This is a genomic window from Kribbella polygonati (assembly GCF_050320105.1).
Taxonomy (GTDB): domain Bacteria; phylum Actinomycetota; class Actinomycetes; order Propionibacteriales; family Kribbellaceae; genus Kribbella.
The window spans coordinates 6,924,472-6,979,922 of sequence record NZ_CP190129.1; the positions used below are offsets into that span (position 1 = coordinate 6,924,472).

General features: G+C 68.2%; 57 protein-coding genes and 8 tRNA genes (2 of these 65 only partly in view). 30 read left to right on the forward strand and 35 right to left on the reverse strand.

Features of this window, described 5'->3' with window-relative positions; all coding sequences use genetic code 11:
* From ACQHIV_RS33015 to ACQHIV_RS33060, 10 genes are all read left to right on the forward strand, one after another.
* A protein-coding gene (locus ACQHIV_RS33015; protein ID WP_427887904.1) for an FGGY-family carbohydrate kinase crosses the window boundary here: on the forward strand, positions 1-13 show its 3' portion. Its footprint begins 1,322 nt before the window's first position; only the last 13 of its 1,335 coding nucleotides appear in the window; its start codon lies beyond the left edge, outside the window; it ends in the stop codon at positions 11-13.
* The gene (locus ACQHIV_RS33020; protein WP_427887906.1) at positions 10-627 is read left to right on the forward strand and encodes a histidine phosphatase family protein; all 618 of its coding nucleotides are present in this window, start codon (positions 10-12) and stop codon (positions 625-627) included. The genes ACQHIV_RS33015 and ACQHIV_RS33020 overlap by 4 nt, the downstream gene beginning before the upstream one ends.
* Positions 624-1,424 (forward strand): DeoR/GlpR family DNA-binding transcription regulator, encoded by an 801-nt coding sequence (locus ACQHIV_RS33025; RefSeq protein WP_427887908.1) that lies wholly within the window; start codon positions 624-626, stop codon positions 1,422-1,424. The genes ACQHIV_RS33020 and ACQHIV_RS33025 overlap by 4 nt, the downstream gene beginning before the upstream one ends.
* Before the next feature lie 120 nt (positions 1,425-1,544).
* Positions 1,545-3,005 carry an FGGY family carbohydrate kinase gene (locus ACQHIV_RS33030; RefSeq protein ID WP_427887910.1) on the forward strand — a complete coding sequence of 487 codons (1,461 nt, stop codon included), beginning with the start codon at positions 1,545-1,547 and terminating at the stop codon, positions 3,003-3,005.
* A complete protein-coding gene (locus ACQHIV_RS33035) occupies positions 3,002-4,021 on the forward strand; it encodes a 2-hydroxyacid dehydrogenase (RefSeq protein WP_427887911.1) in 1,020 nt (339 codons plus the stop codon). The genes ACQHIV_RS33030 and ACQHIV_RS33035 overlap by 4 nt, the downstream gene beginning before the upstream one ends.
* Positions 4,022-4,205: 184 nt before the next feature.
* Positions 4,206-4,349: a hypothetical protein gene (locus ACQHIV_RS33040; RefSeq protein WP_427887913.1), complete on the forward strand. Its 144-nt coding sequence runs from the start codon at positions 4,206-4,208 to the stop codon at positions 4,347-4,349.
* Positions 4,346-5,020, forward strand: a complete 675-nt coding sequence (locus ACQHIV_RS33045; protein ID WP_427887914.1) for a glycerophosphodiester phosphodiesterase — start codon at positions 4,346-4,348, stop codon at positions 5,018-5,020. The genes ACQHIV_RS33040 and ACQHIV_RS33045 overlap by 4 nt, the downstream gene beginning before the upstream one ends.
* A gap of 2,063 nt (positions 5,021-7,083) precedes the next feature.
* Complete coding sequence (locus ACQHIV_RS33050) at positions 7,084-8,274, forward strand: Gfo/Idh/MocA family protein (protein WP_427887916.1); 1,191 nt, start codon at positions 7,084-7,086, stop codon at positions 8,272-8,274.
* A gap of 121 nt (positions 8,275-8,395) precedes the next feature.
* A complete protein-coding gene (locus ACQHIV_RS33055) occupies positions 8,396-8,734 on the forward strand; it encodes a VOC family protein (protein ID WP_427887918.1) in 339 nt (112 codons plus the stop codon).
* 63 nt (positions 8,735-8,797) lie between these two features.
* Positions 8,798-10,372, forward strand: a complete 1,575-nt coding sequence (locus ACQHIV_RS33060; RefSeq protein ID WP_427887920.1) for a phosphodiester glycosidase family protein — start codon at positions 8,798-8,800, stop codon at positions 10,370-10,372.
* Positions 10,373-11,229: 857 nt separating this feature from the next.
* On the opposite strand, the gene ACQHIV_RS33065 is transcribed toward ACQHIV_RS33060, so the two are convergent.
* Positions 11,230-11,724 (reverse strand): hypothetical protein, encoded by a 495-nt coding sequence (locus ACQHIV_RS33065; RefSeq protein ID WP_427887922.1) that lies wholly within the window; start codon positions 11,722-11,724, stop codon positions 11,230-11,232.
* Positions 11,721-12,401 carry a GntR family transcriptional regulator gene (locus ACQHIV_RS33070; protein WP_427887924.1) on the reverse strand — a complete coding sequence of 227 codons (681 nt, stop codon included), beginning with the start codon at positions 12,399-12,401 and terminating at the stop codon, positions 11,721-11,723. The genes ACQHIV_RS33065 and ACQHIV_RS33070 overlap by 4 nt, the downstream gene beginning before the upstream one ends.
* A 121-nt stretch (positions 12,402-12,522) precedes the next feature.
* Here ACQHIV_RS33070 and ACQHIV_RS33075 point away from each other — a divergent pair, with 121 nt between their 5' ends.
* The 8 genes from ACQHIV_RS33075 to ACQHIV_RS33110 all read left to right on the forward strand — a co-directional run bounded on the left by ACQHIV_RS33075 (position 12,523) and on the right by ACQHIV_RS33110 (position 24,403).
* Complete coding sequence (locus ACQHIV_RS33075) at positions 12,523-15,237, forward strand: UxaA family hydrolase (protein WP_427887926.1); 2,715 nt, start codon at positions 12,523-12,525, stop codon at positions 15,235-15,237.
* A 5-nt stretch (positions 15,238-15,242) separates the two neighbouring features.
* Positions 15,243-16,142 carry a fumarylacetoacetate hydrolase family protein gene (locus tag ACQHIV_RS33080; protein ID WP_427887928.1) on the forward strand — a complete coding sequence of 300 codons (900 nt, stop codon included), beginning with the start codon at positions 15,243-15,245 and terminating at the stop codon, positions 16,140-16,142.
* On the forward strand, positions 16,139-17,668 hold the full coding sequence (locus ACQHIV_RS33085; protein ID WP_427887930.1) for an aldehyde dehydrogenase (NADP(+)): 1,530 nt from the start codon (positions 16,139-16,141) through the stop codon (positions 17,666-17,668). Before ACQHIV_RS33080 ends, ACQHIV_RS33085 begins: the two co-directional genes overlap by 4 nt.
* Positions 17,665-19,452: an IlvD/Edd family dehydratase gene (locus ACQHIV_RS33090; RefSeq protein ID WP_427887932.1), complete on the forward strand. Its 1,788-nt coding sequence runs from the start codon at positions 17,665-17,667 to the stop codon at positions 19,450-19,452. Before ACQHIV_RS33085 ends, ACQHIV_RS33090 begins: the two co-directional genes overlap by 4 nt.
* 176 nt (positions 19,453-19,628) lie before the next feature.
* Entirely contained in the window at positions 19,629-20,873 is a 1,245-nt protein-coding gene (locus ACQHIV_RS33095) for a DUF2088 domain-containing protein (protein ID WP_427887934.1), read from the forward strand.
* Positions 20,870-21,736 (forward strand): U32 family peptidase, encoded by an 867-nt coding sequence (locus ACQHIV_RS33100; protein WP_427887936.1) that lies wholly within the window; start codon positions 20,870-20,872, stop codon positions 21,734-21,736. Before ACQHIV_RS33095 ends, ACQHIV_RS33100 begins: the two co-directional genes overlap by 4 nt.
* On the forward strand, positions 21,726-23,093 hold the full coding sequence (locus tag ACQHIV_RS33105; RefSeq protein WP_427887938.1) for an FAD-binding oxidoreductase: 1,368 nt from the start codon (positions 21,726-21,728) through the stop codon (positions 23,091-23,093). The genes ACQHIV_RS33100 and ACQHIV_RS33105 overlap by 11 nt, the downstream gene beginning before the upstream one ends.
* Positions 23,093-24,403, forward strand: a complete 1,311-nt coding sequence (locus tag ACQHIV_RS33110) for an alpha-L-fucosidase (protein ID WP_427887939.1) — start codon at positions 23,093-23,095, stop codon at positions 24,401-24,403. The genes ACQHIV_RS33105 and ACQHIV_RS33110 overlap by 1 nt, the downstream gene beginning before the upstream one ends.
* A 291-nt stretch (positions 24,404-24,694) precedes the next feature.
* Here ACQHIV_RS33110 and ACQHIV_RS33115 read toward each other — a convergent pair.
* From ACQHIV_RS33115 to ACQHIV_RS33160, 10 genes are all read right to left on the reverse strand, one after another.
* Positions 24,695-24,778: transfer RNA gene (locus ACQHIV_RS33115), tRNA-Tyr, on the reverse strand.
* Between the two features lie 4 nt (positions 24,779-24,782).
* Positions 24,783-24,855 (reverse strand) — tRNA-Glu (locus ACQHIV_RS33120).
* 34 nt (positions 24,856-24,889) lie between these two features.
* A tRNA-Ser gene (locus ACQHIV_RS33125) sits at positions 24,890-24,980 on the reverse strand.
* 16 nt (positions 24,981-24,996) lie between these two features.
* Positions 24,997-25,353, reverse strand: coding sequence for an Imm8 family immunity protein (locus tag ACQHIV_RS33130; protein ID WP_427887941.1), 357 nt, complete (start codon positions 25,351-25,353; stop codon positions 24,997-24,999).
* A gap of 57 nt (positions 25,354-25,410) precedes the next feature.
* Positions 25,411-26,601 (reverse strand): RtcB family protein, encoded by a 1,191-nt coding sequence (locus ACQHIV_RS33135; protein WP_427887942.1) that lies wholly within the window; start codon positions 26,599-26,601, stop codon positions 25,411-25,413.
* Between the two features lie 29 nt (positions 26,602-26,630).
* Positions 26,631-26,703 (reverse strand) — tRNA-Gln (locus ACQHIV_RS33140).
* A 34-nt stretch (positions 26,704-26,737) separates the two neighbouring features.
* A complete protein-coding gene (locus tag ACQHIV_RS33145; protein WP_427887943.1) occupies positions 26,738-27,184 on the reverse strand; it encodes an HNH endonuclease in 447 nt (148 codons plus the stop codon).
* A gap of 84 nt (positions 27,185-27,268) precedes the next feature.
* Positions 27,269-27,342, reverse strand: a tRNA-His gene (locus ACQHIV_RS33150).
* 2 nt (positions 27,343-27,344) lie between these two features.
* Positions 27,345-27,418 (reverse strand) — tRNA-Arg (locus tag ACQHIV_RS33155).
* A gap of 91 nt (positions 27,419-27,509) precedes the next feature.
* Positions 27,510-27,585 (reverse strand) — tRNA-Pro (locus ACQHIV_RS33160).
* Between the two features lie 869 nt (positions 27,586-28,454).
* Here ACQHIV_RS33160 and ACQHIV_RS33165 point away from each other — a divergent pair.
* Positions 28,455-28,530, forward strand: a tRNA-Thr gene (locus ACQHIV_RS33165).
* Positions 28,531-28,620: 90 nt separating this feature from the next.
* On the opposite strand, the gene ACQHIV_RS33170 is transcribed toward ACQHIV_RS33165, so the two are convergent.
* From ACQHIV_RS33170 to smpB, 8 genes are all read right to left on the reverse strand, one after another.
* Positions 28,621-29,334 carry a tyrosine-type recombinase/integrase gene (locus tag ACQHIV_RS33170; protein ID WP_427887945.1) on the reverse strand — a complete coding sequence of 238 codons (714 nt, stop codon included), beginning with the start codon at positions 29,332-29,334 and terminating at the stop codon, positions 28,621-28,623.
* Between the two features lie 57 nt (positions 29,335-29,391).
* Positions 29,392-29,736: a phosphoribosylaminoimidazolesuccinocarboxamide synthase gene (locus tag ACQHIV_RS33175; protein WP_427887947.1), complete on the reverse strand. Its 345-nt coding sequence runs from the start codon at positions 29,734-29,736 to the stop codon at positions 29,392-29,394.
* A gap of 47 nt (positions 29,737-29,783) precedes the next feature.
* Positions 29,784-31,658 carry a hypothetical protein gene (locus tag ACQHIV_RS33180; RefSeq protein ID WP_427887949.1) on the reverse strand — a complete coding sequence of 625 codons (1,875 nt, stop codon included), beginning with the start codon at positions 31,656-31,658 and terminating at the stop codon, positions 29,784-29,786.
* 34 nt (positions 31,659-31,692) lie between these two features.
* Entirely contained in the window at positions 31,693-33,459 is a 1,767-nt protein-coding gene (locus tag ACQHIV_RS33185; RefSeq protein WP_427887950.1) for an NACHT domain-containing protein, read from the reverse strand.
* A 590-nt stretch (positions 33,460-34,049) separates the two neighbouring features.
* The gene (locus tag ACQHIV_RS33190) at positions 34,050-35,225 is read right to left on the reverse strand and encodes a hypothetical protein (RefSeq protein ID WP_427887952.1); all 1,176 of its coding nucleotides are present in this window, start codon (positions 35,223-35,225) and stop codon (positions 34,050-34,052) included.
* Positions 35,226-35,619: 394 nt separating this feature from the next.
* Positions 35,620-36,255, reverse strand: a complete 636-nt coding sequence (locus ACQHIV_RS33195) for a hypothetical protein (protein WP_427887954.1) — start codon at positions 36,253-36,255, stop codon at positions 35,620-35,622.
* A gap of 89 nt (positions 36,256-36,344) precedes the next feature.
* On the reverse strand, positions 36,345-36,866 hold the full coding sequence (locus ACQHIV_RS33200) for a nucleotidyltransferase domain-containing protein (protein WP_427887956.1): 522 nt from the start codon (positions 36,864-36,866) through the stop codon (positions 36,345-36,347).
* Positions 36,867-36,870: 4 nt separating this feature from the next.
* Positions 36,871-37,350, reverse strand: coding sequence for an SsrA-binding protein SmpB (gene smpB / locus ACQHIV_RS33205; protein ID WP_427887958.1), 480 nt, complete (start codon positions 37,348-37,350; stop codon positions 36,871-36,873).
* Between the two features lie 73 nt (positions 37,351-37,423).
* On the opposite strand from smpB, the gene ACQHIV_RS33210 reads away from it, so the two are divergent.
* Entirely contained in the window at positions 37,424-37,975 is a 552-nt protein-coding gene (locus tag ACQHIV_RS33210) for a hypothetical protein (RefSeq protein WP_427887960.1), read from the forward strand.
* Here the strand turns inward: ACQHIV_RS33210 and ACQHIV_RS33215 are convergent.
* A complete protein-coding gene (locus tag ACQHIV_RS33215; RefSeq protein ID WP_427887961.1) occupies positions 37,939-38,427 on the reverse strand; it encodes an NUDIX domain-containing protein in 489 nt (162 codons plus the stop codon). The two genes, ACQHIV_RS33210 and ACQHIV_RS33215, sit on opposite strands and share 37 nt — an antisense overlap.
* Before the next feature lie 28 nt (positions 38,428-38,455).
* Between ACQHIV_RS33215 and ACQHIV_RS33220 the strand changes: the two genes are divergently transcribed.
* On the forward strand, positions 38,456-38,998 hold the full coding sequence (locus ACQHIV_RS33220; RefSeq protein WP_427887963.1) for an AAA family ATPase: 543 nt from the start codon (positions 38,456-38,458) through the stop codon (positions 38,996-38,998).
* Here the strand turns inward: ACQHIV_RS33220 and ACQHIV_RS33225 are convergent.
* Genes ACQHIV_RS33225 through ACQHIV_RS33235 form a run of 3 tightly spaced genes read right to left on the reverse strand, consistent with a single transcriptional unit; the run spans position 38,995 to position 40,436 of the window.
* Positions 38,995-39,525, reverse strand: coding sequence for a GNAT family N-acetyltransferase (locus ACQHIV_RS33225; RefSeq protein WP_427887965.1), 531 nt, complete (start codon positions 39,523-39,525; stop codon positions 38,995-38,997). The two genes, ACQHIV_RS33220 and ACQHIV_RS33225, sit on opposite strands and share 4 nt — an antisense overlap.
* Complete coding sequence (locus ACQHIV_RS33230) at positions 39,522-40,037, reverse strand: AAA family ATPase (protein WP_427887967.1); 516 nt, start codon at positions 40,035-40,037, stop codon at positions 39,522-39,524. Before ACQHIV_RS33230 ends, ACQHIV_RS33225 begins: the two co-directional genes overlap by 4 nt.
* 42 nt (positions 40,038-40,079) lie before the next feature.
* On the reverse strand, positions 40,080-40,436 hold the full coding sequence (locus tag ACQHIV_RS33235; RefSeq protein WP_427887969.1) for a YciI family protein: 357 nt from the start codon (positions 40,434-40,436) through the stop codon (positions 40,080-40,082).
* A 132-nt stretch (positions 40,437-40,568) separates the two neighbouring features.
* On the opposite strand from ACQHIV_RS33235, the gene ACQHIV_RS33240 reads away from it, so the two are divergent.
* Complete coding sequence (locus tag ACQHIV_RS33240) at positions 40,569-41,129, forward strand: GNAT family N-acetyltransferase (RefSeq protein WP_427887971.1); 561 nt, start codon at positions 40,569-40,571, stop codon at positions 41,127-41,129.
* 4 nt (positions 41,130-41,133) lie between these two features.
* Here the strand turns inward: ACQHIV_RS33240 and ACQHIV_RS33245 are convergent, their stop codons facing one another.
* Together ACQHIV_RS33245 and ACQHIV_RS33250 are read right to left on the reverse strand one after the other, a co-directional pair.
* Positions 41,134-41,598, reverse strand: a complete 465-nt coding sequence (locus ACQHIV_RS33245) for an NUDIX hydrolase (RefSeq protein ID WP_427887973.1) — start codon at positions 41,596-41,598, stop codon at positions 41,134-41,136.
* 9 nt (positions 41,599-41,607) lie between these two features.
* Positions 41,608-42,090: a hypothetical protein gene (locus tag ACQHIV_RS33250; RefSeq protein ID WP_427887975.1), complete on the reverse strand. Its 483-nt coding sequence runs from the start codon at positions 42,088-42,090 to the stop codon at positions 41,608-41,610.
* A 57-nt stretch (positions 42,091-42,147) separates the two neighbouring features.
* Here ACQHIV_RS33250 and ACQHIV_RS33255 point away from each other — a divergent pair, with 57 nt between their 5' ends.
* A complete protein-coding gene (locus ACQHIV_RS33255) occupies positions 42,148-43,239 on the forward strand; it encodes a DUF664 domain-containing protein (protein ID WP_427887977.1) in 1,092 nt (363 codons plus the stop codon).
* A 259-nt stretch (positions 43,240-43,498) separates the two neighbouring features.
* On the opposite strand, the gene ACQHIV_RS33260 is transcribed toward ACQHIV_RS33255, so the two are convergent.
* From ACQHIV_RS33260 to ACQHIV_RS33270, 3 genes are all read right to left on the reverse strand, one after another.
* On the reverse strand, positions 43,499-45,391 hold the full coding sequence (locus ACQHIV_RS33260) for a heparinase II/III domain-containing protein (protein ID WP_427887979.1): 1,893 nt from the start codon (positions 45,389-45,391) through the stop codon (positions 43,499-43,501).
* Between the two features lie 254 nt (positions 45,392-45,645).
* A complete protein-coding gene (locus tag ACQHIV_RS33265) occupies positions 45,646-46,392 on the reverse strand; it encodes a hypothetical protein (protein ID WP_427887981.1) in 747 nt (248 codons plus the stop codon).
* 61 nt (positions 46,393-46,453) lie between these two features.
* Entirely contained in the window at positions 46,454-47,269 is an 816-nt protein-coding gene (locus ACQHIV_RS33270) for a GDSL-type esterase/lipase family protein (protein WP_427887982.1), read from the reverse strand.
* A 160-nt stretch (positions 47,270-47,429) separates the two neighbouring features.
* Here ACQHIV_RS33270 and ACQHIV_RS33275 point away from each other — a divergent pair, with 160 nt between their 5' ends.
* Positions 47,430-47,804, forward strand: a complete 375-nt coding sequence (locus ACQHIV_RS33275) for a nuclear transport factor 2 family protein (protein ID WP_427887984.1) — start codon at positions 47,430-47,432, stop codon at positions 47,802-47,804.
* Positions 47,805-47,814: 10 nt separating this feature from the next.
* Here ACQHIV_RS33275 and ACQHIV_RS33280 read toward each other — a convergent pair whose 3' ends face one another.
* On the reverse strand, positions 47,815-48,189 hold the full coding sequence (locus tag ACQHIV_RS33280) for a VOC family protein (RefSeq protein WP_427887986.1): 375 nt from the start codon (positions 48,187-48,189) through the stop codon (positions 47,815-47,817).
* Between the two features lie 121 nt (positions 48,190-48,310).
* Between ACQHIV_RS33280 and ACQHIV_RS33285 the strand changes: the two genes are divergently transcribed.
* Both ACQHIV_RS33285 and ACQHIV_RS33290 read left to right on the forward strand, forming a co-directional pair.
* Positions 48,311-48,715: a VOC family protein gene (locus tag ACQHIV_RS33285; RefSeq protein WP_427887988.1), complete on the forward strand. Its 405-nt coding sequence runs from the start codon at positions 48,311-48,313 to the stop codon at positions 48,713-48,715.
* Between the two features lie 63 nt (positions 48,716-48,778).
* Positions 48,779-49,279: a DinB family protein gene (locus ACQHIV_RS33290; RefSeq protein ID WP_427887989.1), complete on the forward strand. Its 501-nt coding sequence runs from the start codon at positions 48,779-48,781 to the stop codon at positions 49,277-49,279.
* Here ACQHIV_RS33290 and ACQHIV_RS33295 read toward each other — a convergent pair.
* The gene (locus tag ACQHIV_RS33295; protein WP_427887990.1) at positions 49,276-49,758 is read right to left on the reverse strand and encodes a carboxymuconolactone decarboxylase family protein; all 483 of its coding nucleotides are present in this window, start codon (positions 49,756-49,758) and stop codon (positions 49,276-49,278) included. The genes ACQHIV_RS33290 and ACQHIV_RS33295 overlap by 4 nt on opposite strands.
* 155 nt (positions 49,759-49,913) lie before the next feature.
* On the opposite strand from ACQHIV_RS33295, the gene ACQHIV_RS33300 reads away from it, so the two are divergent.
* A complete protein-coding gene (locus tag ACQHIV_RS33300; RefSeq protein WP_427887992.1) occupies positions 49,914-50,798 on the forward strand; it encodes an RNA polymerase sigma-70 factor in 885 nt (294 codons plus the stop codon).
* On the opposite strand, the gene ACQHIV_RS33305 is transcribed toward ACQHIV_RS33300, so the two are convergent.
* From ACQHIV_RS33305 to ACQHIV_RS33315, 3 genes are all read right to left on the reverse strand, one after another.
* Complete coding sequence (locus tag ACQHIV_RS33305; protein WP_427887994.1) at positions 50,788-50,982, reverse strand: hypothetical protein; 195 nt, start codon at positions 50,980-50,982, stop codon at positions 50,788-50,790. The genes ACQHIV_RS33300 and ACQHIV_RS33305 overlap by 11 nt on opposite strands.
* Positions 50,983-51,225: 243 nt before the next feature.
* The gene (locus ACQHIV_RS33310; RefSeq protein ID WP_427887995.1) at positions 51,226-51,870 is read right to left on the reverse strand and encodes a hypothetical protein; all 645 of its coding nucleotides are present in this window, start codon (positions 51,868-51,870) and stop codon (positions 51,226-51,228) included.
* 2 nt (positions 51,871-51,872) lie between these two features.
* Positions 51,873-52,523 (reverse strand): hypothetical protein, encoded by a 651-nt coding sequence (locus ACQHIV_RS33315; RefSeq protein WP_427887996.1) that lies wholly within the window; start codon positions 52,521-52,523, stop codon positions 51,873-51,875.
* A 180-nt stretch (positions 52,524-52,703) separates the two neighbouring features.
* Between ACQHIV_RS33315 and ACQHIV_RS33320 the strand changes: the two genes are divergently transcribed.
* Complete coding sequence (locus ACQHIV_RS33320; RefSeq protein ID WP_427887998.1) at positions 52,704-52,967, forward strand: hypothetical protein; 264 nt, start codon at positions 52,704-52,706, stop codon at positions 52,965-52,967.
* Here the strand turns inward: ACQHIV_RS33320 and ACQHIV_RS33325 are convergent, their stop codons facing one another.
* Positions 52,968-53,930: a 2-hydroxyacid dehydrogenase gene (locus ACQHIV_RS33325; protein WP_427887999.1), complete on the reverse strand. Its 963-nt coding sequence runs from the start codon at positions 53,928-53,930 to the stop codon at positions 52,968-52,970.
* A gap of 151 nt (positions 53,931-54,081) precedes the next feature.
* Here ACQHIV_RS33325 and ACQHIV_RS33330 point away from each other — a divergent pair, with 151 nt between their 5' ends.
* Both ACQHIV_RS33330 and ACQHIV_RS33335 read left to right on the forward strand, forming a co-directional pair.
* Positions 54,082-55,083 (forward strand): magnesium and cobalt transport protein CorA, encoded by a 1,002-nt coding sequence (locus tag ACQHIV_RS33330; protein WP_427888000.1) that lies wholly within the window; start codon positions 54,082-54,084, stop codon positions 55,081-55,083.
* A gap of 21 nt (positions 55,084-55,104) precedes the next feature.
* Positions 55,105-55,451: the 5' portion of a nuclear transport factor 2 family protein gene (locus ACQHIV_RS33335; RefSeq protein WP_427888002.1), read on the forward strand. 82 nt of this gene lie beyond the right edge of the window; 347 of the gene's 429 nt are visible here — the first part of the coding sequence; the start codon lies at positions 55,105-55,107; its stop codon lies off the right edge, out of view.

A 55,451-nucleotide genomic window follows, 5' to 3' on the forward strand; every position in this document is an offset into this window, starting at 1 on the left:
GTACCGGGGATGAGGACGACGATCGTGCTGGCCCGCCACGGCCGGACCGAATGGCACCACGGCAACCGGTACACCGGGTCCACGGATCTCCCGATCGACGAGGTCGGCGTCCAGCAGGCGCAGCTCCTCAAGGACTGGGCGCTCGACTACGCACCGGACGTGTTGTGGTGTTCGCCGATGCTCCGGGCGCGGCAGACCATCGCGCCGCTCGCGGAAGCCTTGCACCTCGAGCCGACCCTCGACGCCCGGTTGCGGGAGGTCGACTTCGGTGCCGCCGAGGGGAAGATGCTCGGCGAGCTGCCGCCCGCGGTCGGCAAGGCGTTCGAGCTCGACCCGGTGCGCGACCACTTCCCGGGCGGCGAGGATCCGGTCGCGGCGGCTGACCGGGTACGCGAGGTCTTCGACGAGATCGCGCGCCGGCACCAGGGGCAGAAGGTGTTCGCGGTCGCGCACAACACGCTGATCCGGCTGCTCGTCTGCAGGGTCCTGGGGCTTCGGCTGAACGACTACCGCAGACTGCTACCTGCGCTCGGTCCCGCGGCGCTGGTGCGTTTCCGGTGGCAGGACGGCACAGTGGGTCTCGAGGCGTACAACGTTCCTCCTCTACGTTTGGAGACCCTGGCATGACATCGGATGTCGACGGCGACACCGCCGAGCTCAGCCGTCCCGCGCGCCGCCAGGCCGAGATCGCGGCGTACGTCGTGAAGCACGGCTCGGTGTCGGCGAACGACCTGGTCGAGGCGTTCGGCGTGAGCGTGATGACCGTGCACCGCGACCTGGACGAGCTGGAGCGGCAGGGCGTGGTGCGCAAGTACCGCGGCGGCGTCAGCGCGCAGCCGACGAGTGTCTTCGAGAGCAACGTCGCGTACCGGCTGAACACGGCGCACGCGGAGAAGCTCGCGATCGCCCGGCACGCGCGGACGATGATCGAGCCGGGGATGTCCGTGATGCTCGACGACTCGACCAGCGCGCTGGCGCTGGTGGACCTCTTCGAGGGCATCACACCGTTGACCGTGGCAACGAACTTCCTGCCGGCGATCACCAAGCTGGCGCAGCTCCGCGACATCACGCTGCTCGCGCTCGGTGGGATCTACTCGGCGACCCACGACTCGTTCGGCGGCATGCCGTGCGCGGAGGCGGTCGAGGCGCTGCACACCGATCTGCTGTTCTGCTCGGTCTCCGCGGTGTCGCCGACGCACGCGTTCCACCAGGAGGAGGAGATCGTGCTGGTGAAGCGCGCGATGCTGCGCTCGGCGAAGACCAAGGTCCTGATGGTCGACCACGGCAAGCTGCAACGCACCGCCCTGCACCGACTGGCCCCGCTGGACGAGTTCGACATCGTGATCGTCGACGAGAAGACCCCGAAGAACCTGATCGACGCACTGCGCGACCACGGCGCGACCGTGGAGGTCGCCGAACTGTGAACGCTCCGCCTCAGGTGTCCTTCGGCGCTTGCGGCGCCCAGGCACGCACCTCGCGGCACGCACCTGGACACCGCAATCACTCGAAGTACACCTGAGACGGAGCGTTAAGGAGGGGACTTCATGGACGTCGGCGTCGACGTAGGCACCACCGTCACGAAGGCCGTCGCGTTCGACGACACCGGCCGCCCACTGGCTGAGGCCTCGCGACCAACCCGTCTGTTGCACCGCAGTACTGGGCGCTTCGAACACGAGACAGCCGAGGTAGTTGCTTCGGTCAACGAGGTGGTACGTGAGCTCGCGGCTTCCGTCGGTACGAGGCCTGGCGTACTGGCGATCACCGCGCAAGGCGACGGCCTGTGGCTCGTCGACGCGGCAGGTACGTCGGTGCGCCCGGCGATCTCCTGGCTGGACGCGCGGAGCAGCCCGATCCTCGAGCGATGGACCGCCGACGGGGTCTCGGAACACGTGTTCCGGCGTTCCGGCAACCGGATGTTCCCCGGGGCTTCCGGACCTTTGCTCGCGGCGGTGCTCGCGGAGGAGCCGGAGGTGGTCGAGGCGGCGGGTACGGCGGCGTACTGCAAGGACGTGGTGATGCAGGCGTTGACCGGCGTACGGGCGACGGATGTTTCCGATGCGTCGGCCCCGTTCCTCGATCCCAGGACCGGGGAGTATGACGAAGAGGCGCTGACAGCCACAGGGCTGGCGGGGGTGCGGCACCTGCTGGCGCCCGTGGAGGCGGCCGGGCCGGTTGGGGAGTTGCGGAACGACGCGAGTGGGATGGCGGCGGGAACGCGGGTTTCCGCGGGACCGTACGACCTGCCGGCGGCGGCCGCGGGGGCCGGTGTGACCGAGGTGGGCGACGCGTTGCTGACTGTCGGTACAACGTTGGCCTGCCAGGTCGTCACGCGCGACCTCCCCGTCGACGGCGAGCCCGCCGGCCTGTTCCTCGGTACCTGGACGCCCGGCGTCTGGCTGCGCGCGATGCCGGCGATGGTCGGTACGGCGGCACTCGACCGGGTGCTCGCACTCGTTGGTGTGACCACCGATCAACTCCCGCAGCTGTTGGCGGACAGCAAACCCGGCGCGGCCGGCGTGACAGTACTGCCGTACTTGTCGGAGGCCGGCGAGCGCGCCCCGTTCGTCGACACTCGCGCCCGCGGCTCGATCGACGGCGTCTCGCTCGCGACGACGACGGCCGACCTGGTTCGCGCTACCTGTGAGGGCATCGCGTACGCCGGCCGGCACTGCCTCGAGGCGGCCGGCTGGACCGGTCGTGTCACGGTGTGCGGCGGTGGCGCCCGGAGCGGTGAGTGGACCCAGATCCTCGCCGACGTACTGAACGCACCACTGCACACCGCCGAGGCCGAGCAGGTCGCCGCCCGCGGTGCGGTGATCTGTGCCCGGCGCGCGGCGGACCCGGACAGTGCCGGCGCGGAGTGGATCGCCGAGACCCGCCAGGTCGACCCGGACCCGGCTCGCGCCTCCTTCTATGCCGAGGGTTACGCCCACTACCTCCGCCGGATCGAGGCGGCCCGCCCGCGCTGGTCCGACCCCGCACCAACGTTCACAGGAGATCGATGAGAACCGTCAAGACGCTGCTCGCCGGCGACCACTTCGTCCGCAACGACCTGCTCGCCGCGGCGCTTCGGACGATCCCGGACGTCGCGTTCGACTTCCGGGAGGTCACGCTGCCCTGGCCGCTGACGCCGTACGGGCGGGTGGCCGAGGTGGACGAGGCGAGTGACGTGGAAGACCAGCTGATCGAAGCGCTGGCCGGTGTCGAGCTCGCCGTCACGCAGATGGGGCCGTTCACCGAACGCGTACTGGCCGCCGCGCCGGACCTCCGGTATCTGGTCGTCTGCCGTGGCGGCCCCGTGAACGTGAACGTCGCCGCTGCAGCACAACGGGGGATCGCGGTCGCGGCGACGCCCGGCCGGAACGCGGTCGCGGCCGCGGAACACGCGGTCGCGTTGATGATGGGTGCCCTGCGCAACCTTCCCCGACTGCAACGAACCCTGGAGCAGGGCGAGTGGCGCTCCGACCTCTACGCGTACGACGAGTGCGGCAGCGAGCTCGACGGCTCGACCGTCGGCCTGATCGGGTACGGCGCGATCGGCCGGCGGGTCGCCCGCGTGATGCTCGCGTTCGGCGCCCACGTCCTGGTCTCGGACCCGTACGTCGAGCAGGCACCGGACGGCATCGAACTCGTCGATCTCCACGAGTTGCTCCGCCGCTCCGACGTCGTCAGCCTGCATGCACGCCTCACGGATCAGACCCGAGGCATGATCGGCGCCGAACAACTCGCGGCGATGCGGCACGGCGCCGTACTCGTGAACACTGCGCGCGGTGGGCTGCTCGACTACGACGCGACCGTGGACGCATTGAAGTCGGGACAGCTGGGCGCCGCGGCGTTCGACGTGTTCCCCGCCGAACCGCTGCCCGAGGGATCGCGACTGCTCACGGCACCGAACATCGTCATGACCCCACACCTGGCCGGCGCCACCCGACAGACCGCCCAACGCGCCGCCTCCATCGCCACCACCGCGGTCGCCGCCTTCCTCGACGGAAAGGACCCGGCGGGACTGGTCCGCGCGTAAGGCGGGCACAGGCTACTACCTGGACCGAACTGCGCCCGAAGTTCAACGTTGGCGCCGGGTTCATCCCGTCCGAGGTGGCGTCCAGGCTGGCCACCGGCGGCGGTGAGGTCGGGATGCTCCAGAACATCTTCGACGAAAGAAGCTGATCGGCGAGCAGCCGAACTACGGGGTCGCGATCGCGCCGTTGCAGAACGTGCAGATCTACACCGGGCTGCAGCGGATCTACGCCGACAACGCGAAGCCGCAGCAGGTGTTCGGGTCGGTCGCGAAGCGGCTGAGCGCGATCGGCGACGAGGTCAGACGACAGTACGAGGAGAAGGTGCTGTGATCATCACCGGCCACCGGGGCGCGCTCGGGACCGAACCGGAGAACACGCTGCGCTCGTTCCGGCGGGCGGTCGCGGACGGCTGCGACGAGATCGAGCTCGACCTGCGGGTGAGCGCGGACGGGGAACTCGTCGTCATGCACGACGCGACGGTCGACCGGACGACGTCCGGGGTGGGGGAGGTCTCCTCGCTGACGCTGGCTGAGCTGCGGGCGCTGGATGCGGGTCGTGGCGAGCGGATCCCCACGTGGGCGGAGACGGTCGCCGCGGTCGACGTACGGATCCAGGCCGAGGTGAAGGCGGAGGCCGCCGTACCGCTCCTCGCCCAGTCGCTGAAGGCCGATCCCGCGTTGGCGGCTCGGACCATCGTCACGTCGTTCCATCCCGGGATCCTGGTCGCGGTCCGGGAGCTGTTCCCGGACGTGGAGACCGGCCACATCTTCGGCCGCACACCACCCGCCGCCGAGCTCATCCGCCGCACCCACGCCGCCGGCGCCACCTGGTCCCTGTGCGGCATCACCGACCTCACCCCCACCACCGTCACCGCCCTCCACACCGCCGGCCTCTCCGTCACCGCCTGGCCCGTCCCCGACCCCACCACCCTCACCCAAGCCCACTCCCTCACCGTCGACGGCATAACCACCGACAACCCCCACCTCCTAACCACCCCCTGAGCCCTCACCGCGCCCCAGGCCCTCACCGCGCCCCGGGTCCTCACCGCGCCCCGGGTCCTCACCGCGCCCCGGGTCCTCACCGCGCCCCGGGTCCTCACCGCCTGCTGAGTCCTCACCGCGCCCCGGGTCCTCACCGCGCCCCGGGTCCTCACCGCGCCCCGGGTCCTCACCGCCTGCTGAGTCCTCACCGCGCCCCGGGTCCTCACCGCCTGCTGAGTCCTCACCGCGCCCCGGGTCCTCACCGCCTGCTGAGTCCTCACCGCGCCCCGGGTCCTCACCGCCTGCTGAGTCCTCACCGCGCCCCGGGTCCTCACCGCCTGCTGAGTCCTCACCGCGCCCCGGGTCCTCACCGCCTGCTGAGTCCTCACCGCGCCCCGGGCCCTCACCGCCTGCTGAGTCCTCACCGCGCCCCGGGTCCTCACCGCCTGCTGAGTCCTCACCGCGCCCCGAGCCCTCACCACGCCCCGAGCCCTCACCGCGCCCCGAGTCCCACCGTGCCTTGAGACCGGACCGCCAGCCCCTCACAACCCGCGCCTTCCGCCGCCCTCCCCGCGGAGACCTCGCCGCGGCACCCGATTGTGATGGCCTGCCGATCCGGCCACCGCGGACCTCCGCCACTCACCAACCACCGCGCCCCCACCCCCGCCGCCTCACCCACGGTGCACCACACCCCGGCAACCCGCCTTGCTGAGTCCCGCAGGTCCGCCCGCCCCGGCACCCGCATCCCACGAACCACAGCGCCAACACCCCGCTGCCCACAGAGCCGCCACCCGCCGCAGGACTAGCCCGGTCCGATATCGCCCCCCTTGCGGGGGCAGACCCGTGTGTTCCAGCGCCGCCACCCACTCCCTCAGCCGGGGCGACGTCGCCGGGCCTGGTCGCGGCCGCCGACCCGGCAGCCGCTCCCGCCTCACCGTGCCTCCCACCGTGCCCGTCGCCAGACTCGTGCCGACGCCGGACTCCTTCTCGCCCCGGGGGCGGCGTCGTCGGGCTCGCATGTTCCGCATCGGATGTCTGTCTCAGCCGGGGGCGGCGTGGCCGGGCCTGGTCCGTCTCGCCGTGCCTCACCGCGCCCGCATCACGCCCTCCTGCGCCGAAGGACACTGCGCGACCAGCTGGCGAAGTCGCCGGCGGCGTCGTTGGGCTCGGGTCCTGCCTCGGCCGCCTCCCTCAGCCGGGGCGACATCGCCGGCCCTGGTCCCGCCTCACCGCGCCCGTCGCCAGGCTCGTACCGTCGCTGGACTCCTCGCCGCCGAAGGCGAGGTCGTCGGGTTAGGTTTCCGCATTGGCCGCCCGCCGCCGAGGGGCGGCGTCGCCGGGCCTGGTCCCCCTGACCGTGCCCGCAAGCTGCCTGCACCGTGCCCGTCGCCAGGCCCGTTCCGTAGCCGGACTCCCTCCCACCGCCGGGGCGTCGTTTGGGCCGGGTGTTCCGGTTCGGGTGCCTCTCTCCGCCGGGGGCGGCGTGGGCGGGCCTGGTCCCGTCTTGCCGTGCCTCACCGCGCCCGCATCGTGCCCGTCGCCGGACGCCCACCCGCGCCGAAGGCGGCGTCGTTGGGCTCGGACCAGGTTCGACCGCTGGTACACGCCGACCGCGGGGTGTCCTGCCCCGGCCGCCCCCTCAGCCGGGGCGGCGCCGCCGGCCTGGACCCGCCTCACCGCGCCCGTCGCCAGGCTCATACCGACGCCGGACTCCCGCCGCCGACGGCGAGGTCTTCGGGCTCGGGTTTCCGCGTTGGCCGCCCGCCGCCCGCCGCCCGAGGCTGCCCGCCCGCCCGCCGCCGAGGGGCGGCGGCGCCGGGCCTGGTCTCCCTTACCGTGCCCGCGAGGTGGCTGCGCCGTGCCCGTCGTCGGGCTCGTAGCGTCGTCGGACTCCTTCTCGATGCCGAGGGGCGTTTGGGTTCGGGTGTTCCAGGTTGGCCGTCCACCGCCGGGGGTGGCGTCGGCGGGTGCGTGGGTCCGGTGTCGGGTGTCCGGTCGATGGGGTGCGGGGTTGTGGAGGTCACATGTTCCAACGTGCGAATTTGTTCTTCCGTGGAACATAAATGTGTGGTTGCCTTGTCCGCATGGGAATCAGCATCGGTGTGGTCGGAGCGGGCCAGTTCGCCCCCTCGTTCCTGCGGTTGTGGTCGGCGCACCCGGACGTGTCCGAGGTGCGGCTGACCGACGTCATCCCCGAGCGGGCGGACGAGATGGCCGCCAAACAGGGCATCACGACGACGCACGCGTCGTTCGAGGAGATGCTCGACTCGGACCTCGACGCGGTCGCGATCTTCACGCAGCGGTGGCTGCACGGCGAGATGGCGATCAAGGCGCTCGAGGCCGGGAAGCACGTGTACTCCACGGTCCCGATGGCGATCGAGGCCGACCAGATCGCCCGGATCATCGAGCTGGTCAAGGAGACCGGGCTCACCTACATGATGGGTGAGACCAGCTTCTACTACCCGTCCTCGGTGTACTGCCGGCAGAAGCTCGCCGACGGCGCGTTCGGCCGGGTGTTCTACTCCGAGGGCGACTACGTCCACGACATGGACCTCGGGTTCTACGCGGCGTACCAGTACTCCGGCGGTGACGACTGGAAGAAGACCGCCTCCTTCCCGCCGCTGCTCTACCCGACGCATGCCGTCGGCAACGTTCTGTCGGTGACCGGTCAGCACGCCACCCACGTGTCGGCGATCGGCGTCAAGGACGACCGCGGCGACGGCGTCTTCGACAAGGACGTCAGCCAGTTCAACAACGACTTCTCGAACGCGACCGCACTGTTCAAGCTCGCCGACGGCGGCATCATGCGCACCAACGAGATGCGCCGCGTCGGGTATCCGTCGCACATCCGCGAGTCCCGGCTGCGGGTGTTCGGCACCGAGGGCAGCTTCGAGCAGCTCGCCACCACGACGCTCTGGCAGAACAAGGAAGGCGTCGAGGACGTCTCCCAGCTGATGGAGACCAAGCCGACCGGCGACGACGCCGACCTGGCGAACGTCGACCCGGCGCTGCGCGACGCGTTCCGCTCCGGTCTCTCCCCGGTGCACGACCGCTCGCGGCTGCCGAAGGAGTTCGACGGTCTGCACAACGGCCACGAGGGTTCGCACCACTTCCTCGCCGACGACTTCGTCCGCGCGGTCGCCGACAAGACCCTCCCGCCGATCAACGCCTGGGTCTCCGCCCGCTACACCCTGCCCGGCATCTTCGCGCACCAGTCCGCCCTCCAGGGCGGCGTACAGCTGGAGATCCCGGACCACGGCGACGCCCCTGCGTGAACGTAAGAACGGGTAGTGGTCGGCTCGCCGGTGACTCGCCAGGCGTGAGCGCCCGCCGAATCCGGCCGATCAGCCGACCACTACCCGTCCTTCGGTAGGCCTCCGGCCGATAGCATCCGGTATGGACCTCTTCGCCGGGATCTCTGTCCGTGACTACGAGACCGCCGTCGCCTGGTACGAGAAGCTGCTGGGCGCCCCGCCGAGTTTCCTGCCGAACGACGTCGAGGCGGTGTGGGAGCTGGGTGAGCACCGGTTCCTGTACGTCGAGGTCGTCCCGGAGCATGCCGGGCACGCGCAGCACACGTTGTTCGTCGAGGACTTCGACGCGACGCTGCGGGGGATCGCCGAGCGCGGGATCGAGCCGGTGGTGCGGGAGACGTACGAGAACGGCGTACGGCATGCGACGTTCCACGACCCGGACGGCAACGAGGTCTCGTACGGCGGGGCGCCGTTGGAGTGATGTTCAGGTAGGGGACGCTCGGCTCGGGTTGCGGCGTACCCGGGGTGAACGTAGGAACGTCCTATGACCCTGCGACGCCTGGGCCTGTCTGCCCTCTGCCTTTCCCTGACCCTCGGTGGCACCACCGCGATCGCCACCCCGCCGACCGCCCACCTCCCGCTCGGGCCGGCGAACCTGACCGAGACCCGTGACACCCGCACGCTGCAACCCGGTGTCACGCTCACGACCATCGTCCGCGGCCGGACCGACCCGTCCGCCGGCTGGACCGTCGAGATCGCGATCCCGTCCTCGTCGCCCGACCCGGACGCGCCTGCTGCGGCGCTCTCCGACCAGGCCGGCGCCGACAAGGCCGCCGCCAAGCTCCGCGCGGCCGGTTTGGACCCGCGGGTCGAGGACGTACCGACGCCGAAGCTCGCCGACGCCGGCGGGAACAGCCTCGGGTACCGCGTCCGTGTCGGCCTGTACGGCACCAAGGCCGAGGCCGATGCCCTTCGTACGAAGGTGATCGCGGCCGGCCTGAACGGCTCCAGCCTCTATACCGGCTGGGACGGCGAACCCGACGACATCGCCAGCTCGACCGGTCCGTGGCACGTGCAGGTGCTGACGATCGACCCGAAGACGTTCCGCGGCACGCTCGACGCGACGTACGGCCCGGACATCGAGAAGCGCGAGACCACCAGCGCGCTCGCGAGTCTGACCGGCGCGACCGCCGCGATCAACGCGGGCTTCTTCGTCCTCGACCCGAAGTCCGGCGCACCCGGCGACCCGGCGGGTGTCGGCGTGTACGACGGCCGGCTGCTCAGCGAACCCACCAACGGCCGCCCGGCCCTCGTGCTCGGCCCGAGCGGTACGTCGGTCGACCGCTTCACCTGGCGTGGATCCGTCGGCAAGCTCCCGCTGGACGGGCTGAACCGGTACCCGGGCCTGATCCGCAACTGCGGCGGTACGGCGGACGACCTGCCGACGTCGAAGCCGATGCACGACACCACGTGCACCGACCCGGACGAGCTGATCGCCTTCGACCCGTCGTATGGCGCCTCGACTCCGAGCGGGCCGGGCGCCGAGGTCGTGCTGGACCGCCGCGGGATCGTCACCGAGATCCGGTCCGCGCGCGGCGGCGCGATCCCCGCGGGCGGCCGTACCGTGCAGGCGACCGGCAACCTGGTCGCCCCGCTGCTCGCCGCCGCCCGTCTCGGCAAGCCGCTGCCGATCCGCTCGACGCTGCTCGACGACCGCGGGCGACCGGTACCGCTGACCCGTCGTACGACGATCGTGAACGGCGGACCGGAGTTGGTGCGCGACGGCCGGATCCATGTGACCGCGGCGGCCGACGGGATGGTCCAGTCGACGCCGAGCTTCTACTACGGCTGGGTCCACAAGCGAAACCCGCGCACCATCGCCGGCGTCGACGACCACGGCCGTACCGTCCTCATCACCGCCGACGGCCGCAACGTCAACAGCCTCGGCCTGTCTATTGCGGAGGCAGCCGCGGTCGCCAAGTCCTTCCACCTCACCCAGGCGATCAACCTCGACGGCGGCGGCTCCACCACAATGGTTGCCAACGGCACCGTCCTCAACACCCCCTCGGACGCCACCGGAGAACGCCCCGTCGGCGACGCTCTCGTCATCACCAAGTAGCCGGCGGTTTCGGGTGGGAACCGCGTACCTACGCGCGGTGGCAGGCCCCCGCGTGCTCCGCAGCTGCTCCGGTCACTCCGCTCCCACCCGGGTCTGCTCCGCGCGCTCCCACCCGCCCCCGGTTTGCGAGCTGCCGCTCGCAGCTGGCTGCATGGGCGGAGGTGGTGCGTAGGGCTGAGTGTGGCGAGTGGTTGCTGGGGTGGACCGGCGGGCGGGAGCGCTGGACGTGTGGAGGTGTAAGCCCCCGCGTGCTCCGCACCCGCTAGCTTCGTCGCCGGGCTCCTCAGAAGCGGCGCTCCGCGCGCCCCACCCGCCCCCGGGCTCGCGCCCGGAACCTGCGGCTCTGCCGCGGAGTTGCGCTCCTCACCCGCGGCCGCTTCGCGCGCCCCACCCGCCCCCGGGCTCGCGCCCGGAACCTGCGGCTCTGCCGCGGAGCTGCGCTCCTCACCCGCGGCCGCTTCGCGCGCCCCACCCGCCCCCGGGCTCGCGCCCGGAACCTGCGGCTCTGCCGCGGAGCTGCGCTCCTCACCCGCGGCCGCTTCGCGCGCCCCCACCCGCCCCCGGGCTCGCGCCCGGAGCCTGCGGCTCCGCCGCGGGATGCGGCTGCTGCCGCGGGCTTGCGGGCTGGCGCCGGCTTCTTGCGAGCTGCCGCTCGCGAGTGACTGCATACGCTGAGGTGGTGCGTAGGGCTGCGGCTGGTGAGTGGTTGCTGGGGACGTGGGGCGGGTGATGAGTGGCGCTGGGATGCCCGGAGCGGCGGGCGTGCTGGACAGGTGGAGGTGGTACCCCGAGACCGGGGAAGGGAGCGCGCGGAGCAGACGCGTCTGAGGAGCGGGCTGCGGAGCAGGTGGGGATTTCTACCCGCGGACCGCGATCTCGTCCAGGGCGGACCATGGGAGGATCCGGGCGTCGAGCGTCTGATGTCCTTCGAGGGTGGCTCGGAGTAGGCGGTGGATTCCGTCGAGGATGGTGAGGCGGTTGTCGGGGCGGTGTACGACGTCGATGGGGTGTCGGAGGTCGGCGGTCAGGGTGCGTTCGTACTGGGCGTGGTACCGGACCGGATCCGCCGCCACCTGGCGGGGCGTGACCTGGAACGGGCCGTCGTACGCCCAGAACGGCAGGTCGAGGTGGTGTGCCAGTTCCGCGACCGGCAGCTCTACGGTGGGCAGGTCCAGTGCGTGCAGGAGTTCGACGTCCCAGTGGAAGTCGAGGATGTACGCCGTCAGCTCCGGCGGGATCGTCAGCGGGAACGCGCGCCGGGCACCCGCGACCTGCGGCGACACGGGCGGGCCCGGCCGGCGTCGGCGGTCCAGACGTGCCGGGCGATCCGCACCTGACGGGCGGTCCGTCATTCGTAGATGCGGCGCAGGCGGAGGGTCATCGAGTTTTCGATGTGTTGGGTCATCGCGGCCTCGGCGCGGGTCGGGTCGCCGGAGGTGATCGCGTCGACCAGCGTGCGATGTTCGGTGAGTACTTCGGGGCCGATGTCGCGGTCGTAGTGCAGGCGGAAGATGTGCAGGTGGCAGTGGGTCCGTTCGAACGCCAGCCGCACCTGCTCGCTCCCGGACAGCGAGGCGATCAGCGAGTGGAACCGATTGTCGTGGACGGTCAGTGACTTGTACCCGGCGTAGTCGATCGACGTCGGCTCGACCGCCGTCTCCAACTCGGCCTTCAGTTGCGCGGCGCCGTCCGGGGAGATCAGCTCGGCCGCCCGCCGAGCCGCCCACGGCTCCAGCAACAGCCGGAAGTGGTACAGATCGTCGAACTCCTCCAGCGACAGCAGCGGCGTCGCCCGATACCCCTTGAGCGGCTCCTTCACCGCCAGCCCCTCCGACTCCAGCCGGGCCAGCGCCTCCCGGACCGGCGTCGACGACACCTGGAACTCGCGAGCCAGCCCGTCGATCGAGATCCGCGCTCCGGGCCGGATGACGTGGTCCATCAGCATCGTCTTGATGGCCTCGTACACGTCGTCGGCGAGCATCTGCCGGCGGAGCAGCCGCCGGTCCACCGGCGCCACTGGCTCGGTCATCAGGTGTCTCCGGATTCTGGTCGCGGGCTTGACCCCGCCGGGCAGGTTTCGGCAGGGTAACACTGGTAATCATGCATCATGCACGATTTCGGCCCGGCCTAGCTATGGGGAGTCACGAACGATGGTGAGGTTCGAACAGATCGGCGTGCTGCCTGAGCCAGGGGACAACGTCGCGATCGCCTCCCGGCGGCTGGAGGCCGGCACCGAGGTGGAGCTCGGGGGTACGGCGGTCACGCTGCCGCACACCGTGCTCGAAGGGCACCGCTTCGTGGTCACGCCGGTCGCGACCGGCGAGGCCCTGACCTCGTGGAACACCGCGTTCGCGCGCGCGTCCCGCGACCTGGTCCCGGGCGACTACGTCTGTACGCCGACCAGCCTCGCCGCGGTCACTGCCCGCGGAGTGGAGGGGCTGCCCGCGGAACCGAGCGCGACCAACGAGCCGCTCGACCCCTTCGAACTCGACGAGGACGCGCTCAACTTCGGCGCCCAGGTGACCAGCGTCGAACAGCCCGGCACCTTCCTCGGCTACCCGCGCGAGCAAGGCCCGGCCGGCACCCGGAATCACGTCGTACTGCTGGCCACGAGTTCTCGCAGCAGCGGGTTCGTCACCGAGCTCGCGCGGCGCTTCGACGGGGCGGCGGCGGGCGACGGCGTCGTACCGGTCGCGCACACCGAGGGCGGCGAGGACGAGGTGCCGAACAACTTGCACTTCCTGCTCGCCACGCTCGGCGGCTTCGCGCTGAACCCGAACGTCGGCGCGGTGCTGATCGTCGACACCGAGGGCGACGTCGTCTCCGGCGCGGCGATCAAGAACTTCCTTGCCGAGAACAACTACCCGTCGATCAAGGTCCCGCACGCGTACTTCACCCGCAGCGCCGGCTTCGAGCACGACCTGACCGCGGCGGGTGCGCTGATCGAGCCGTGGTTGCCGGTCGTGGACGCCCAGCCGCGCGTCGAGGTGCCGCTGGCCGACCTCAAGATCGCCCTGCAGTGCGGCGGAAGTGACGCGTTCTCCGGAATCTCCGCGAACCCGCTCGCCGGTCAGGTCAGCGCGGAGATCATCCGCCACGGCGGTACGGCGGTACTCGCGGAGACCGACGAGCTGATCGGCGCCGAGCCGTACGTGCTGAAGAACGTCCGCGATCTCGCCACCGCGAAACGTTTCCTCGCCACGATCAAGTCGTTCAAGGAACGCGTCGGCTGGCACGGACACACGGCGGAGGGCAACCCGTCCGGCGGCAACGTGTACCGCGGTCTCTACAACATCGTGCTGAAGTCGATCGGCGCCGCCCGGAAGCTCCCGCGCGAGGTCCGGCTGGATCACGTGATCGACTACGGCGAACCGCTGCCCGGCGACGGGTACATCTTCATGGACAGCCCCGGCAACGACCTGGAGTCGGTGGCCGGCCAGATCGGCAGCGGCTGCAACCTGATCTTCTTCACCACCGGCAACGGGTCGATCACCAACTTCCCGTTCGTGCCGACGCTCAAGTTCGTCACCACCAGCGCGCGGTACGAGCGGCTGCGCGCCGAGATGGACGTCGACGCCGGCAAGTACCTGACCGGTACGACGATGGCGGATCTGACCGCGGAGACCTTCGACCTCGTCGTACGGGTCGCGTCGGGGGAGCAGAGCGCGGGCGAGCGCGCCGGGCACAGCCAGGTGTCGATCTGGCGGAACTGGAAGCAGACGGGGCCGCGCGAAGGCATCTCGATCAGCACCGACGGGCGGATGGCGCGCAGCCTCGCCGACCTGCCGGCCGAGGACCGCGACGCCCCGCTCGACGGCCTGCCGCACCGCGGCCTGACCTCCGCCGGACGCACCCTCGCAGACCTGCTCAAGGTCGACGACCGCCTGGTCCCGGAAGCCGTGGGCCTGATCCTGCCGACCAGCCTGTGCTCCGGGCAGATCGCGTTGCGGATCGCTGCGCAGGCCGAGCTGGAGAAGTGGGCCGGCGACGCCGTCACCCGGATGGTCGCGCTCCCGCACACCGAGGGCTGCGGCAGCAGCGGCGGCGCGTCCGAGGAGACGTTCGCGCGGATCATGCTCGGCTACCTGCTGCACCCGAACACGCGGATGGCGCTGCTCCTCGAGCACGGTTGCGAGAAGACGCACAACGACTACTTCCGTTCGCGGCTCGTCGAGGCGGGCGCCGACCCGGCCCGGTTCGGCTGGGCGAGCATCCAGGCCGACGGCGGGCTCGACGCGGTCGGCGGCAAGGTCAAGGAGTGGTTCGGCGGCTTCGACCTGCCGGCCCCGGTCGAGCGGTCCGGTGACCTCGGCGCGCTCACGATCGGCCTGGAGGCGCGCGGCCCCTTGCCGGACCGTACCGCGGAGGCGCTCGCGCTGATCGGCCAGGAGATCGTCGGCGCCGGCGGTTCCGTCGTACTGTCGTCGCGTGGTGCTCTGCTGGCGAACGACGGTTTCCGTACGGCGGCGTTCGGATCGGCGGCCGCGGTCGGTCCGACGGTCGCGCACGGGCAGCGGCTCGCGGCGCCGGGGTGGCACGTGATGCGGATGCCCGGGACGGACTGGATGGAGACGGCGACCGGGTTCGGCGCGACCGGCGTCCAGCAGATCCTCGCGCATGTTGCCGGCGGCACCTTGTCGGCGCAGCGGTTCGTGCCGGTCGTTGAGTTCTCCAACGATCCGGAGACGGTGGCGACGTACGGCGACGACCTGGACGCGGTGGCCACCGGGGACGCGGCCGAGCAGGCCCGGACCGGGCTGGACACGATCGCCGCGGTCGCGAGCCGGCGACTCGTCCCGAAGGCGGTTGCCTCCGGCAACATAGGTTTCCAGATCACCCGCGGTTTGCTCGGTACGTCGATGTGAGAGGCATGTCCATGCACTTGGTCCGTTATCTGTCCCCGGTCGACGGCCGGCCCGTTCCCGGTGTCCGTACCGGTGACTCGGTGGCTCCGCTCGAAGGCGTGAACTCCGTCGCCGAACTGCTCCGGCTGCGGCTCGACGAGCTGCGGGCCGCGGTCGGCAAGACCGGCGCGGAGGTTCCGGCCGCCGGGCTGAAGTTCCTGCCGCCGATCGACGGGCGCGGTGAGGTGTGGTGCGCGGGCGTGACGTACGAGCGGTCGCGCGGCGCGCGGATGGAGGAGAGCAGCGAGCAGTCGGTGTACGACAAGGTCTACACCGCCGACCGGCCCGAGCTGTTCCAGAAGGCGCCGGCCTGGCGGGTCGTCGTCGACGGCGAGCCGGTCGGGATCCGCTCCGACTCCGGGCACGACGTACCCGAGCCGGAGCTCGCGGTCGTTGCCAACAGCCACGGTGAGATCGTTGGGTTCACCATCTGTAACGACATGAGCTCGCGGTCGATCGAGGGCGTGAACCCGCTGTACGTGCCGCAGGCGAAGCTGTTCGCCGGCGGCTGCGCACTGGCGTCCGGGATCCGGCCGGTGTGGGAGGTCGCCGATCCGAAGGCGCTCGGGATCAACCTGGTGATCCGGCGCGGCGACGCGGAGGTGTTCAGCGGTACGACGTCCACCGCGAAGCTCGTGCGGGAGCTGAAGGACCTGATCGACGCGCTGTTCCTGCCGAACGACTTCCCCGACGGAGTGATCCTCGCGACCGGCACCGGCATCGTCCCGGAACTCGACTTCGCCCTCGCCGAAGGTGACGTCATCACGATCACCATCGACGACCTCGGCACCCTCACCAACCCGGTCACCACCGGCAAGGAACCCTTCACCCACCTCGCCACCGACAACCTGGAAGGCCTCCGATGACCCCGGACCCAACCACCACACCCACCGACCCGGGCGCCTCTGGTGGAGTCGTGGCCGACACCACCCCCGCTCAGTTGGAGCAGGCGCTTGCTGCGGCTGCGGCCGCCGCACCCGCCTTCGGATCGTCGGAGCCCGCTGTACGCGCCGGGTGGATTCGTGCGGTGGCGGACGCGTTGGACGCGGCCTCCGGTGAGCTGGTGCCGATCGCGATGCGGGAGAGTTCGCTCCCCGAGGCGCGCCTGACCGGCGAGGTCGCTCGCAGTACCGGACAGCTGCGGATGTTCGCGGACGCCCTCCAGGAAGGCTCGCTCCTCGAGGTCACCATCGACACCAAGGACCCGCAGGCCAAGCCCGTCCCGCGCCCCGACCTGCGCCGTGTCCTCGTCCCGCTCGGCCCGGTCCTGGTGTTTGCCGCCAGCAACTTCCCGTTCGCGTTCAGCGTCTGCGGCGGCGACACCGCCTCGGCCCTCGCCGCCGGCTGCCCGGTGATCGTCAAGGCACACCCGGGCCACCCGGAGCTCTCCGCCCGTACCGCCCAGGTGATGATCGACGCCCTCAAGCAGGCCGGCGCCCCCGACGGAACGTTCGGCCTGATCGCCGGCTTCGACGTCGGCGTCACCGCGCTCAAGGACCCGCGGATCACCGCCGCCGGCTTCACCGGTTCGGTACCGGCCGGCAAGGCGCTGCACGAGATCGCGGTCACCCGTCCGGAGCCGATCCCGTTCTACGGCGAACTCGGCAGCCTGAACCCGGTCTTCGTCACGCAGGCCGCCGTCGATGCCCGCGGCAACGACATCGCCACCGGGTACGTCGGCTCGTTCACGCTCGGCGTCGGCCAGTTCTGCACCAAGCCCGGCCTGCTGTTCCTCCCGTCCGGCCACGGCCTGCAGGACCAGCTCGTGGAGGCCGTCGGCGGCGTCGCCCAGGCGCCGATGCTGAACGACCGCATCAAGGACGGCTTCACGTCGGGCCTCGACCGCCTGGAGAAGGTGGACGGGGTGCGCGTCTGGTCGACCGCCACCGCGAGCGGCGCCGCCGGCACCCCGGCCGCGACCCTGCTGCAGACCACCGTCCCCGAACTCCTCGCCCGCCGGGACGAGATCCTCGAGGAGTGCTTCGGCCCTGTCTCGATCGTTGTCGAGTACAACGGTCCGGACGAGCTGGCCAAGGCGATCGAAGCATTCGACGGCAACCTCACCGCGACGCTCCACGCGGAGGACTCGGACGCCGACCTGGCCCGTGAACTCCTGCCGAAACTCACAGCAAGAGCAGGACGCGTGCTCTGGAACGGCTGGCCCACCGGTGTAGCGGTCTCCTGGGCGCAGCACCACGGCGGCCCGTTCCCGTCGACGGTCGGCTCGATCCACACCAGCGTCGGTGTCACCGCGGCCCGCCGGTTCCAGCGCCCGGTCGCGTACCAGGACGCCCCGGACGCGGTGCTCCCCGACGTACTCAAGGACTCGAACCCGGCCGGGATCACCCGCCGGGTGAACGGAACCGTGACCACAGACGAGGTGACGCGATGAGTGACGACCCGACTGTCGACGAGCCGGACCAGCCGATCGGCCGGCGGAGCTTCGACCACTGGTTCGGGGAGAAGGGCCGCAACGGGTTCATCCACCGGTCGTGGATGAAGTCGCAGGGCTTCACCGAGGAGGTGTTCGACGGCCGCCCGGTGATCGGGATCTGCAACACCTGGTCCGAGCTCACCCCGTGCAACGCGCACCTGCGACGGCTCGCCGAGTCGGTCAAGCGGGGCGTCTGGCAGGCAGGCGGTTTCCCGGTGGAGTTCCCGGTGATGTCGCTCGGCGAGACACTGCTGCGGCCGACCGCGATGCTGCTCCGGAACCTGCTCAGCATGGACGTCGAAGAGTCGCTCCGCGGCAACCCGATCGACGGCGTCGTCCTGCTGACCGGCTGCGACAAGACCACGCCCGGCTCGATCATGGGCGCCGCCAGCGTCGACCTCCCGACGGTCGTCGTCACCGGCGGTCCGATGTTGAACGGTAAATTCCGCGGCTGCGACATCGGCTCCGGTACGGCGGTGTGGCGGTTCACGCAGGACCTGAACGCCGGGCGGATGTCCGCGGACGACTTCGCCGCGGCCGAGGCCGGGCAGTCCCGCAGCAACGGGCACTGCATGACGATGGGTACGGCGTCCACGATGGCCTGCATGGCGGAGGCGCTCGGCCTCCAGCTGACCGGGTCCGCGGCGATCCCCGCGGTCGACTCGCGGCGGTACGTCGTCGCGCAGAAGTCCGGGCAGCGGATCGTCGAGATGGTCAAGGAAGACCTGAAGATCAGCGACGTGCTGACCCGGGACGCGTTCGCGAACGCGGTCCGCGCGAACGCCGCGATCGGCGGCTCGACGAACTTCGTCATCCACCTGCTCGCGATCGCCGGCCGGGTCGGCGTCGACGTGACGCTGGACGACATCGACGAGTGGGCGCGCGGCGTCCCGTGGCTGGTCGACCTGCAGCCGTCCGGGAAGTACCTGATGGAGGACTTCTACTACGCCGGCGGGCTGCCCGCGGTGATGAAGGAGATCCTGCCGCTGCTGAAGACCGAGGCGATCACGGTCACCGGCCGGACGATCGGCGAGAACGTCGCGAACGCCGAGCGGATCGAGGCGACATACCCCGGCGCGGAGCCGGGCAGCAAGACGTACGCCGTGATCCGGCCGGTCGGCGATCCGCTGGGCAGTGGTGCGGGAACCGCCGTACTGAAGGGGAATCTCGCGCCGGACGGTGCGGTCATCAAGCAGTCGGCGGCGTCCGAGCGGCTGTCGCGGCACCGGGGGAAGGCGCTGGTGTTCAGCAGCATCGAGGAGTACGACAAGGCGGTCGAGGACCCGGAGCTGGACGTCGACGAGGACACCGTGCTGGTCCTGCAGAACGCCGGGCCGCGCGGGTACCCGGGGATGCCGGAGGTCGGCAACATGACGATCCCGCGGAAGCTCGCGGAGATCGGTGTCGACGACATGGTGCGCATCTCGGACGCCCGGATGAGCGGTACGGCGTACGGCACCGTCGTACTGCACGTCACCCCCGAGGCGGCCGTCGGCGGCCCGCTCGCCCTGGTCCGCACCGGCGACTGGATCGAACTCGACGTACCCGCCCGCCGCCTCCACCTCGACGTCTCCGACGAGGAACTGGAGAAGCGCCGCGCCGACTGGCAACCACCCACACCCCCGACCGACCGCGGCTGGGCCCGCCTCTACATCGACCACGTCACCCAAGCCAACCAAGGCTGCGACCTAGACTTCCTAGTAGGCCGCACCGGCTCAGCCGTAGGCCGCCAGAGCCACTGATGCCGAACCCATCCAGTCCCCCCGACCCGCCAACCGGATCTCCCGGGCGCCAGCCGACCGGGACCCAACCACAGGGTGGGCCGCCGTCTACCTCTACCCCGCCGAGCGAAGCGAGGCGGGCTTGGGGACCGTTCGAGGCGGTCCGGGGGCTTCGGCCCGACGGCATCCTGCCGCAGGTGACGCCGATTCGGCGGATTCTCACGGATCTGCCGGTGTCGGTGGATCCGTACGCCGACGCGCTGGCGGCGCTCGCTCCGTTGCGGGAGCGGGTGCGGCCCGGCGCGCGGATCGCGGTGACGGCCGGCAGTCGGGGAATCCGGGATCTGGTGCCGGTGGCGAAGGCCGCGGTGGACTGGTTGCGGGCGGCGGGCGCCGAGCCGTTCGTGACGCCCGCCATGGGCTCGCACGGCGGCGCCACGGCCGACGGCCAGCGGGAGATGCTCGAGGGTCTCGGAATCACCGCGGAAACCGTTGGCTGCCCCATCGAGGCAACCATGGAAACCGTTGTCGTCGGCACCTTGCCCGACGGCACCGAGGTCCACCACGACGCGCTCGCCGCGAAAGCCGACGGCGTACTCCTGGTCAACCGGATCAAACCGCACACCGACTTCCGCGGCCCGATCGAGAGCGGCATCGCGAAGATCCTCGCGATCGGCCTCGGCAACCACCGCGGCGCCGCCGCCCTGCACGCCGGCGGCATCCCGTCCCTCGGCGGCAACATCGAAGCCGCCGCCCGGATGATCGTTGCGCAGGGCAAGATCATCGGCGGCCTGGCGATCCTGGAGAACGCCGAGGACCGCACCGCGTCGGTCGAACTACTCGAAGCAACCGGCATCGCGGAAGCGGCGGAAAACGCCTTACTGCAACGAGCATCCAGCCTCCTCGGCCGCCTTCCCTTCGACCGGCTCGACGTTCTCGTGGTCGACGAGCTGGGCAAGGACAAGTCCGGCGCCGGTATGGACACCAACGTGATCGGCCGCTGCTGGGTGCACGGGATCCCCGAGTTCGGCTCGCCCGACATCGCCGCGATCAGCGTGCACTCGCTGTCCCCGGCATCGCACGGGAACGCGTCCGGCCTCGGTCTGGCCGACGTGATCCCGGCGCGTCTACTCGAGCAGATCGACTTCCGCGCGAGCTATGTGAACGCGCTGACCTCCGGCGCCGGCGGTGCGCGACGTTCGCGGCTGCCGATGGTGATGGAGGACGACGAGGCCGCCGTACTCGCGGCCGCGACGATGTGCGGACGGCGGCACTGGTCCGAGCTCCGGCTGGCCCGGATCAAGGACACCCTGTCGCCGAACGAGCTGATGGTGACACCGGCCCTGCTGACCGAGGCGGCCGAACGATTCGACCTGGAGATCACCGGTACGGCGCGCGACCTGGCGCCGGCCGGCCGACTCGGACCCTGGAGCGACAGATGAACCTTCGCGAAGCACGTGCCCTGCTCGCCGACCGCGGTTTTCGGCCGGGGGAGACGTCGGCGAAGACGTTTCCCGACGGCTCGCCGTACAAGGTCGAGATCCCGTCCTGCGAGGGCCCGCGGGTGATGACCGCGGTCCTGGAGGAGGCGAAGGACCGCGGCGTCACGATCGACCGGGTGTCCCAGGGCAGCGGCGTGATGATGCTGACCGACGGCGAGATCGAGGAGATGCTGTCGCTCGGCGGGTCCGAGGGCGTCGAGGTATGCCTGTTCCTCGGCCCGCGCGGCGCCTGGGACATCGGTGGCCAGGCGAAGGTCTCGGCCGCCGTCGGCGGGGTTGCCCGCGGCAACGAGCAGGTGGCGGCGTCGTTGTGCGACGCGTTCCGCGCGGTCGAGCTCGGCGTGCGCAGCCTGCTGGTCGGCGACATCGGCGTACTGGAGATCCTCGGCCAGCTCAAGCTCGAGGGCGAGCTGCCCGCCGATCTGGTGCTGAAGACGTCGGTGCTGATGCCGTTGCCCAACGCACCGACCGCGCAGCTGTACGAACGACTCGGCGCGACCAGCCTGAATGTGTCGACCGACCTGCCGGTGCCGGTGCTCGCGGAGATCCGCTCGGTGACGACGGTACCGATCGACATGTACATCGAGGTCCCCGACGACCAGGGCGGCCACGTCCGGTTCTACGACGTACCGGAGATCGTCCGGGTCGCGGCGCCGGTGTATCTGAAGATGGGGCTGCGGAACGCGCCGAACATCTACCCGGTCGGCGCCCACCTTTCCGGTACGGCCGAAGCCCTCGGACGGGAGCGGGTCCGCCGGGCCGAGCTGATCCTGCGACTGCTCGCCGAGCAAGATGAGGGATGAGTTCCTGGACCGGCTCCGGTCGGTCCTCGGTGACGTCGTCGACGACCCGGACATCCTGGACAGTCATCGCAACGACCACGCCACGTTCTGCACGGCGGGTGTCCCACGGGCGTTGGTACGGCCAACGAGTACGGCAGAGGTGCAGGAGGTACTGCGGCTCGCGTCCGAGTTCCGGGTGCCGGTCGTCACCCAGGGCGCCCGGACCGGGTTGTCCGGCGCCGCGAACGCGGTCGACGGGTGTCTGCTGCTCTCGACCGCACGGCTGAACCGGATCCTGGAGATCTCCGCCGAGGACCAGGTGGCCGTCGTACAACCGGGTGTCGTGAACGCGTCGTTGTCGCGGGCCGTCCTGGAGCAGGGCCTGTTCTATCCACCGGACCCGTCGTCGTGGGAGATGTCCACGATCGGCGGGAACATCGCCACGAACGCGGGCGGGTTGTGCTGCGTGAAGTACGGCGTGACGTCGGACTTCATCCGCGGCCTGGAGGTCGTGCTGGCGTCCGGCGAGGTGGTCCGCACCGGCCGCCGCCCCGCGAAGGGCGTCGCCGGCTACGACCTCACCCGCCTGATCGTCGGCTCCGAAGGAACGCTCGGCGTGGTCACGGAGGCCACACTCGCACTCCGACCCGCCCCCGAGGCCGCCCTCACCGCCGCCGCGACCTTCCGCACCATCGAGGACGGCATCGCCGCCGCGGCCGCCGTGATGGCCGCCGGCCTGCGGCCCTCACTCCTGGAGTTCCTCGATCAACCAACCCTGCGGGCGATCCAGGGCTATCGGGACATGGGCCTACCCGGAGATGCTGGTTCGATGCTCCTGGCGCAGTCCGACCGTGGAGCGCGGGCGGCTGAGGACGTGGCGCGGATCGCCGAGATTTGCTCGTCCTATGGTGCTGTCGACGTCGCCGAGGCCTCCGACGCCGAGGAGTCGGCGATGCTCCTCGAGGCGCGACGGCTGGTCAACCCGGCGCTGGAGCGGCTCGGCGTCACGCTGATCGACGACGTGTCCGTACCCCGTTCACAGCTGGTCACGCTGCTGCGCGGCATCGCCGACATCGGCACGCGGTACGACGTACTGATCTTCTGCCCGGGCCACGTCGGCGACGGGAACATGCATCCGACAGTGGTGTTCGACCGGGGCGACGCGGCGGCCGAGGCGCGGGCGTTGCAGGCGTTCGGGGCGGTGATGGAGCTGGGGCTGCGGCTCGGTGGCACGATTACCGGCGAACACGGGATCGGCACCCTGAAGGCGCAGTGGCTGGAGACCGAGCTCGGCCCGGTCGGACTGGAGCTGCATCGGCGGGTCAAGGCCGCGTTCGACCCGTTGAACCTGCTGAACCCCGGAAAGGTGCTGTTGTGATGGATGCTTCCGCCGTACGTCCGTCGGCGCGGCAGGTCGCCTGGCAGCGGCAGGAGCTGACGGCCTTCGTGCATTTCGGGCCGAACACGTTCACCGATCTCGAGTGGGGGACCGGGGTCGACGATCCGGCGGCGTTCAACCCGACGGCACTGGACTGCTCGCAGTGGACGCGGACGTTGGTCGACGCCGGGTTCAAGAGCGTGATCCTGACGGCGAAACACCACGACGGGTTCTGCCTGTGGCCGAGCAAGTTCCTCGACCATTCGGTTGCCGCGTCGTACGGGCGTGACGTGGTGGGGGAGCTGTCGGCGGCGTGCCGGGAGGCGGGCCTCGGCTTCGGCGTGTACCTGTCGCCGGCCGACCTCTACCAGGAGAAGGCGCCCGGCGGGTACTACGGCAACGGCAGCCCGGCGGTGCCGTCGCGGATCGGCGAGTTCGAGTACGTCGTCGACGACTACAACCGGTTCTACCTGAACCAGTTGCACGAGTTGCTGACGTCGTACGGGCCGATCGCCGAGGTGTGGCTGGACGGGGCGAATCCGACGAGCAGCGCGCAGACGTACGCGTTCGACGCGTGGTTCGACCTGATCCGGCGACTGGCGCCGGACGCGACGATCGCGGTCGGCGGGCCGGATGTGCGGTGGGTCGGCAACGAGGACGGGTTCGCGCGCGAGACGGAGTGGAGCGTCGTACCGTTCGCCGACGGTGCGATGCTCGCCGAGCAGACGGCGCGGGACGTCGCCGGGCCGGAGCAGCTGGCGAAGGCGGACGAGTTGCGCTGGTACCCGGCGGAGGTCGACGTGTCGATCCGGCCCGGCTGGTTCTACCACGCCGCGGAGGACGACGCGGTGAAGACTTTGCCGGAACTTCTGGACATCTATCGCAGGTCGGTCGGGCGGAACGCCGTACTCCTCCTCAACATCCCGCCGGACCGGCGCGGGATGTTCGCCGATCCTGATGTTGCGGCGCTGAAGGCGTTCGGTGCCGCGGTACGCGAGTACTACGGCACGGACTTGGTGCTGCCGGCAACGATCAACGTGGTGGACCTGCGGGAGAGCATCGAGCAGGGCCAGCAGGTCGAGTCGTTCGCCGTGGACGCGCTGGTCGACGGGTCGTGGCGGGAGATCGCGACCGGCACCACGATCGGGCATCGCCGGCTGCTCGTGGTGCCACCTGTCGCGGCGAGCGACGTACGGGTGCGTGTCCTCGCTGCTCGCGCCGAGACCGAAGTACAGCTCTCGGTCCACTTCGATCCAGTCCCCCTGCCCGGAGTCGAACCAGGAACCGAGCCTTCGGAGGGCCCGGCGTGATTCCGTCACCAGGGGGATCGACGGGGTGGGTACTCAACGGTGCTGAGTACCCACCTGCCCGCTATTCCTGCACGGACACGACACGCGTCCAGTCGGAGCACTCGGCTTCGCACCACACGTGATCCCCACGGTGCGCGATCCGATCCCGCTGCACATGCCCACAGGCCAGCAACACTCGACGCATCGAATGCCCCTGCGCGACCGGAGCACCGGTCCTGCCACCAGGCACCCGCTTCCTGTTCCTGAGGTCGGCCATGGCCGGTCCTCCTCTCTTGTCTGATCGTTACTGCGTGCAGGAGGCAGGATTCGAACCTGCTCAGCCCGAAGGCAACGGGTTTACAAGCCGTCCCGCCTCTCCCACGACGGTGCTCCTGCAAGGCACCCCGTACCGGATTCGAACCGGTGATCTCCTGGATGAGAACCAGGCGTCCTGACCACTAGACCAACGGGGCGTGGCAGGGTGGCTGGTCCATCCCAGCCACCCAGCGGTGAGAGCGAGATTCGAACTCGCGAGCCGGGACGACACCCGACCAACGGTTTAGCAAACCGCTGCCCCTACCAACAGGCGGACCTCACCCAGGCCGGTCGACCTGCTAGGTCTCCCGGTAGTCCTCGAACTCCCACAACCCCAACCGCGCCAGCTTCTCCGCCAGTTCGTCGTACGTCGGCGCCTCCAACTCCTCGAACCGCCGTAGCAGGAACCCGATCGCCAACCGCAGGTCGAACGGATCCACGATCAGGTGATGCCGGCCGACCTGCGGCCCTTCCGCCCGGACGACCCGACGCAGCCACAACGGCGTACACACCAACACGTCGAACGACTCCTCACCCGGCCCGCCCTCCGGGCCGACGATGAACCGGACCCAGACACCGTCGTCGTCCGGATCCGGTGAGACGTACGTCTGCACCTCAACGTCGGCGCTGTAGACCAACCGAACCGCTGCCTTCATCGAGACCTCCGGGGTGCCGCCCGCCGCCTCCCCTGCGGCGGCGGGCGGTCCGAGTGTTCAGCCCTTTACGCAGATGACCTGCTTGAGGTGGGCTACTACCTCGACCAGGTCGGACTGGGCCGCGATGACCGAGTCGATGTCCTTGTAGGCGGCCGGGATCTCGTCGATGACGCCGGCGTCCTTGCGGGACTCGACGCCTTCGGTCTGCGACACCAGGTCGGCGACCGTGAACCGGCGCTTCGCCTCGTTGCGGCTCATCCGCCGGCCTGCCCCGTGCGAGGCCGAGTAGAACGAGCGCTCCGAGCCGAGCCCGCGCACGACGTACGACCCGGTCCCCATCGACCCCGGGATCAGCCCGAGGTCGCCGCGTCCGGCCCGGATCGCGCCCTTGCGGGTGACGAGCAGGTCGAGCCCGTCGAACTGCTCCTCGGCCACGTAGTTGTGGTGGCACGAGATCGGCTGCTCGAACCGTACGTCGACCTCGAACGACTCCCGCACCGCCTGCATCACGAGCGCGAGCATCACCGCACGGTTCCGGGCGGCGTACTCCTGCGCCCACGTGAGGTCCCGGCGGTACGCGTCCATCTCCGGCGTACCGGACAGGAACACCGCCAGGTCGCGATCCGGCAGGTCCGCGTTGTGCGGCAGCTCCCGCGCGATCCGCATGTGCCGCTCCGCCAGCTCCTTGCCGATGTTCCGGCTGCCGGAGTGCAGCATCAGCCACACGCGGTCCTCGTCGTCGAGGCAGACCTCGATGAAGTGGTTGCCGCCACCCAGCGAACCCATCTGCTGCTTGGCCTTGCGCTCCCGGTCCTGCACCCCGTCGTGCAGGCTCGTGAACAGGCCCCACAGCTTGTCCCACGGCCGCGGGTCCAGACCGAGCCGGCGGACGCCGACCGGGTCGTTGTGCGCCCGGAACCCGACCGGTACGGCGGCCTCGATCCGGGACCGGATCGCCGACAGGTCGTCCGGCAGGTCCGCGGCCGTCAGCGACGTCAGTACGCCCTCCATGCCGCACCCGATGTCGACACCGACCGCGGCCGGCGACACGGCCTGGTACATCGCGATCACGGACCCGACCGTCGCACCCTTGCCGAGGTGTACGTCGGGCATCACCCGGACGCCGTGCACCCACGGCAGCGCGGCGATGTTCCGCAGCTGCTGCAGCGCCTTCGCGTCCACGTCGTACTCCTGCGCCCACATCAGCGTGGAGCTCTTGGCCCCACTCAGCTCCACCGGAAGCTCCACGATTCCCCTCCTCGTTCGACGACATGCAGCTGCCAGGGCAGGGCTCGAACCTGCGGGGCCTCGGGTCAGAACCGAGGGTGGGTCACCGTCGCCCACCTGGCATCGCGCTCGTCGGCGACACCAGGTAGGTGTCGCGTCAGAGCGCTATCTCGGCACGGGAAGGGATCCACGGCTGCCACAACAGCGGCATGCCGGCCTCTTCCGGGGTGCGCGAGCCCTTCTTCTCGTTGCAGTTCGCGTGCGCGGCGACGGCGTTCATCCACTCGCCGCGTCCACCTCTCGACCGTGGAACCACGTGGTCCATCGTGGTGGCGCCCGGTTGACCGCAGTACGCACAGGTGTACTTGTCACGCTTCAGTACGCCGGCCCGCGTGTACTGCAGGCGTCCACCGGCGTACCGCCACTTCATCACGACGTACCGGACGAGGCGGAGCACCCGGGGGAGCGGGAACGGTCCGATGCTGGCGCCGTCGTGGGCCTCCTCGACGACGGCGACCTCCCGGACGAGCATCCGGATGGCGTGCGGGATCGACACGACGTGCAGTTGCTCGTACGAGGCGTTCAGGACGATCACACCGCTCATGTGGTTCCTCCTCCCTTCCAGTGTGCCCGACCGGCGGTCAGCAGGTCGGCGATCTCGGTGTCGGGTCAACAGCTGTTCACTCAGGGTGTCCGGCGGGGCTCGAACCCGCTTCCTCCGGGGCCACGTCCCGGTGCCTCGCCCACTTCGACCTCGGACACAGCACGCCCGGCAGGACTCGAACCTGCACCCTCCTGCTTCGTAGGCAGGCACTCTCTCCAGTTGAGCCACGGGCGTCCGGTGCCCTGTGCCGGATGTACTGCGGATTTCCGTCACAGGGCACGCTCGCGGCGCCCGCTCGGCCGGTAGCTGACGTACTGCGGGCGCCTGGTCCAGCTGGGAGGACTCGAACCTCCGATCTCCTCAACCCAAATGAGGCGGCCTGGCCACTGGCCTACAGCTGGTAATTGCGACAAATGTCCAGTTGTCAATTGTTCAAGCCGATATCCGTGAATACCGGAAAGCACCGATGGAGGGAATCGAACCCTCGGGACGCGGGTTTGGAATCCGGTCCGCAACCATTGCACACCGGCGATGGCCCGAGCACGGGCAAAAGAAAAGAGCCGCCTGCTGCCGGTACCCGGCTCAGACGGCTCCTGGAGGTCTCCCACTCGGAGATCACCCAGGCGGACCGCCCAGACGCGGGCTGAGCTGGTGGTAGTAGTAGTAGTTGGCCTCATCGCCCACGGTTCGCAGGCACGCCGACAAAGCCATGCGGCCAGGCCGCCAGGCTTCACTCAGGATGCGCGTTCCGAACACGATCTATCTCCTCAAGGTCTTTGGTCTCGCGGGAATTAGTCTCACCCAACCCCACCACCCAAGTCAACGCATTTCCCCAACAATGTGTTCCATCCACCATTCCCGCCCCGCTACGACGCACATAACCCACCCCCAGTTCCCCACCCCGCACGCCCCACGCCCATACGCCCGCACGGCTCAGCCCCGCACGCCTCACCCCCGGCACGCCCCACGCCCTTCGCCGCTCCACCCGCCACCCCCTGCCCGACTCCCGCCTGGACCGGCCCGCTCGAACCGCGGCCCCGCCCGACAACACCCGGCCCCGTCGGGCCGAACTCATGCCCGACCGCCCCGGCTCGCCTGGACCCGCCCACCTCCCGGACCCGCCCGACCCGACTCGCCCGACCCGACCCGCCCTACCGGACCCGGCGCACCCGGAGTGATCCCGAGCACACCACCCACCCCGCCGTACCGTCGCCCCAAGATCCGATTCGGAATCCTCCCCTCCTCCCGCTACACTCTTGCCTCGGTACCCGCCGCCTTAGCTCAGTCGGCAGAGCGTCTCACTCGTAATGAGAAGGTCGTCGGTTCGATTCCGACAGGCGGCTCCACCAGAAGTACGCGCTGACCTGCGCAAACCCGGTTCGACACGGGACCGGGTAGTCCGGCCGGTTGCAGTTCGAGTTGCAGTTCGGTCATTCTCACGGCGTACCGCCCCACAGAGCGCGGCCCATCTGCTGAGTTGCGTCAGCCGCCATAGGTGACGCAACGTGTGTGTACCGCTGCGTCAGGCGGATGTCCGAGTGACCGAGGATCTCCTGCACGATCCGGACGTGTACGCCGAGCTCAATGAGGATCGTGGCGGCAGTGTGTCGTCCGTCGTGGACCCGAGCGTCCCGGACGCCGGCCACAGCGAGCAGAGCTTTCCAGTCGTCCCAGTCTTTGCGCGGGTCGATCGGTCGTCCGTCCGGCCGACAGAACACGAGGTCATGATCCTCCCACTCGGAACCAGCCGCGAGCCGCTCAGCGTTCTGCGCGACCCGGTGCAACCGGAGCAGGGGCACTAGCTCGGGAGGTAGCGGAACAGTCCGCCTGCTCTTGCCCTTCGGTGGCCGGAACACCAGACCGCCGCCGCGCCGCTCCGGGCACGTGCTGGCGTGGCGCTTGCATCCGTCCGGGCACAGCCGCTCAGCATCTTTGCCGACGCACCGGTGGCGACGACCTGAGGTCCGTGCAGCCTTCGGACAGTCCTTGGGGCAGGGCCGCCGGTGCTTTCCCTCACAGCAGGCGACGGGGTCAGCGGAGCCGTGTTGCCACTTGTCGCGCTTCAACTGCGACCACAGGCGAACCTGTCCCGCATCGAGGCTGACGTACTCCCAACGAAGACCGATCCCCTCGCCCTGTCGGAGTCCCATGGCGAGACCGACAGCCCACCGGGTGCCGTTCCGGCGTTTGGCCGCTGCGGCCAGAATCTACCGGGCCTCGTCCTGCGTCAGCGATTTGATTTCACCGTCCCCGGCACTGGGTGCGTCGATGAGCTTGGCGACGCTCCGCCCCACTTCGACCTGTTGACACCGAACCGCACGGCCCTCGAATTCGGCCGGCACATCGGTGGCCGAGATGACATGGTTCGGCATGACGTCCGCGAGCTGGTCGAACCACCACAGCGACAGACTCGTCAGCAACTTTCCCTTCTCAGGGATCGGCGTCGGCAGCACCACGTCATAGACCGACACACGATCAGTCGCAACCAGGATCACCTCCCCAGGGCGATCGCTGTACACATCCCGAACCTTGCCCCGATGCAGCAGCTCCACGTCACTCTTCTAGCACACCGGGCCCTGGCGCCCGATCACGAGTCGCATCAATCTGCTGACCATGATGCTCGACGCGCAACGATGGCCACAGGTTGGCGCTCCTTCAACAGCGCCAGCGACAACCTCGCATCGGACATCGAAACCAGCCGACCGGGGTATTTCGCTGGATCTGCTAGCACCATATCTGACAACTCACGCGTCCAGGAATCTGGAATCTTGCGATCACTAAGCCACCATCGATTCGACTCGCCGTTCCCCAGGAGGGCCAGAGACCTGAACCGACTTAACATGTGTGCCGTTATCTGGCTACCTAACGCTGAATCTATCGCCCAATCGGCGACCGCATCCACCATCGACGGCAACGCAGCGATCGATCGCGATTCCACTCGGCCAGCGAAGGCCTGAGCAAACCCGCCGCCGAATCGCATCGCGACCAACCCCAGCGGCACGGTCCCAAATCGCCGCTCGAACAGGTCGTATCTCGGTGCACCAGATCCAGTTGTCGATCGCATCCTCAGTTCACGCGCTTTCAGTGCATGGGCGACGTTGTTAATATCGCGAGGCTCCATGCCGTCGACGACGAAGCTAATCAGATCGGCAAGCTCCAGCAGAAGTTTGGGGGAGCCAAGTGTCAAGATATATAGGAGCCATGCCTTTCGATCCAGTGACGTAGATCCGACTTCTAGCTGTTGTGTCCACCAATGCGTCGCGTTCGGGCGCATCCGCGCATTGCGCGCCCGCTGGACCAGTCCGTGCCGATCATCAAACAGGCGTGAAGCTCTGCGGCCGCGCTCATGCTGGGAGCGGATCCCCGCCGCTATGCTGGCAGCGACGTAACCAAGCCAACTATCCATTCCTGCAAATCTTCGTAATGAGTCACAGATCTCAATCCATGGAGTCAGAGATCGCGTCCACGACACTTCATTCTTGCTGTAGGTTGCAATCAGGTCGGCAATTAGCTTCCGCACCTCAGTCGATCGGTAATCGTCAGATACTGTCGCTTCATTCCCTAGAGTTGATGCGCCTCTGTGGAGAACAAACATTTCTAGCTGCGACGGGTGCAAGACACTGCGTAAGGGAGCGAATAGCGCGCCGCTCGCACGCTCGACCGGGATCTCACCGCTGAGAAGGCTGCTGGTGACCTCCTCTTCTTCGATTGCCGATTCCGCCAGCACAGTGCAACCAGCCGCAACCATGAGTCGACTCACCGCATTGCCGCCTACGATGGCGACACTTGCGGCCTCCTCGTGCGTAAGCGAATCGAGGATGTCCAATCGTCGGCCGATCTCGACCCACGCGGGCATTTCGTCCGCTGTCTTGGACTTCGCAACCTCGAGCCACCAATGTCTGTTGTCGGCTCGACCAGGATCGCGAAGCGACACGGCAACCTCGAAGGCAAACTCTCTTGTTGGTGCAGTCTCAAGCAGCGCGCGCAGCCGGGCAGAAACCTCTGCCTGACCGCAGTCTGGAGGAAGGTTGAGTCGAGGTCCGGACTCATCGAACATCCGAGATGACGCAACGGCTCGAACGCTCAACTCATCGACCGAAGAGAGAGCGAGCTCTGTCGTCACCCGCGGTTCCTGGTGAAACACACGATCGGCTAGCAGTGAGGTTGCGAGCACCCTAGGGAATGACGTCATTCCCTCGCGGGAATCGAGAATCAATGCCTTCAATTGAGAAGCGAGTCCAGGCAGTTCGCCGACCGAATAGCAGCCAGCATAGAATCTGGTCACGTTGAGCCAGTACGAGTTGGGCGAAATTGCTTCGAAGATCTCAGGCTTGGTTCCGGGTCGAGGGTTTCCTGGAGGTGAGTACGGTGAACTGTTATACAGGTGTCGAGCGGCGAAGTATTCGCGCAGTGGCTGAACCTCGAATTCGAAAGTGCCCTCAACGCGACTGACCAGTGCAACTACTCTCTGCACAACGCCTGAGAACAGATCAGATAGAACCTCCTGCTTATAGCCTCTCTTTCGTAAGTATTGGGAAATTAGGTCGCGAAGCTCGCCAGCCGGCCAGCCGGCCAGCAGTCCTGCGAGCTTCGGCAGAAGCGTGGATGTTCCAAGCGATGTACCCGTGCAAGTCGATCAGTAGCTGTCGATTGTCCCGAACTGTCGCATCCTTCTCCGCTTCGCGATTGAAGAATACGTCGATGTAGTTGTCATACAGTTGGGTTCTCTGATCAGGCAATGACCGTCCCCGCGAGTAGATCAGACTCAACAGAATGGTCAGCTGCATCGGATTCCGGGCTAGATCCTTGATATGAGGGCTCGCCAACTTTTCTTGCAGCGTAGCGCGAATATCATCGCGATCCTGCGGTGGGACGCGTCTAGCCTTTGCCCACCTACCCATGTAGTCGAAGATCAAAGGTTCGTCAATCGAAGTGAGGCTTAGCTTCTTCCATCGCTTCACGGCGAACTGAGGCGCATTCGGGATAGCGGCCGGTCGTGAGGTGACAATGAATTGAATCGACTTGCCTGTGGTTTGCATGCGTGTCGCAGCCGTATCGATTGCCTCGATGACTTGTGCCCGTTGGGCAAGCGAGGCGACTTCATCGAGTCCGTCTAAGACGATCAATGCCGGTACGTCTTGGAAGATATTAGTCAAGTCGTCGACGGTGAATGACTGCCCGCCAGAACTAAATACGACCTGTTGCGCGAGAAAAGATTCAAGTGAGCGTACTTTAGCGTCGACTTCGACGCCCGGGAATGGATTCTCGTTTGCCAGCCATCGCGCCAGGTCGCGGAGATCGACCTTAAACGGTGCTCGAACTGGTGACAGCCGATGTTCGCCGGGCAGTTGGTTAATCTCGTCTCTGGCTAGGAGCCGCATGCGATGCACCTGGCAGAGGTATTGAGCCAACGTGGACTTGCCCTGCCCTGGCGCGCCCTCAATTACCATGCGATCGAACGCGCGTTGCCCACGTGGATCTAGAAGCAGCGTCGCTGCGCCGATCTGGTTACGCGCATGGGAGTATATTGTCCCGCCAGCGTACTCGACACCGCGGACAGTATCGCTGGACGCGTTGGCAAGCATGACAGAGTTCCATGTTTTCGCCGTCGTTGCATCCACCGGACCGACCGGCTCGCCAGGAACATCAATAAAGAGCTCGAGCAACTCACTACTTTGTAGCTCAGCTTGCTTGAACTTGACGAATTCGTCGTCGGCATATTGCTTGCGCAGATATCCTTCCAGTGCTGCCCGCCGGCGACCGCGCTCACTTTTGTCGCTAGCCTCGAAGATCATACGAATCATATCCTGACTCGTGATGATCTCCGAGTATGCCCATTTCAAGTCATAAGAGTTGTCGAGGCGTGCATCCAGATCGTCCCGCCACCATACGCGGCCAGGTATAGGCAAGACCTGGTCGAGGTATGCTTGCATCTTGTCGATGGTACCGGAATCTAACGCCGCCGTACCGGGGACGTTTGTTATAAGCAGGTAAGACGTCGCGCCGCGTGTAACGAGACGTTCAATCTTTGGAAGCTCGTCCTTCACGCTCGAAATGAGCCATTTTAGATGATTCTCTCGCGCGAGGAGGCGACGCCTGAATTTGACTTGGAAGATCTTCAAGTCGCCCTTCGATGCGCTGCCTGCGGTCCCGTCGCGGCCCCCATCCTTCTGGCCAACCGGCAAGCTCTGTGCATCTGGATACTGCGAGGCGATCAGCGCCGAGCAAAACTCCTGGAACCGGTCGGGCGTGAATCGCTCGTAGTCATACCCCATTAGTCCCCCCTTTTATTAGTCCCCCCTTTTGGACTAGCCCGGCACGGAGACTACATGCTGTGAGCACAGCCGTACAGAGGCAAGCAGTGATACGCCGCGTTCAGAGGACAGCCTCCAGGGGCCCGCATATCTGACAACTTTCTCTACGTCTTCAAGACGGGCCCCTCCAGGGCCCGAAAGCGCGCCGCCACCACAGGGCGGGCCACCTGCCCGCCACTCCGCTAGCGCTCCGTTCTGGGCGCGTCCCTTGGCTTGGCGCGCACGTGCCAACAGGGTGCCGGGTCGAAGACAGCAGAACTCGCCATCAATGATCGACACCCCGTTGTGCGGTGGTCCCGAAACGGCCGGCTGCCCGCCGACCGCGAACACGTGCTCCCGTCTGCCGGTGGATTCCCGCATCGCCCCGTAGCAATCATGGAAGGGACCGGTACGGCACGGCGCGCGTCAAGGCAAGTCGCTTCGCTCCACTCGCAAGCGCGACCTTGACCCGCACCGCACCGCACCGCACCTAAGGGCGGCAGCGATCAGGGCGATGCGGGAGGTCTGCCCGCGCCTTGACGCGTAAGCGTCAGGTCGCGAGTTGGACGGTCTCATTCCTCATCATCAGGTACCGGGTAGGCCTGTTGACGCCGTGCTTGCACTCGCTCCAAGAGCGCCTTGAGCGTCGTGGCGTCATGCTGTGTGTCGCTGTCATCAAGAATGCCCTGTAGATATATGCGATCAGCCATTCCCTCAAGGATGGCTTCCTGTACCTCTGAATCCTGATTGGCTATGAATCCATGGACTGTTCGGAGCCTCAGGTCGGTTCGCTTTGCTCGCACTGATTCCCTGTGGTTGCTCGATCCGCGCCGAAAGCACAATGTTGCTAATCCGACGGCGGCAACAGATATTCCGAGCCGCGTTAGAGTCAGTGAGGTTGACGAGAGGTCCTCATTCAGGTTGAAGAAATGGATGAGGAGCAGAACCAAAGGGACGCCGCCGACTAGTAATCCTGCGCAATCCCAGGTCCAGCCAGCGATCGCCTTGTTTCGAGCATTCTTCTGGTAGTCGTCTGCAACCACCTTTCGACTCAACGCGGTCACCAGGTTGCGGCTTTCGTCGACCATCTTCTTGACTTCGGCGGTCCCTGCCAGCGCCGCCTTCATGGCTGTATCGACGGCCATGGCGTCGCCCTCGATGGCGTTCGTGTATAGCTCGCGGGACTCCTCGACCTTCTTGTTTAGGTCGAGCTTCGCTGCGTCCTGCCAACTGCGTTGCTTATCGGCCAACCCAGTCTCGAAATCCTGGAGTTGCGCCTGCATTACATTGATCGATTCTCGCAGCTCATCGCGTTGTCTTTCAAGCTGTGTGAGTGCATTCTTTGCGCTTTCCTCATACTGCGCTGCGGCTCGCCCAGCAGCCTGGGCGGCACCTCTCGGGCTAACGGGTGGCCAGGACGAGGTTTGATCCAAAACAGCGTCAACCGCATCAGCCGCGGTGCGCATATATGCGGAATACGATTCAGGATTGCTTGCGTACTGAGACAATGGGGCTTGCACATTGTTGGCGAGTGATGACCGCATGCCCTCCAGCATTGCCGCCGAGTATCGGCGCGGATCCTCGGCTCTGTGTGCATTAAGGATCTCAAGTAGCCAGCGCACCCGAGATAGCGAATCCGCAAAGTCAGGCTGTCCCACCCCGGGCACATCGGAAAGCTGATCCTTCATCTGATCGACCAAGGACCAGAGTGGGTGTGTGGTGAACCGCGTCTCCCAGATCGTTGACATAGACCCCCTCCCTCCAACTCATATCGGTACGAGCGACAGAAAGTTACAACGCGTTACGTTCCTGACATCTGCACCGCTTGGTCAGCTTCAACTCAGCCCGAAGGTCCCATCTCAACCGCAGCCACAGTCGCGGCGGTGGCGAGGCGTAAGGCGGCCGGCCACCGGACCGACCGTAGGCAGTTGCAGTACCAGTTGCAGTACGCTGCCGTTCACGTTCGTTCGCGTGGGACCAATCGCCTTGTGCACAAGGCAATGCGGACCATGACGAACAGACGCGAACGAGGGTCAGCAGCATTCGTAATGAGAAGGTCGTCGGTTCGATTCCGACAGGCGGCTCCACGCAGAAACCCCAGGTCATTGGTGATGACCTGGGGTTTCTTTGCTCGGCGTCCCCTCAGTCGGTGAGCCATCGGCCGTTGGACAGTGCGAGTTGGCCGGACCGTGAGGCGCCGCGTTGCTGGGTGATCCATTGCGCCAGGTGGTCCACCGATCGGTCGATCGATCGCCCCGTGGTGTCGAGCAGGTGGGTGTGCCACCGCGGGTCGTCCTTGGTCCAGGCCGACCACCGATCCCAGCACATCTCCGGCCAGCCGCCGTCGGTGATCACGTTCGGACGATAGCGGGGATCTTGCGCATGTCCGCGGTGCCAGGCGCCCCAAGCGATGAACGCATCGAGGACTGCTGACGACCACCGGTCGCGGTCGCGTGCACCGAGCCGCCGGCGCCTCTCGTTGTCCGCGACGTCCACCAGACAGACCGCGATGCCGTCGAGCAGGGGCGCGGACGGTGAAGCCAGGATCTCGCCGAGCGGTGACTGGCCGGTGAGGAGCAGATCCAGACCGCGGCTTTGGTACTCCAGCGCTCGGCCGATCCACAGTTCCGTTGTCCGGTGTCGCCAACGAGTGTCCGCGTTCTCCGGTACGCCGATCTCGTCATGATCATGGACAACCAGGCCCTGCATCCTGGTCCGCAGGGCATCAGCGAGCGTCGTCTTCCCCGAACAACTCGAACCGGCCAACGTCAGCAGCACCCAACCACCCTCGCCGCCACAGCGCGAATGACTTGCGGTCGCCGGTGGGACCGAACGGTCTGCGGTTCGACGATTTGCATCAGGGCCACCTAGTGAATGCCCTCGGGTGGCTGGAGGGGGAAGTGTTTGCGAAGGACGGCGATGTCATGGTGGTCGACCTCGCGCAAGGGGTAGCCGGTGTGGTTCTGCAGGGCGAAGTGCGGGTGTTCGCAGCGGACTGAGAGGCCGGCGATCTCGCCGTGGCCTGCGAGGTCTTCGGGGGTGAACAGGAACGGTGTGTTGACGCTGCCGTAGTGGAGGCGGTCGTCGGGTAGGCGTTCGTACAGGTGGAGGTCCACGCGGCGGGTGGTGCCGTCGTGGAGGACGAAGTTCCAGGGGCGGTCGCCGGGCCAGGGGTGGAGGCGGTCGACGCCCTGGGTGGCGAACGTGGCGACGAGGGCTTCGAAGTCGGTTGCGTCGACCCAGAGGTCGAGGTCGGAATGTGTCCGGGTCTGGCGACCGACGAGCGCGTCGACCGCCCAGCCACCCCCGACGCAGGCGTCGACTCCGTGCGCTTGCAGTGACTCGATCAGGGTGCGGGCCGTCTCCGGCGGCATGACGTAGTCCGGCACGGCGTCAGTCCGAGTGGCCTTTGAGGCGGCGGTGGAGGGCTCGTTGGGCTTCGCGGGTGGCTTCGCGTTCGGCAAGGGTTTGGCGTTTGTCCCAGGTCTTCTTGCCGCGGGCGAGGGCGATTTCGACCTTGGCGTGGCCGTCCTTGAAGTACAGGGTGATCGGGACGATGGTCAGGCCGCTCTCGTTGACCTTGCGTTCGATCTTGTCGATCTGGGCGCGGTGCAGGAGCAGCTTCCGCTTGCGGCGCGAGCCGCCTTCGAACCAGCGGGACTGGGAGTACTGCGGGATGTGTACGCCGTGCAGCCAGATCTCCCGCTCCTCGACCATCGCGAACCCGCCGGCCAGCGACGCCCGCCCGGCCCGGAGCGCCTTCACCTCGCGGCCCTGCAGTACGATCCCCGCCTCCCAGGACTCGCCCAGCTGGTACTCGTGCGCAGCCTTCCGGTTCCGGGCGATGACTGGGTTGGCGTCGGGTTTCTTCACACACCGATTCTGCCCTGAAGTGGACACCGCCCCCAGACCAGGCAACACTTCGTGCCTCGAAGGGGGTGAGCAGGTGCGGGTCGCGCTTGCACTGTTGGTGGTCGTCGCGCTCACAGGCTGTACGTCGGTCACACCACCGCCCGAGTCGGCGCGCACACCGACGTCCGAGCCGACGCCTGAGCCGACGGCCGAGGTGGCGCCGGAGCGGTTTCGGATCGTGCCGGACGACTACCACGTGCCGTACGCCGGTACCGCGGAGGACGGCCGGAGGTTCTTCCTCAGCGACGAGCTGTTCGCGGGCGCCGACGGCTACGTCGGCCTGTACCTCTGGAAGCCAGACGGCACCTTCGACGAGGTGAAGGTCCAGAAGGTACGCCGTACCCCAGGCGTACCACCCGCCCAGGCGACCTCCGCCGGCGCCGCCGCCCTGATCAAGGCCCGCCTCGCCGAGCTGGGCAAGTACAAACTCGAACCCATCTGGGTAGAACCGTTCACCACCAAGGTCGACGGCACCACGTTCGGCTGGATCCTCGACCAATACGAAGGCTCGTACTCGATCCACATCGAGCCAGGCGACTTCATCGCCTACTACGCCCCCTGGGACGGCCTCGAGTACGACACCTGACCGTCCTCCAGATAGACAGCCCCTCCCGGACGTCGACACGCCGCGACGCGCGCGTACTGCTCAGGATCGAGCAACCCCGCCGCCTCCTCAAGCGACACGAACCGAAACGCGACCACCTCCTCCGGCTGCGGCACGATCCGCTCGACATCATCCGGCGTCAGCACACCACCGTCGAACAGCAACGCGACCACCTCGGAGAAGTCCCCGGCCCGAGCGACCCAGTCCACCGCGAGCAGTTCACCCGGCTCCACCACGAGCCCGATCTCCTCCATCACCTCACGCCGAGCGGCAGCGCGCGGCGACTCGTCCTGTTCGACTGCCCCGCCGGGGAGGTCCCAGGTCGGCTTGTACGGCGGCTTGAGGATCAGCAGCCGGTCCTCGCCGTCCGTGAACAGGCAGTCCGCGGCCATTCGCTTGGTTGGGAGCTGCGCAGTGAAATGATCGGCACTCACCGTCCCAGCCAAGCACAGGAGGATGCGGATGTTCCTGCTTCAGATGTCGGGTGTGCCAGGGGCCGGGAAGTCGACGGTGGCGGCGTACGTGGTGGAGAAGTACGGCGCTGTCGCCGTGGACTACGACGTGATCAAGTCGGCCGTACTGGACGCGGGGTTCGACCTCGGGCCGAGTACGAAGGCGGCGTACGAGGTGATGTACGCGATGGCAGGCCACCTGCTTGCCCAGGGCCGCGACGTGGTGATGGACAGTCCGTGCTTCTGGCAACGGATCCTCGACGAGGGTACGGCGATCGCCGCGGAACATGGCGCGGTGTACCGGTACATCGAGTGTCAGGTGGACGACCTGCAGCAGCTCGACGAGCGGCTCCGGCAGCGGCCGCGGCTGCGTACGCACCGGCCCAGCCTGAACGACCCGCCGGCGGACGCCGGAACCGAACCGATCGACGGCGAAACCGAGTTCCGCAAATGGATGGAGAAGGTGCACCGCCCCGCGGACAACTACCTCCAGCTGAACATGGACCGCCCACTGGCCGACGTACTGCCCGAGGTCGAGAAGTACCTGAACTAACGAGGATCCCAGAGCCCGAGCCATTGTTCGGCGCCCCAGGCCTCGTAGCGATCCACCTCGGTGAAGCCGAGTTTCGTTGCCAAGCGCATCGATGCGGTGTTCGCGACCTGGGTGGTCAGCACCACCGGCGCGCCCGGTCGTGCCGCTGCGAACCATTCAAGAGCCGCAGTGCAGGCCTCGCTGGCGTACCCCTTGCCCCACGACGACGGCAGGAACAGATAGCCCAGCTCGACCTCGGCCAGCTCGGGCCGTACTTCGTCCGCGTCGCGCTGGTCGAGCGTGACGGTGCCGATCATCGCGCCGTCGAGCTCCACCACGAACAACCCGGTACGGCGGTCCGGTACCTGGGGGAGTTTCTCCTCGAGTAGATCCCGCGGCCGGGCGCCGCCGATGTATGTGCCGACCTCCGGCGACGCGAGTAGCTCGACGAGCGCCGGACGGTCCCGGAGCTCGGGTTCACGCAGTACGAGGCGCTCGGTCTTGATCGGGTCGGGCGGCCAGGCGACGGACTGCAGCTCGCTCTTCACGGCACCCACCTTTTCAGAACCTGGTCGGCAACCGCGTCGATCGTACGGTCCGCCGTACTGACCACGTAGTCGCTGATGTCGTCGGCCGTCAGCTGCGCGGACAGCTCGGATGCACGCCTTACCAGGTGATCGACGCCGTCGCCGGTCTCGCGACCGCGGTGCCGGATGCGGTCCGCGAGCTCGGCGTCCGACGCATCCAGGCGGCAGATCACGACCGGGCCGCCGACGGAGGTCTCGAGCAGCTCCCGTTCGGCAGGGGTCTCGACGACGCCGGCGACGATGAGCCGGCGATGACCGGCCGCGCGGTAGTTCGACCAGATGAGCGCGAGGTTGGTCGCCTTCAGCCGCGCCTGGTGCGGGTCGTCCGCCGGCGGCGGCCAGGCGGCACCGAGCAGATCCAGGTCCGCGAAGGCGGGTGCGAGTTCGAGGTCGATGCAGCGGTCGAACACCCGCCAGCCGACCGTGGTCTTGCCGACGCCGGGCGGGCCGGAGAGTACGAGCGCTGTCTGCACCCGTGCGATGATCCCGGTCCGCGCGGCCGTCGGCAACGCGATTCAGTCGACCAGCTCGGGGTCGTCCATGAACATCCGCACGTCCTGCGGGCAGCGGCAGGCGGCGGCGATCTTCCCGGCCCAGACGAGCGCCTCCTCGCGGGTCGGGACGGAGACGATCATCACGCCGCCGATCAGCTCCTTGCTCTCCGGGTACGGGCCGTCCATCACGAGCCCGTCGGTGCCGACCACGGCGTGCCCCACGCCGGCCGAGTAGTCGAACCCGCCGGTGAACCGCAGTACTCCGGCCTCCTGCGCTTCGCGGACGACGGCGTGCGCGGCCTTGCCCACGTCCGGGAAGTCCTCCTCCGGGATGTGGTCCATCGCGCCGTTCTCGAACGAGATCAGGTACCGCGACATCTCATCACTCCTTGTCCTCGGCGACCCGCTCCGGTCGCTCTCACCCCTGCTACGAACGCCGTACCCCGGATCCGACAGGCGCTCGGAAGAATCTCGATCCATTGTGTCGGTGGTGCGTGCTTGAATGCGCGAATGGAGCTGGTTACTCGTGTAGCTGACCAGGAACGATGGGCCGACCTGGTCGAACTCTTCGGCCCCAGCGGCGGCACCCGCGGCTGCTGGTGCATGGCCCGCCGGCTGCCCTCCGCGGTCGTCGCCGCGAACGGGAACGCGGAGAACCGCGCTGCCCTGGAGGGATTCGTCCGCGCGGGTGATCCGGTGGGTCTGATCGGGTACGTCGAGGGGCGCCCGGCGGCCTGGTGCGCCGTCGCGCCGCGGACCGAGTACTACGCGATCGTGCACTCCCGGGCGCTCCCGATCGACGACCCGGACGACCCCTCGATCTGGGCGATCAACTGCCTGTTCGTGAAGAACGGGTACCGCGGCCAGGGCCTCACCACACCGATGGTCGAGGCCGCCGTCGACCACGCCCGTACGGCGGGTGCGCGAACCGTCGAGGCCTACCCGGTCAAGTCCATGCCCGGCGACCCCGGCCGCGGCGTCCTCAGCACGTTCCTCGCCGCGGGTTTCACCCCGTACGCCGAAGCTCGCACCACCGCCAAACGCAACATCGTCGTCCGCCGCACCGTCTGACCGGCTACCAGCTCCACTCGCCTCCGCTGAGCGTGAAGCTCCAGGCTCGGCCGCTCACGCCGTTGGTGAGGTAGTCGACCGCCGGTACGGCGATCGGCGGGTACGGCAGCCTGCTCAGCCGACGGATGGCGTCCTCCGGGGCGAACCAGCCCGCCTCCAGCACCGAGCCGTCCGGGTCGTCGATCGCGAACGCCGGGCCTGCCGCGGCCACGAGGTAGTTCCACGACCGCGAGGTGACCCGATCGTCTACACGTGTCCGCGTTGTCCAGACGAGTTCGAGGTCGTGCGCGGACACGTGTAGACCCGTCTCCTCGCGCAGTTCGCGGACCGCGCCGTCGGCAGGGGTCTCGCCGTCCTCGACGCCCCCGCTCGGAAGGTTCCAGTGCGGCGCGCCCCACGCGTCGTACTCCTCCCGCACCATCGCGATCAGCCCGTCGTACCGTGCGATCACACCCGCGTACTGGTTCATGCCCGGACCCTACAAGTGCTCGAGGACGTCCTCGTGCGGCCAGGCCTGGGTGAGGACCTTGGTGAGGAGAGGATCCGGCGAGGAGGTGATGTAGGGGGTGTGCTCGGGGTCGCGGACGGTGGCGGTCGCGCGGGTTTGGAACAGGCCCCACGGGGGGATTTCGTTGGCGAGCACGCCGTCGAGGCGGAGGTCGGCGTACTCCGGTTCCCACCACATCGCGAACGTCTGCGGGAGCTGGTCCGGGTGGATCCCGAGCCAGATGCCGTAGGTGACCTTGAAACCGCCGTCGAGCTGGACCGGCAGCAGCGCCCGGACGAACGCGCCGGCTCCCGGGACCTGCATCATCACGGACTCCTGAGGCGTGCCGTGGCTCAGCCAGGTGCCGGGGGTGTGTTCGCGGTCCGGCAGGCCCAGGACCGGTGTCGGCAGGGTGAAGCGGTGGTGGCGGTCGTGCGCGTCGAGGGCACGGCCGCAGGTCGGGCAATCGGACATGACGCGAGTATGCCGTTCCGGAAGGAGAGCGTCCGGAATGGGGGTTAGCGTGCGGGCATGGCTGAGAGTGAGTGGGTTTCTCCGTGGTGGGAGCCGCCGGTGGCGGGCGATGAGGTCGGGCATTTGGTCGGGGCTTTGGATCGGTTGCGGACGACGTTCCGGTACAAGGTGGACGGGCTCGATGCCGACGGGCTGAACACCCGGATCGGGGTCTCGTCGATCACGCTCGGCGGGTTGCTGAAGCATCTGGCGGCGAACGAGGACTACCTGTTCGACGTGAAGTTCCGCGGGAAGCCGATGGGTGGGCCGTGGGTCGAGAACGGGTGGCGGGACGACAACGACTGGGAGTTCAACTCTGCCGTCGACGACACCCCGGAGGCGCTGTACGCGCTGTGGGACGGGGCGGTCGCACGCTCCCGGGCGACGCTCGCGGCCGCGATCGCGGACGGCGGCCTCGACCAGCTGGCCGACATCGCCTGGCCGGACGGCCGGCACGCGAGCCTCCGGCGCCTGGTCTGCGACCTGATCGAGGAGTACGGCCGCCACACCGGCCACGCCGACCTCATCCGCGAGACCGTCGACGGCCGCGTAGGCGAAGACCCACCCCACGACTGGAAACCCACCGACACAACCCGACCTAACAAACCAAACCGCCACCACCACGCACACGACAAGACCGAACCAACGCCCCCACCAAGCGAAGCGCCCGCCAGCCCCACGTGTGCGGGAGGCGCGGACTGGCCGTGCTCACCGCGTGAAGCGGCCGCCAGCCCCACGTGTGCGGGAGGCGCGGACTGGCCGTGCTCACCGCATGATGCGACGGCCAGCGCCCCGTGTGCGGGAAGGGCGGTCCTACGGTGCTCACCGTGTGAGGCCGCCGGCCGCAGGTGCGTGGGAAGGGCGGCCGGCGGTGCTCGCCGGGTGAGCGGCCGCCAGCACCGTGCGCGGGAAGAGCGGCTCGGCGGCGCCCGCCGCGTGAAGCGGCGGCCAGCCCCACGTACGCGTGAAGAGCGGCTCGGCGGCGCCCAGCGCGTGAAGCGGCGGCCAGCCCCACGTGTGCGGGAAGAGTGGCTCGGCGGCGCCCGCCGCGTGAGGCGACCGTCGGCCCACGTACGCGGCAAGAGCGGACCGGCGGCGCCCACTGCGTGAAATGACGGCCAGCGCCACGTGCGCGGGAAGTGCGGACCGGCGGCGCTCACCACGTGAAGAGACCGCCAGCCCTACGTGTGCGGGAAGAGCGGCTGGCCGTGCTCGTCGCGTGAGCGGTCGCCAGCACCGTGCGCAGGCCGGTGGGGCTCGTCGCTGGAAGCGGACCGCCAGTGCTTCACAATGTGTGGTGACCGGCGTTCCCCACGCTCAGCGTGGGTGCCGGGGGGCGATTGATGAGTGCTGGCGGTCCGCCCTGCGGCTACTTGACTCGCTGTAGCGTCCCGTCCGGGCCGACGGTGACCGCTGTGGTCGTTCCGTCTATGGTCAGGTTCAGCAGCAGTTGGTTGTCGCGCTGCGTGGTCGTGTAGGTGACCTTCGCGTTGCTGCGCGTCGGCGCGATCACTGACAGCACGGTCGCGTTGTTCCCCGACCGATTGAACTTCACCACCGGCGCGGGCAGGCGCTTGTCGATGGTCTGGTAGTGCCATCCCTGGATCGGCCCCTGCTCCCCGCTGGCGACCTCGATCGCCGTCGGCTCCTGCCGGTACGGGATCTGCAGCAACGTCGTCTTCACCCGATCCCTGGGCCGCGCCGCCACCGCCCGGTCCTTGCCGCTGACAACTACTTCCTGATCCGCCGGCAGATGCCACAGCGTGGAGTACTCCTGCTCCGCGTCCGACGTACCGCGATCCAGCACCACCATCAGGTCCGGATCCTTCAGCACCAGCACGTCCCGGGTCCGGTCGACGCCCGCGCCCGGCGAGTCGTGCAACTCGTAGAACTCCGACGTCGGCCGCAGCGACGACCGTACCAGCTTGGTCTCCGGATGCCCGGTCGCCGACTTCACGGTCAGCTCGTTGTGCGCGAACTGCCCCTTCGCCCAGAACCGCCAGTCGTCCGCCTTGTACCCGGCGTGCCCGCCGTCGATCAGGATGTCCCGCCCCCGCGAGGTGTACGTGACCGACGTGTGGTCGTTGTGCCCGTGCAGCTTCTGCGCCGGCCCGAACCGGATGCTGTACGTCGACTCCTGCGTGAACGCCCGCGTCTCGCCCCACCCGGTCCGCCCGAAGATGTACCCGGCGTCGAAGATCCCGATCCGCTGCGTCGGCCGGATCCCGCGCGTGCCGAGCGTACCGGCGTACTCGAGCACCGTGCCCTGCACCGGCACGGTCCTGATCACCTCGGAGTCGCCGAGTTGCGGCAGGTTCCCGAGCGAGTTGGTCGCCAGCGCGAGCCACTTCGCGAGCTCCCGCCGGCGCGCCATGATCGTCGTCCCCGGGTCCACGCCGCACTTCCCGAGTACGTCGATCGCGCGGCCCCACAGGGCGTAGTTGAACTGGGCGTACCCGGTCGACTGTTCGTTGGTCGACCCCTGGGTGTCGATCGAGGTCTTGATCGCGCTGGTCAGCCGGTCGGCCGCGATCTTCTTCAGATCCGGCCGCAGCAACGTGCAGCCGATCCCGAACAGCGCGATGCTCTCGTCGGTGCCGTGGTTCCAGTCTCCGCTGTAGTTCTTCCGCAGGAACCAGGCGTGGTCGAGCAGCGCCTTGTCGAGCCAGGTGTACGTGAGCGGCAACTTCCCCACGTGCAACCCCGACAGCACCGCCTGCCGCAGGCAGATCAGCACGTTGGTGCGATGCATCGTCGACTCGTAGGCGCCGACGTCGGACTTCCACGAGTACGGGTTGTCGTTCACCCAGTCGCGGGCGATCGTACTGACCCGCTGGAGCGCCGCCTTGTCGCCGCGCCCGCCGGCGGTGATTCCTTGGCCGAGCCAACGAAGCGAGTGCAGCCACATGTACCAGCTGGGGTTCTTGTCCGGGTTCAGTCGCCAGTCGATGTTGCCGTGGCCGTCGCCGACCTTCGTCGGTGGCGTCGTACCCCAGGTGAAGGTGTCCTGGTAGAGGTTGGCGAGCGGGTTCGTCCGGTCGATCCCGCTGTACGCCGGACACGTGTAGATGTCGCGCCGGACCGGTGTCGCCGGCGGCGGCGTCGGCGGTTCGGGGGTCTGGCTCGTCGTCGGATCCGGCGCCGCCTCCGGCTCGGTCCCGCCCCACGGCGCGACCAGCATCACGGTCAGTACGGCGGCGCTCGCGAGCAGGGCGATCGTGAGTCGCAGGGTCGTTCTGGTGCGCAGATGTCTCGCGGGCATCGTGTCCCCCTCGGCCGGGCCTGCCGGTTATGGTCTATACCTGAATTCGGACAGGGTGATGCCGAAAGCAAGCGTGGTGTGCTGGTCGTTCTGACCGTGCGGCGTGAAAGGTTGCTGATGGCATCAAGCCGTCGGCGCGCCGCGCTCGGATCCCCCCGAGGTCAGATCGGTTCTTCTACCCAATAGATGTCGCGAGCAGCAAGAAAAGTTGCTTCGGACCGGACGCTTCGGTTCCGGATGCCCGTTCGGGCAGCTCAACCGTGCCGGATCGCCTGCAGAATCAGGGCGTTCCGGGCATCCTGTCCGGCGGGCACGGTGGTGTGCCGGCCGTCGCGGAGGTCGGTGTGCAGCCGGTCGGGATGCGCCGCGAGGAACTCGGCCCAGTGCACGATCCGCAGGTTCGGGTGCTGCGGCAGCGCCTGCTCCAGCTGCAGGTCGATCCACTCGCTGTTCCGCTGATCGGCGACCTGGACCGCCTCCGGCTTGTCGGTCCGGGCGACCTGTACGTCGACCCAGTACACGGTCCGCTGCGGCCCGGCGATCTTCAGTGCACGTTCGACCTGGGCGCCGAACGCGGCCGGGTCGAAGATGTCGTTGGACCCGACCGCCATCACGATCCGCCTCGGTAGGCCGTACGCCTTCGCCCAGGCCGCCAGCTCGTCGACGGCCGCCGACGTCGGCTGACCGGCCCAGCTGTACTGCGCGAACGACGTACCCAACCGCTGCTCGAGGAGCCGGCCGAGTGCCGCGCCGTCCTGCACCGCGATGCTGTCGCCGAACAGGATGATGCCGTCCGACGTGACCACGTGCCGGACCTCCGCGCCGCTCGCGATCACCCGATTGTTGTTCTGGTACGAACCGAGCGCACCGGATCCGTAACTGCCGGTGTCGACGACGGGCTTCGCGTGTGCGGCCGGCGTCTCGAAGTGCAGCAATGCGAGCAGGGTGGCCGTCAGTACGACGATGATGGCGGCCGAGACCGACCAACGTTTGATGAACATGCACAACTCCCACAGGCGAACGTCGTACGAGTTACACGCGTAGACCCCGCCGCAGGTTGCCCTACGGGCTCGCGATCGCGTCGGCGATCAGGGCGTTGCGGGCCGAGCTGCCGGCCGGCTCGCTGGTGTGGACGCCGTCGCGCAGGTACTGGGCCGGGCCGTTCGGCTGCGAGTTGAGGAATTCGGACCAGTCGACGATCCGCAGGTTCGAGTGCAGGGCCGCGGCTTGCTGCAGTTGCTGGTTGATCCAGGCGCTGTTCGCGAGATCGGCGTCCCGGACGGCGGGCGGCTGCTTGGTGCGGCTCACGTACACGTTCACCCAGTAGACCGTTCGGTCCGGCCCGGCGATCCGCATCGCGCGCTCGACCTGCTCGGTGAACGCGGTCGGGTCGAAGATGTCGTTCGTACCGACCGCCATCACGATTCGCTTCGGCAGGCCGTAGCTGCGCGACCAGTCCTGGAGCGCGTCGACCGCCGCGGACGCGGGCTGCCCGGACCAGTCGTGGACCGCGATCGAGTCGCCGCCGCGATTCGCCAGCAGCCGTTCCAACGCGGTGCTGTCCTGGACGGCGATGCTGTCGCCGAACATGAAGATCCCGTCGAACGCGAGTACGTCGCGGATCTGGTCCTCGGAGGAGATCCGGTGGATCAGGCCCTGCCACGGCCCGAGCGTGCCGGAACCGTACGGGCCGGGGCCCTTGGTCGGCACGCTGTACGACGTACCGCCGACCAGCGTGTCGGAGCTCGGCGTCCGCGGTTCGAGGACGACGAACACGCCGCCGAGCCCGGCGATGACGAGCAGCGTGACGACGATCGAGAGCAGCGATCCGAAGAACGCCCGGACCGCCGACACCTCCGTCGTCCCGCCTTGCCGCACGCTCCCCACCCTTCGAACTCTTCGCCTATCTGACATGACGCGGTGACCCCCTTGATCCGCTGCATGCCTGCCTACCCCCAACGTGTCGGAAACGAACCCCCCGGTTCCCTTCCTGCCCCCAATATCCCTGACGCCCCAAATCCTGGATAGGTTTTCGGTCATGCCGGAATCCTTCGATTTCCGCGCCCTGGAGCGCACCCGCCTCGCCCACCTGGTCGCCCGCCGCATCCCGGAAGCGGCCGCCCTGCACACGCCGGACTTCACGATCGTCACGCCCAGCGGCCTGGTCTGGACGAAGGTGGAGTACCTCGGCGGGATCGAGACCGGCGAGATCAACTACCGCCGGTTCGAGCCGGTCAGCGAGATCGACGTACTGATGGACGGCGCGGTCGCCGTACTGCGGTACCGGTCCGCGATCGAGATCGGCGTCAACGGCCGCGAACCGGGCCCGCTCAGCGCGTGGCACCTCGACTGCTACCGGCGTACGGACGCCGGCTGGCAGGTTCAGTGGTCCCAGGCCACGGAGATCCGCTGAACCTGAGAGATCAGCCCGCGATCTCCGCCTGGCTGCGCTCGACGCAGAACTCGTTGCCCTCGGGGTCCTTCATCGTCACCCAGCCGCGCCCGTCCGGACGGCGGTGGTCCTCGTGGATCGTCCCGCCCAGCCCGGCGATCCGCTCGACCTCCGCGTCCCGCGTTCGCTCGGTCGGGCCCCAGTCGAGGTGTACGCGGTTCTTGACGCTCTTGCCCTCCGGTACGGCGATGAACAGCAGCCCGGGCACCGGGTCCGGCGCCACCACCAGCACCTCGTCGTCACCCGGTTCGTCATCGTCGCCGAGCGGCCAGCCGGTCACGGTACTCCAGAACCGCGCCAGCTCGTAGGGGTTCGCCGCATCGATCGTGATGTGTCGCAATTTCATGCGCAGACCTTAACCAGTTGTCCGCTCGCGGGGTCTCGCGGACCGTCGGTGGCCGGGTCTACTGTGCGGAACATGAGCGCCGGACCAGAAGGCCCGGCCAGGTTGGGGGAAGGACGATCCGATGGCATCCCGGCTCAATCCGTACATCCAGTTCCAGAACGAAGCACGTGCCGCGATGGAGTTCTACCAGGGCGTTTTCGGCGGCGAGGTGTCGTCGAACACCTTCAAGGAGTTCGGCGCCGGTCACGGCCCGGACGACGACGAGCTGCTGATGCACAGCCAGCTCGAGACGCCGAGCGGGTTCACGCTGATGGCGGCCGACACGCCGCAGGGCATGCCGTACAACCCGGGCGAGAACATCGCGATCAGCCTCAGCGGTGACGGTGAAGAACTGCGCGGCTACTACGCGAAGCTGTCCGACGGCGGAAAGGTGACGGTCCCGCTCGAGAAGCAGATGTGGGGCGACGAGTTCGGCATGGTCACCGACAAGTTCGGCATCAACTGGATGGTCAACATCGCGGGCTGACGACATACCTTCCCGGGGAAATCCGGTGTCCCCGGGAAGGTCCTTCCCGCAAGCTTGACCGGTATGGGACTCAACGACCTGCTCTTCGACCCCATCCGGCACAACAACTGGGCGACCGGCAGCCTGATCGAGTTCTGCCGCGCCCAGAACCTGACCGCCGACCAGCTGGAGATCACCGGCGTCGGCACGTACGGCGGCATCCTGGCCACCCTCGACCACATCGTTCGCTGCGACGGCAGCTACCTGCGCCGGATCGCCGACCGGCCGCTGCCGTACGTCGACGCCGAGCCGGCGACCGACCTGGAGACGCTGGCCGGCTGGAACGCCGAGGCCGGTGACGTCTGGGAGTACTTCCGGACCCAGCCGATCGACGTCGAACGCGTGCTGATCGTCGACGACAACACCCGCGGCACCCGCCTCGGGACTTTCGTGGCGCAGGCGATCAACCACGCCAACCACCACCGCGAACAGGTCTGCGCCATCCTCACCGGGCTCGGCATCGAGCCGCCGGACATCCAGGCGTGGGAGTACGCCTGGCAGTCCGGACGCATTTGGGACCTCTAGCTGACGACGGCCGCCATCAGGCCGGGCTCGTACGAGCCGCCGAGCTGGTTGAGCGTGACCGCCATCCGGTTCGTGGCGTTGATCATCGCGATCAGCGTCACCAGCGCGATCAGCTGGTCCTCGTCGTAGTACTTCGCGGCGCGCGCCCACGTCTCGTCGGACACGCCCGTGGACGCGTCGGCCAGCCGGGTCGCCTCCTCGGTGAGGGCGAGCGCGGCCTGCTCCTCCTCGGTGAACACCGTCGAGTGCCGCCAGCCGGCGACCAGGTTCAGCCGGGTCGCGGTCTCGCCCTCGGCGGCGGCCTCCTTCGAATGGATGTCGATACAGTTCCCGCAGCCGTTGATCTGGCTGGCGCGCAGCATCACCAGGTTCTGGAGCGAATGCGGCAGGGCGGGCTGGACCAGCGTGTGCACGGCGTACAGCCGCTTGGCCAGCTTGGTGCCGAACGCGTTCTGCATCAGGTCGATCCGGGGTTCCATCGTCGTCGTCCTCACTTGTGGGATGTACTGGACGAACACGAGATGCTCCCGGGGCGGCCTGTGTGACGTGACGAGCGCCATACCCGCGCGGATGTCACAGGAGCGGCGCGGCCGGCATCTGGTGAGTGACACACGCGTACTGAGGGAGCCGCCGCATGACCGGGACCGATCGAGCCACCGAGGTTTTCGTTGCCCATCGCAACCTCCTGTTCACGGTCGCGTACGAGCTGCTCGGCTCGGCCGCGGACGCCGAGGACGTCCTGCAGGAGACCTGGCTGCGCTGGGTCGGCGTCGACCTCGACACCGTGCTCGACCAGCGCGCGTACCTGGTCCGGATCGCCAGCCGGCAGGCGCTCCAGCGACTCCGTACCCTCGGCCGCCGGCGCGAGTCGTACGTCGGGCCGTGGCTGCCCGAGCCGCTCCTGACCGCGCCGGACGTCGCCGACGACGTCGAACTCGCCGACAGCGTGTCGATGGCGATGCTGCTCGTCCTCGAAACCCTGAAACCCACCGAACGCGCCGTCTTCGTGCTCCGCGAGGTCTTCGGCCTCGAGTACGACGAGATCGCCCAGGCCGTCGACAAGAAGCCCGACGCCGTCCGTCAGATCGCCCACCGTGCCCGATCCCACGTAGCGGCCCGCCGCCCCCGCGGCCCGGTCTCCGCCGACGAGACCCGCGACGCCCTGAAAGCCTTCCAGCGCGCCGTCACCACCGGCGACATCCAGGGCCTCGTCGACATCCTCGCCCCCGACGTCGTCTTCCTCGGTGACGGCGGTGGCGTCGTCCAGGCCCTCCCACGTCCGGTCGTCGGCGCCGAAAAGGTCGCCCGCCTACTCGCCCTGGCCGTCGAGAACCTCACCGAAGCCACCTTCGAAACCACCCACATCAACGGCCGCCCCGCCCTCCTCCTCCGCTTCACCGACGAGGTGGACACGGTCACCGTCCTGCACGTCGAAAACGGCCGAATCACCGGCCTCTACGCCGTCCGCAACCCCGCCAAACTCAGCCACCTCACCGAAGAAAACCTCCTCACCCGCTGATCGTCTGCTGTGGAACCTTCAGCATGCTGTCCACGTGCCCAACCATGAACAGAGCCGCCGGAGGATCCTCGATCCCGGCAACAGCCGTGACCTGCTTGATCGGCTCCGCCCGCACGCAACCAGCCCCGACTTCAAAGTCGTTTGGTGTGGTGAAGGGTGGAAAAGACTCGTCGGCGACTGTCACACGGAGCTCGTCGCCGCCTTTCCCGACTATCGCTTCTACGCCATCAAGGAGAAGTGGGGAGCGCTGTCGTTTCAGGCATGCCCACGGATTGGCGAGGCGACTGTCGAGGAGCTCGTCGAGGTGTCTGCGATCACCGAGAAGTACGCGAGAGTCTCAGAAACCATCTGCGAGTTGTGCGGAGAACCCGGCTCGCTCCGCTCAGACCCTGCCGGATGGGGGACGTTGTGCGATCCGTGCGCTCAGTCAGGGGGTGATGGTTAGTTCGAGTGGGAGGGACAGGTAGAAGCCGGTGAGCGTGATCAGCGAGACGACGAGGGACCATCGGCCGGGTGGGACGGCGTACCCGAGGGTGGGGACGAGTGAGGCTGTGCCAACACGGGCTGGTAGAGCGAGGGTTTGCCCCGGGTCGATGGCGAGCTCGGTCCGCGGTTCGCTGGTCAGGCCGGCGTAGCGGCCCACTACCGCACCGGCGCTGTCGGTCACCGCGGTGTGCAGGCTGCGAACGTTGACGAGCGTCTGCTGATGGTCGGCCCGGTTCGTCACCAGCACGTCCAGCTTGGCGAAGTACCCGGACCGAATCGTCAACGGCGACGGCGCTTCAACGGTGAGCCCTACAACTTCGGCTGGCTCACCAGCCATTTCGAAGATCTGCTCGCCGTAGCGCAACTCCTTGCCCGGGAACCCCAGAGCCCCGACCTGCAAGTCCACAAGTTCGCCGTACTTCGTGTGAAGCTCCTCGGCAATACCGGTCGCCCACGCCGCAAGCCGAATCCGGAACTGCCGTTCGTGCCGCCGCTCCGTGTGAGGGTCCGGGTACACGACAAACGCTCGCGGCGACTCCTCGCGGATCCGCAGTAGATCCAAACGCAAGCTCTCCCAGCCAGCCACTTCTACTCCAGTAACTCCTCGATCCGAGTCGCCAGGACCAGATCCATCCCGCCGGCGACGCGGACGGTGACCGGTCCGCCGCCCGCCCGCTGCGCGAGCTGAATCGTCAGTGTGGGTGTCCCCGCCAGCGGATATTCGAACCAGTCTTCGTCGCCGTACGTGCCGTCCAACGCGCCCGTCAGCGCGGACTCGTCCAGCTCGTCGTACGCGTACCCGATGAATGAACTGATCCTCCGCAGTACCTGCACGACGTGCTGCTCGCCGACGCGGCCCTCGACGTGCGCGACCTCGGCGAGCGGTTGTCCGGTCCGTGCACGGACAAGTCGCCCGATCTGCGGGTCGTACGTATCGATCCCGTACGCAGCCGCGAGCGCAGGCAGTGCGCTGGTCGCTTCCCAGCCGTACGCCAACGTCAGTCCGACGAACCGATCGGCAAGATCTGTACGCCCCCACTGCTTCCGCCACTCGAGATCTTCATGCCACGGAGCGATCCTGTCGGCAAGCTCCGGCCAGCGCCGCAACAGCTCGTCCCGAAACGCCAAGATCCGCTCGTCCGGCTCCAGTTCATCGGCGTCTTCATCCGCAAGCCTGTCGGCCAGACCCTGAGCATCTTCGGCGACTCCGGACACCCAGAAATACAGGTCATAACTCACATCGCCAAGCTATCTCACAGACTCGCCGGCGCAGCCGACACAAACTGGTCGCATGCAGGCCCTTCAGCAGTTGATGATGAGTGGATGGTTGAACGACATACGCGTGCGGCGCCCGGTGGGCGGGCGGTTTATTTGACTGAGCGGCTTTGGGAGTTGGTGGTTGGCCTTCCGGTTGGGGCGGTGCCGATCGAGAGTATTCGGGAGTTCGACGAGGACTGCTGGTTCGGGGGACGGGCGGTGACGTGCCGGATGGTGGCTCGGCATGCTGAGCTGACTCAGAAGGCGGATCTGCGGTATCCGGTGATCCTGTCGGCGGACGGGCGGTTGACGGACGGTGGGCATCGGATCGCGAAGGCGTGGCTGAGCGGCGCGACGACCGTCGATGCGGTGCGTTTCGTCGTCGACCCCGAACCGGACCACATCCTGTGGGACCAGACCGACTGACTACTTCACGAGGTGGGTGGACTCGGGGACGGGCGTGAGAGGCGTGCCGGTCGTGAGGTAGTGGGTGAGGTTTTCCACTACCAGGTCGGCCATGGCGGTGCGGGTGGGTTGGGTGGCGGAGCCTACGTGGGGGAGGAGGACGGCGTTGGGGAGGGTGAGGAGGTCGGGGTGGACCTTCGGCTCGTGTTCGAAGACGTCCAGGCCGGCGGCTTGGATGGTGTTGGTACGGAGGGCGTCGACCAGGGCCTGCTCGTCCACGACGGTGCCGCGGGCCACGTTGATGAGGATGCCGTCGGGGCCTAGGGCCTTCAGGACCTCGGCGTCGACGAGGTGGCGGGTGGTGGGGCCGCCGGGGATGACGATCATCAGGGTGTCGACGTCGGCGGCCATGTCGACGAGGGACGGGTAGTACTTGTAGTCGACCGGCTTCGGGTTGCGGTTGTGGTACGCGACCGAGATGCCGAACGGCTGGACCCGGTCGGCGATCGCCTGGCCGATCCGGCCGAGGCCGAGGATGCCCATCCGGCGGCCGTGCATGGTTGCGCGGGTCAACGGGTACGGCGTACCGCCCGCCCACTTGCCGTCGCGCAGGTACCGCTCGGCCTGGCCGAGCTCGCGGACCGTCATCAGCAGCAGGCCGAGCGCGGTGTCGGCGACCTCGTCGTCGAGGACGCCCGGTGTGTTCGTCACGATCACGCCGCGCTCGGCCGCGGCCGTCGCGTCGATGCGGTCGTACCCGACGCCGAAGCTGGCCACCAGCCGTACGGCGGGGAGCCGGTCCAGCCACGGGCCGTCGATCCTCGCACCGCCGGTGGCGACGGCAACGATCTCGTCCCGGCGGGCCGCGAGTACGCCGTCGGGGTCGGGCTCCTCCCACAACCGGATCAGCTCGCAGTGACCGTCGAGCCCGGCGGCAACGGCGTCGTTCATCGGTCCTGGCATCAGCACGACTGGAAGTCCCATGCGTTCATCCTCGACGACGACCAGCACCCGCACCAGGAACCCGACCGGCACTTCTCAGGAACTGGACCGGAACCGAAGTTCACCCCCGCTTTCCCGCCCGGACCTGTTGCGCCGGCCGATCGAACGACGACGATCAGGACAGGAGGCCATCATGATCATCGACTGCGCTTACTACCGGGACGGACGCCGCCAGCACGTCGAGGCGATGTCGGTCGCCGACGCCGCCGCGAGCTGCCGGGCCGGCGGATTCGTCTGGCTGGGCATGTTCGAACCCACCGCGGACGAACTCGCCGAGGTCCGAGAGAACTTCGGTCTGCACGAGCTGGCCGTCGAGGACGCGCAGACGTTCCACCTGCGGCCCAAGGTCGAACCGTACGAGGGCGACATCCGGCTGGTCATCCTGCGCACCGCCCGGTACGACGACACCCGCGAGGAGGTCGACTTCGGCGAGGTCAGCGTGTTCGTCGGCCCGTCGTTCGTGATCACCGTCCGGCAGGGCGTCGCGAGCGACCTGCACGGCGCCCGGATCCGCCTCGAGCAGCGCCCCGAACTGCTGGAGTGCGGCACCAGTTCGGTCCTGTGGGCGATCCTCGACCAGGTCGTCGACGGGTACGGCCCGGTGGTCGCCGAGCTGGAGCGCGACATCGAGGAGGTCGAGCGGACGGTGTTCGCGGGCTCGGTCGCGCCGACCGAGCGGATCTACTTCCTGCGCCGCGAGGTCACCGACTTCTACCGCGCCGTCCACCCGCTCCTCGCCGTACTCGCGACCCTCGAACGCGACGCCCGCGACACCGCGCTGCTGCCGTACTTCCGCGACGTCCACGATCACCTCGTACTGGTGAACGAGGAGGTCGCCGCGCAACGCGACCTGCTCGCCACGGTGCTGGAGGCGAACATGGCGGTGATCGGCGTCGAGCAGACCAAGGTCAGCGTCCGGCAGAACGCGACCATCGAGCAGCTGACGATCCTGGCAACGGTGTTCCTGCCGCTGACGTTCGTGACGGGGTTCTTCGGTCAGAACTTCGCCTGGCTGACCGAACGGATCGGCCAGGAGTGGGACTTCTTCGTACTGGGCATAGGGGGTCTCGTCTTACCGTGCATCGCCCTCCTGATCTGGTTCCGCCGCCAACGCGCCGCCAGGGACGCCGGCTGAGCAGTAGTACAGTCCGAACACGTGACACCGACCGACAGCCGTGAGCTGGAGAACTTGATCCTGCGGTACGCCGAGCTGGTGGACGACGGGGACTTCGCCGCAGTGGCGGAGCTCCTGGCGGACACGACGTACCAGGGGAGCGGCGCCCCGTTGCAAGGACGGGCCGAGATCGAGCGGTGGTTCCACGACACGGTGATCGTCTATCCGGACGGTACGCCGCGGACGCAGCACGTCACGACCAACATCGCGATCGAGGCCGACGGCAACGACGCGGCGCAGGCTCGCTCGTACGTGACCGTTCTGCAGGCATTGCCCGGCGAAGGGCCGCAGATCATCGCGGCCGGGCGCTACCGCGACCGGTTCGAACG

Coding starts and splice junctions, on each gene's coding strand:
- ACQHIV_RS33020 (WP_427887906.1), top strand. CDS start 10: ATGAGGACGACGATCGTGCTGGCCCGCCACGGCCGGACCGAATGGCAC.
- ACQHIV_RS33025 (WP_427887908.1), top strand. CDS start 624: ATGACATCGGATGTCGACGGCGACACCGCCGAGCTCAGCCGTCCCGCG.
- ACQHIV_RS33030 (WP_427887910.1), top strand. CDS start 1,545: ATGGACGTCGGCGTCGACGTAGGCACCACCGTCACGAAGGCCGTCGCG.
- ACQHIV_RS33035 (WP_427887911.1), top strand. CDS start 3,002: ATGAGAACCGTCAAGACGCTGCTCGCCGGCGACCACTTCGTCCGCAAC.
- ACQHIV_RS33050 (WP_427887916.1), top strand. CDS start 7,084: ATGGGAATCAGCATCGGTGTGGTCGGAGCGGGCCAGTTCGCCCCCTCG.
- ACQHIV_RS33055 (WP_427887918.1), top strand. CDS start 8,396: ATGGACCTCTTCGCCGGGATCTCTGTCCGTGACTACGAGACCGCCGTC.
- ACQHIV_RS33060 (WP_427887920.1), top strand. CDS start 8,798: ATGACCCTGCGACGCCTGGGCCTGTCTGCCCTCTGCCTTTCCCTGACC.
- ACQHIV_RS33065 (WP_427887922.1), bottom strand. CDS start 11,724: ATGACGGACCGCCCGTCAGGTGCGGATCGCCCGGCACGTCTGGACCGC.
- ACQHIV_RS33070 (WP_427887924.1), bottom strand. CDS start 12,401: ATGACCGAGCCAGTGGCGCCGGTGGACCGGCGGCTGCTCCGCCGGCAG.
- ACQHIV_RS33075 (WP_427887926.1), top strand. CDS start 12,523: ATGGTGAGGTTCGAACAGATCGGCGTGCTGCCTGAGCCAGGGGACAAC.
- ACQHIV_RS33080 (WP_427887928.1), top strand. CDS start 15,243: ATGTCCATGCACTTGGTCCGTTATCTGTCCCCGGTCGACGGCCGGCCC.
- ACQHIV_RS33085 (WP_427887930.1), top strand. CDS start 16,139: ATGACCCCGGACCCAACCACCACACCCACCGACCCGGGCGCCTCTGGT.
- ACQHIV_RS33090 (WP_427887932.1), top strand. CDS start 17,665: ATGAGTGACGACCCGACTGTCGACGAGCCGGACCAGCCGATCGGCCGG.
- ACQHIV_RS33100 (WP_427887936.1), top strand. CDS start 20,870: ATGAACCTTCGCGAAGCACGTGCCCTGCTCGCCGACCGCGGTTTTCGG.
- ACQHIV_RS33105 (WP_427887938.1), top strand. CDS start 21,726: ATGAGGGATGAGTTCCTGGACCGGCTCCGGTCGGTCCTCGGTGACGTC.
- ACQHIV_RS33110 (WP_427887939.1), top strand. CDS start 23,093: ATGGATGCTTCCGCCGTACGTCCGTCGGCGCGGCAGGTCGCCTGGCAG.
- ACQHIV_RS33130 (WP_427887941.1), bottom strand. CDS start 25,353: ATGAAGGCAGCGGTTCGGTTGGTCTACAGCGCCGACGTTGAGGTGCAG.
- ACQHIV_RS33145 (WP_427887943.1), bottom strand. CDS start 27,184: ATGAGCGGTGTGATCGTCCTGAACGCCTCGTACGAGCAACTGCACGTC.
- ACQHIV_RS33170 (WP_427887945.1), bottom strand. CDS start 29,334: ATGGGACTCCGACAGGGCGAGGGGATCGGTCTTCGTTGGGAGTACGTC.
- ACQHIV_RS33185 (WP_427887950.1), bottom strand. CDS start 33,459: ATGGGGTATGACTACGAGCGATTCACGCCCGACCGGTTCCAGGAGTTT.
- ACQHIV_RS33190 (WP_427887952.1), bottom strand. CDS start 35,225: ATGTCAACGATCTGGGAGACGCGGTTCACCACACACCCACTCTGGTCC.
- ACQHIV_RS33220 (WP_427887963.1), top strand. CDS start 38,456: ATGTTCCTGCTTCAGATGTCGGGTGTGCCAGGGGCCGGGAAGTCGACG.
- ACQHIV_RS33235 (WP_427887969.1), bottom strand. CDS start 40,436: ATGTCGCGGTACCTGATCTCGTTCGAGAACGGCGCGATGGACCACATC.
- ACQHIV_RS33240 (WP_427887971.1), top strand. CDS start 40,569: ATGGAGCTGGTTACTCGTGTAGCTGACCAGGAACGATGGGCCGACCTG.
- ACQHIV_RS33245 (WP_427887973.1), bottom strand. CDS start 41,598: ATGAACCAGTACGCGGGTGTGATCGCACGGTACGACGGGCTGATCGCG.
- ACQHIV_RS33250 (WP_427887975.1), bottom strand. CDS start 42,090: ATGTCCGATTGCCCGACCTGCGGCCGTGCCCTCGACGCGCACGACCGC.
- ACQHIV_RS33255 (WP_427887977.1), top strand. CDS start 42,148: ATGGCTGAGAGTGAGTGGGTTTCTCCGTGGTGGGAGCCGCCGGTGGCG.
- ACQHIV_RS33260 (WP_427887979.1), bottom strand. CDS start 45,391: ATGCCCGCGAGACATCTGCGCACCAGAACGACCCTGCGACTCACGATC.
- ACQHIV_RS33265 (WP_427887981.1), bottom strand. CDS start 46,392: ATGTTCATCAAACGTTGGTCGGTCTCGGCCGCCATCATCGTCGTACTG.
- ACQHIV_RS33275 (WP_427887984.1), top strand. CDS start 47,430: ATGCCGGAATCCTTCGATTTCCGCGCCCTGGAGCGCACCCGCCTCGCC.
- ACQHIV_RS33280 (WP_427887986.1), bottom strand. CDS start 48,189: ATGAAATTGCGACACATCACGATCGATGCGGCGAACCCCTACGAGCTG.
- ACQHIV_RS33285 (WP_427887988.1), top strand. CDS start 48,311: ATGGCATCCCGGCTCAATCCGTACATCCAGTTCCAGAACGAAGCACGT.
- ACQHIV_RS33290 (WP_427887989.1), top strand. CDS start 48,779: ATGGGACTCAACGACCTGCTCTTCGACCCCATCCGGCACAACAACTGG.
- ACQHIV_RS33295 (WP_427887990.1), bottom strand. CDS start 49,758: ATGGAACCCCGGATCGACCTGATGCAGAACGCGTTCGGCACCAAGCTG.
- ACQHIV_RS33300 (WP_427887992.1), top strand. CDS start 49,914: ATGACCGGGACCGATCGAGCCACCGAGGTTTTCGTTGCCCATCGCAAC.
- ACQHIV_RS33325 (WP_427887999.1), bottom strand. CDS start 53,930: ATGGGACTTCCAGTCGTGCTGATGCCAGGACCGATGAACGACGCCGTT.
- ACQHIV_RS33330 (WP_427888000.1), top strand. CDS start 54,082: ATGATCATCGACTGCGCTTACTACCGGGACGGACGCCGCCAGCACGTC.